The organism is Labrenzia sp. OB1 (assembly GCF_001624695.1).
Taxonomy (GTDB): Bacteria; Pseudomonadota; Alphaproteobacteria; order Rhizobiales; family Stappiaceae; genus Roseibium.
On the sequence record NZ_JSEP01000012.1, the window covers coordinates 1 to 57,671 of the forward strand.

General features: G+C 58.4%; 53 protein-coding genes and 1 tRNA gene (1 of these 54 running past the window's edge). 44 read left to right on the forward strand and 10 right to left on the reverse strand.

Features of this window, described 5'->3' with window-relative positions:
- From OA90_RS16375 to OA90_RS29545, 9 genes are all read left to right on the forward strand, one after another.
- A partial coding sequence (locus tag OA90_RS16375; protein ID WP_199823735.1) for a M15 family metallopeptidase occupies positions 1-357 on the forward strand: 357 nt, incomplete at its 5' end.
- A gap of 12 nt (positions 358-369) precedes the next feature.
- A complete protein-coding gene (locus tag OA90_RS16380; RefSeq protein ID WP_068414182.1) occupies positions 370-588 on the forward strand; it encodes a hypothetical protein in 219 nt (72 codons plus the stop codon).
- Positions 588-938 carry a hypothetical protein gene (locus OA90_RS16385; protein WP_068414183.1) on the forward strand — a complete coding sequence of 117 codons (351 nt, stop codon included), beginning with the start codon at positions 588-590 and terminating at the stop codon, positions 936-938. Before OA90_RS16380 ends, OA90_RS16385 begins: the two co-directional genes overlap by 1 nt.
- 231 nt (positions 939-1,169) lie before the next feature.
- Positions 1,170-1,499, forward strand: a complete 330-nt coding sequence (locus OA90_RS16390) for a hypothetical protein (protein ID WP_068414185.1) — start codon at positions 1,170-1,172, stop codon at positions 1,497-1,499.
- A 61-nt stretch (positions 1,500-1,560) separates the two neighbouring features.
- Positions 1,561-2,118, forward strand: a complete 558-nt coding sequence (locus OA90_RS28065; RefSeq protein ID WP_082837094.1) for a GIY-YIG nuclease family protein — start codon at positions 1,561-1,563, stop codon at positions 2,116-2,118.
- 224 nt (positions 2,119-2,342) lie between these two features.
- Complete coding sequence (locus OA90_RS16400; RefSeq protein ID WP_068414570.1) at positions 2,343-3,308, forward strand: ABC-three component system protein; 966 nt, start codon at positions 2,343-2,345, stop codon at positions 3,306-3,308.
- Positions 3,292-3,540, forward strand: a complete 249-nt coding sequence (locus tag OA90_RS16405) for an ABC-three component system middle component 8 (RefSeq protein ID WP_068414194.1) — start codon at positions 3,292-3,294, stop codon at positions 3,538-3,540. Before OA90_RS16400 ends, OA90_RS16405 begins: the two co-directional genes overlap by 17 nt.
- Positions 3,527-4,291 (forward strand): hypothetical protein, encoded by a 765-nt coding sequence (locus OA90_RS29540; protein ID WP_244274658.1) that lies wholly within the window; start codon positions 3,527-3,529, stop codon positions 4,289-4,291. The genes OA90_RS16405 and OA90_RS29540 overlap by 14 nt, the downstream gene beginning before the upstream one ends.
- A 33-nt stretch (positions 4,292-4,324) precedes the next feature.
- Entirely contained in the window at positions 4,325-5,320 is a 996-nt protein-coding gene (locus OA90_RS29545) for a DUF2326 domain-containing protein (protein WP_244274660.1), read from the forward strand.
- A 109-nt stretch (positions 5,321-5,429) separates the two neighbouring features.
- Here the strand turns inward: OA90_RS29545 and OA90_RS16415 are convergent, their stop codons facing one another.
- The gene (locus OA90_RS16415; protein ID WP_068414197.1) at positions 5,430-5,666 is read right to left on the reverse strand and encodes a hypothetical protein; all 237 of its coding nucleotides are present in this window, start codon (positions 5,664-5,666) and stop codon (positions 5,430-5,432) included.
- A 253-nt stretch (positions 5,667-5,919) separates the two neighbouring features.
- Between OA90_RS16415 and OA90_RS16420 the strand changes: the two genes are divergently transcribed.
- A complete protein-coding gene (locus tag OA90_RS16420) occupies positions 5,920-6,753 on the forward strand; it encodes a DNA adenine methylase (protein ID WP_068414200.1) in 834 nt (277 codons plus the stop codon).
- Between the two features lie 431 nt (positions 6,754-7,184).
- Here OA90_RS16420 and OA90_RS16425 read toward each other — a convergent pair.
- Positions 7,185-7,274, reverse strand: a tRNA-Ser gene (locus tag OA90_RS16425).
- Between the two features lie 869 nt (positions 7,275-8,143).
- Between OA90_RS16425 and OA90_RS16430 the strand changes: the two genes are divergently transcribed.
- The 7 genes from OA90_RS16430 (at position 8,144) to OA90_RS16460 (ending at position 14,627) form a co-directional block, all read left to right on the forward strand.
- The gene (locus OA90_RS16430; RefSeq protein WP_068414573.1) at positions 8,144-9,187 is read left to right on the forward strand and encodes a septal ring lytic transglycosylase RlpA family protein; all 1,044 of its coding nucleotides are present in this window, start codon (positions 8,144-8,146) and stop codon (positions 9,185-9,187) included.
- Positions 9,188-9,262: 75 nt separating this feature from the next.
- On the forward strand, positions 9,263-10,480 hold the full coding sequence (locus tag OA90_RS16435) for a D-alanyl-D-alanine carboxypeptidase family protein (RefSeq protein WP_208986174.1): 1,218 nt from the start codon (positions 9,263-9,265) through the stop codon (positions 10,478-10,480).
- A gap of 81 nt (positions 10,481-10,561) precedes the next feature.
- Positions 10,562-11,251 carry a dTMP kinase gene (gene tmk / locus OA90_RS16440; protein WP_068414203.1) on the forward strand — a complete coding sequence of 230 codons (690 nt, stop codon included), beginning with the start codon at positions 10,562-10,564 and terminating at the stop codon, positions 11,249-11,251.
- Entirely contained in the window at positions 11,251-12,312 is a 1,062-nt protein-coding gene (locus OA90_RS16445) for a DNA polymerase III subunit delta' (RefSeq protein WP_068414206.1), read from the forward strand. Before tmk ends, OA90_RS16445 begins: the two co-directional genes overlap by 1 nt.
- Positions 12,313-12,459: 147 nt before the next feature.
- Complete coding sequence (locus OA90_RS16450; RefSeq protein ID WP_068414207.1) at positions 12,460-13,266, forward strand: TatD family hydrolase; 807 nt, start codon at positions 12,460-12,462, stop codon at positions 13,264-13,266.
- Positions 13,263-14,066: an MBL fold metallo-hydrolase gene (locus OA90_RS16455; RefSeq protein WP_068414213.1), complete on the forward strand. Its 804-nt coding sequence runs from the start codon at positions 13,263-13,265 to the stop codon at positions 14,064-14,066. The genes OA90_RS16450 and OA90_RS16455 overlap by 4 nt, the downstream gene beginning before the upstream one ends.
- A gap of 21 nt (positions 14,067-14,087) precedes the next feature.
- Positions 14,088-14,627: a regulatory protein RecX gene (locus OA90_RS16460; RefSeq protein WP_156510535.1), complete on the forward strand. Its 540-nt coding sequence runs from the start codon at positions 14,088-14,090 to the stop codon at positions 14,625-14,627.
- Positions 14,628-15,155: 528 nt separating this feature from the next.
- Here OA90_RS16460 and OA90_RS16465 read toward each other — a convergent pair.
- Positions 15,156-15,803 carry a GntR family transcriptional regulator gene (locus tag OA90_RS16465; RefSeq protein ID WP_068414218.1) on the reverse strand — a complete coding sequence of 216 codons (648 nt, stop codon included), beginning with the start codon at positions 15,801-15,803 and terminating at the stop codon, positions 15,156-15,158.
- Between the two features lie 135 nt (positions 15,804-15,938).
- Here OA90_RS16465 and dctP point away from each other — a divergent pair, with 135 nt between their 5' ends.
- The 8 genes from dctP (at position 15,939) to OA90_RS16505 (ending at position 22,742) form a co-directional block, all read left to right on the forward strand.
- Positions 15,939-16,922, forward strand: coding sequence for a TRAP transporter substrate-binding protein DctP (gene dctP, locus OA90_RS16470; RefSeq protein ID WP_068414221.1), 984 nt, complete (start codon positions 15,939-15,941; stop codon positions 16,920-16,922).
- 68 nt (positions 16,923-16,990) lie between these two features.
- Positions 16,991-17,524 carry a TRAP transporter small permease gene (locus OA90_RS16475; RefSeq protein ID WP_068414226.1) on the forward strand — a complete coding sequence of 178 codons (534 nt, stop codon included), beginning with the start codon at positions 16,991-16,993 and terminating at the stop codon, positions 17,522-17,524.
- Positions 17,524-18,840, forward strand: coding sequence for a TRAP transporter large permease (locus OA90_RS16480; RefSeq protein WP_068414229.1), 1,317 nt, complete (start codon positions 17,524-17,526; stop codon positions 18,838-18,840). The genes OA90_RS16475 and OA90_RS16480 overlap by 1 nt, the downstream gene beginning before the upstream one ends.
- 33 nt (positions 18,841-18,873) lie before the next feature.
- A complete protein-coding gene (locus OA90_RS16485; protein ID WP_068414233.1) occupies positions 18,874-19,659 on the forward strand; it encodes an Asp/Glu racemase in 786 nt (261 codons plus the stop codon).
- 25 nt (positions 19,660-19,684) lie between these two features.
- Entirely contained in the window at positions 19,685-20,470 is a 786-nt protein-coding gene (locus tag OA90_RS16490; RefSeq protein WP_082837095.1) for an AraC family transcriptional regulator, read from the forward strand.
- A gap of 96 nt (positions 20,471-20,566) precedes the next feature.
- Complete coding sequence (locus OA90_RS16495; RefSeq protein WP_068414241.1) at positions 20,567-21,100, forward strand: YbhB/YbcL family Raf kinase inhibitor-like protein; 534 nt, start codon at positions 20,567-20,569, stop codon at positions 21,098-21,100.
- 334 nt (positions 21,101-21,434) lie between these two features.
- Complete coding sequence (locus tag OA90_RS16500; RefSeq protein ID WP_068414243.1) at positions 21,435-22,271, forward strand: carbon-nitrogen hydrolase family protein; 837 nt, start codon at positions 21,435-21,437, stop codon at positions 22,269-22,271.
- Between the two features lie 54 nt (positions 22,272-22,325).
- Complete coding sequence (locus OA90_RS16505; protein ID WP_068414248.1) at positions 22,326-22,742, forward strand: VOC family protein; 417 nt, start codon at positions 22,326-22,328, stop codon at positions 22,740-22,742.
- A gap of 223 nt (positions 22,743-22,965) precedes the next feature.
- Here OA90_RS16505 and OA90_RS16510 read toward each other — a convergent pair whose 3' ends face one another.
- From OA90_RS16510 to OA90_RS16525, 4 genes are all read right to left on the reverse strand, one after another.
- A complete protein-coding gene (locus OA90_RS16510) occupies positions 22,966-23,664 on the reverse strand; it encodes a HupE/UreJ family protein (RefSeq protein ID WP_068414253.1) in 699 nt (232 codons plus the stop codon).
- 107 nt (positions 23,665-23,771) lie between these two features.
- Positions 23,772-24,761 carry a membrane dipeptidase gene (locus tag OA90_RS16515; RefSeq protein WP_068414256.1) on the reverse strand — a complete coding sequence of 330 codons (990 nt, stop codon included), beginning with the start codon at positions 24,759-24,761 and terminating at the stop codon, positions 23,772-23,774.
- A 25-nt stretch (positions 24,762-24,786) separates the two neighbouring features.
- Positions 24,787-26,217 (reverse strand): NAD(P)/FAD-dependent oxidoreductase, encoded by a 1,431-nt coding sequence (locus OA90_RS16520; protein ID WP_068414259.1) that lies wholly within the window; start codon positions 26,215-26,217, stop codon positions 24,787-24,789.
- Between the two features lie 11 nt (positions 26,218-26,228).
- On the reverse strand, positions 26,229-27,224 hold the full coding sequence (locus OA90_RS16525) for a LysR family transcriptional regulator (RefSeq protein ID WP_279625822.1): 996 nt from the start codon (positions 27,222-27,224) through the stop codon (positions 26,229-26,231).
- Positions 27,225-27,274: 50 nt separating this feature from the next.
- On the opposite strand from OA90_RS16525, the gene OA90_RS16530 reads away from it, so the two are divergent.
- The 17 genes from OA90_RS16530 (at position 27,275) to OA90_RS16610 (ending at position 46,457) form a co-directional block, all read left to right on the forward strand.
- A complete protein-coding gene (locus tag OA90_RS16530; RefSeq protein ID WP_068414262.1) occupies positions 27,275-28,279 on the forward strand; it encodes a TRAP transporter substrate-binding protein in 1,005 nt (334 codons plus the stop codon).
- Positions 28,279-28,818 carry a TRAP transporter small permease subunit gene (locus OA90_RS16535; RefSeq protein WP_068414265.1) on the forward strand — a complete coding sequence of 180 codons (540 nt, stop codon included), beginning with the start codon at positions 28,279-28,281 and terminating at the stop codon, positions 28,816-28,818. Before OA90_RS16530 ends, OA90_RS16535 begins: the two co-directional genes overlap by 1 nt.
- A complete protein-coding gene (locus OA90_RS16540; protein ID WP_068414270.1) occupies positions 28,815-30,110 on the forward strand; it encodes a TRAP transporter large permease in 1,296 nt (431 codons plus the stop codon). Before OA90_RS16535 ends, OA90_RS16540 begins: the two co-directional genes overlap by 4 nt.
- Before the next feature lie 67 nt (positions 30,111-30,177).
- Complete coding sequence (locus OA90_RS16545) at positions 30,178-30,660, forward strand: hypothetical protein (RefSeq protein ID WP_068414272.1); 483 nt, start codon at positions 30,178-30,180, stop codon at positions 30,658-30,660.
- Positions 30,653-31,216 (forward strand): peroxidase-related enzyme, encoded by a 564-nt coding sequence (locus tag OA90_RS16550; protein WP_068414274.1) that lies wholly within the window; start codon positions 30,653-30,655, stop codon positions 31,214-31,216. Before OA90_RS16545 ends, OA90_RS16550 begins: the two co-directional genes overlap by 8 nt.
- Before the next feature lie 30 nt (positions 31,217-31,246).
- Entirely contained in the window at positions 31,247-31,621 is a 375-nt protein-coding gene (locus OA90_RS16555; protein ID WP_068414277.1) for a RidA family protein, read from the forward strand.
- A gap of 1 nt (position 31,622) precedes the next feature.
- Positions 31,623-32,744, forward strand: a complete 1,122-nt coding sequence (locus OA90_RS16560) for a PLP-dependent cysteine synthase family protein (protein ID WP_068414281.1) — start codon at positions 31,623-31,625, stop codon at positions 32,742-32,744.
- 192 nt (positions 32,745-32,936) lie between these two features.
- The gene (locus OA90_RS16565; RefSeq protein WP_068414284.1) at positions 32,937-33,887 is read left to right on the forward strand and encodes a LysR family transcriptional regulator; all 951 of its coding nucleotides are present in this window, start codon (positions 32,937-32,939) and stop codon (positions 33,885-33,887) included.
- Entirely contained in the window at positions 33,880-35,337 is a 1,458-nt protein-coding gene (locus OA90_RS16570; protein ID WP_068414291.1) for an NAD(P)/FAD-dependent oxidoreductase, read from the forward strand. The genes OA90_RS16565 and OA90_RS16570 overlap by 8 nt, the downstream gene beginning before the upstream one ends.
- A gap of 88 nt (positions 35,338-35,425) precedes the next feature.
- Entirely contained in the window at positions 35,426-36,346 is a 921-nt protein-coding gene (locus OA90_RS16575) for an ABC transporter permease (RefSeq protein WP_068414295.1), read from the forward strand.
- A 12-nt stretch (positions 36,347-36,358) separates the two neighbouring features.
- A complete protein-coding gene (locus OA90_RS16580; RefSeq protein WP_068414296.1) occupies positions 36,359-37,216 on the forward strand; it encodes an ABC transporter permease in 858 nt (285 codons plus the stop codon).
- On the forward strand, positions 37,213-38,406 hold the full coding sequence (locus OA90_RS16585) for a Xaa-Pro peptidase family protein (RefSeq protein ID WP_068414299.1): 1,194 nt from the start codon (positions 37,213-37,215) through the stop codon (positions 38,404-38,406). Before OA90_RS16580 ends, OA90_RS16585 begins: the two co-directional genes overlap by 4 nt.
- 1 nt (position 38,407) lies before the next feature.
- Positions 38,408-39,427: an ABC transporter ATP-binding protein gene (locus OA90_RS16590; RefSeq protein WP_068414304.1), complete on the forward strand. Its 1,020-nt coding sequence runs from the start codon at positions 38,408-38,410 to the stop codon at positions 39,425-39,427.
- Positions 39,424-40,332: an ATP-binding cassette domain-containing protein gene (locus tag OA90_RS16595; protein ID WP_068414308.1), complete on the forward strand. Its 909-nt coding sequence runs from the start codon at positions 39,424-39,426 to the stop codon at positions 40,330-40,332. The genes OA90_RS16590 and OA90_RS16595 overlap by 4 nt, the downstream gene beginning before the upstream one ends.
- Before the next feature lie 49 nt (positions 40,333-40,381).
- On the forward strand, positions 40,382-41,875 hold the full coding sequence (locus tag OA90_RS16600; protein ID WP_068414311.1) for an ABC transporter substrate-binding protein: 1,494 nt from the start codon (positions 40,382-40,384) through the stop codon (positions 41,873-41,875).
- Positions 41,876-41,953: 78 nt separating this feature from the next.
- Positions 41,954-44,170: a molybdopterin-dependent oxidoreductase gene (locus tag OA90_RS16605; RefSeq protein ID WP_068414314.1), complete on the forward strand. Its 2,217-nt coding sequence runs from the start codon at positions 41,954-41,956 to the stop codon at positions 44,168-44,170.
- A gap of 292 nt (positions 44,171-44,462) precedes the next feature.
- On the forward strand, positions 44,463-46,457 hold the full coding sequence (locus tag OA90_RS16610) for a methyl-accepting chemotaxis protein (RefSeq protein ID WP_082837097.1): 1,995 nt from the start codon (positions 44,463-44,465) through the stop codon (positions 46,455-46,457).
- A gap of 253 nt (positions 46,458-46,710) precedes the next feature.
- Here the strand turns inward: OA90_RS16610 and OA90_RS16615 are convergent, their stop codons facing one another.
- The 3 genes from OA90_RS16615 to OA90_RS16625 all read right to left on the reverse strand — a co-directional run bounded on the left by OA90_RS16615 (position 46,711) and on the right by OA90_RS16625 (position 51,399).
- Positions 46,711-47,904 (reverse strand): AraC family transcriptional regulator, encoded by a 1,194-nt coding sequence (locus OA90_RS16615; protein ID WP_068414317.1) that lies wholly within the window; start codon positions 47,902-47,904, stop codon positions 46,711-46,713.
- Positions 47,905-48,180: 276 nt separating this feature from the next.
- Positions 48,181-50,055, reverse strand: coding sequence for a serine hydrolase domain-containing protein (locus OA90_RS16620; protein ID WP_208986175.1), 1,875 nt, complete (start codon positions 50,053-50,055; stop codon positions 48,181-48,183).
- Positions 50,056-50,433: 378 nt separating this feature from the next.
- Positions 50,434-51,399 carry a hypothetical protein gene (locus OA90_RS16625; protein WP_068414326.1) on the reverse strand — a complete coding sequence of 322 codons (966 nt, stop codon included), beginning with the start codon at positions 51,397-51,399 and terminating at the stop codon, positions 50,434-50,436.
- A gap of 637 nt (positions 51,400-52,036) precedes the next feature.
- On the opposite strand from OA90_RS16625, the gene OA90_RS16630 reads away from it, so the two are divergent.
- Both OA90_RS16630 and OA90_RS16635 read left to right on the forward strand, forming a co-directional pair.
- Complete coding sequence (locus tag OA90_RS16630) at positions 52,037-57,535, forward strand: glutamate synthase-related protein (RefSeq protein ID WP_068414328.1); 5,499 nt, start codon at positions 52,037-52,039, stop codon at positions 57,533-57,535.
- A gap of 41 nt (positions 57,536-57,576) precedes the next feature.
- Positions 57,577-57,671, forward strand: the 5' portion of a protein-coding gene (locus tag OA90_RS16635) for a sulfite reductase flavoprotein subunit alpha (protein ID WP_068414334.1). It continues 1,678 nt past the right edge of the window; 95 of the gene's 1,773 nt are visible here — the first part of the coding sequence; its start codon is at positions 57,577-57,579; its stop codon lies off the right edge, out of view.

Genomic DNA, 57,671 nt, shown 5'->3' on the forward strand with positions numbered 1-57,671 from the left:
GTGCCGGTGCGCACGATCACTCTTCACAGCAAGGTTGCCGCCTCGGCCGAGCGCGCGTTTCACAAGATCCGCGGCCTCTATTCAGACCGGCAGATCAAGGATCTCGGTCTCGATCTCTTTGGCGGTTCGTTGAACGTGCGCCGCATGCGCGGCGGCAGCCGCTATTCCATGCATTCCTGGGGCATTGCCATCGACTTCGATCCGGAACGCAACCGCCTGTCCTGGAAGCGGCCACAGGCGCGCCTGTCGCTCGACGACGCCATTCCGTTCTGGCGCGCATGGGAAGCCGAGGGCTGGGTCTCGCTCGGCCGCGCCGCCAATTTTGACTGGATGCACGTCCAGGCGGCCCGTCTTTAAAGGAGGTTTCCAATGATCAAGACATACAAGCGGGAAACCGCATGGGCCTTGCTCGCCGCTCTTCTCGTGCTTTGCGGGTTCGATCTGTGGAGTGGGGGCGGCAGCGCGGCACAATATTGGGCGGAGCTTTTGACGACGCCGGTGTTTCTGTTCGCCGGCGGGGCTTTCGGCCTCGACGTCGTTGCCAAACAGTGGCCGAAGAAGACCCGCCAACCGCAGGACTTCGGCTGATGCTGGTGGTCATCGGCTGGTTCTGGAAATCCAGAACCGGCGCCATCCTGACCGCCTTTGCGGCAGTCGGGCTGGCGCTCTTCACCTGGCACACGTTCGACAAGTCGAGTGCCGTCCGCGCGGTCGTTTCGTCTTTTGTCGCCGATGTCGAGCTTGCCGCGGCCGAGGCCGAGCTGGCCGTACTCAAGCGCCGCACCGCCGCTTTGGAAACCGCGAACTTCTCCTTTCAGCAACAGCTGACGGAGTCCGAAGCCCTGCGCACCCAACAAGCCCTGGAGCTGGATGATTATGTTTCGACTGTTGATGCTGTTGTCGATCGGCCTCTTTTTGAGCGCCTGTCAAACCGATAGGGACCGGGCAAAGCAGGCCGGGGCCAGGCTCGGGGCGGCCGCTGCCGAAACTGCGCCGCCCGATCTTCCCTCAGACTGTCGCGAGCGAGAGCGCTCCGGCGTTCAAGTCGGCGATCCATTGGATTTGGCGCTGATCAAGACCGACCAGGCGCTTGGCCGCGCGAACAGCCGGGTCGCGCGTTGCGCGGACTGGCACGACACGTTTCGGAGCCAAGTGGCAGGAGGTGTAAAATGAGAGAGTTGATCGGATGGTTTTGGGACTTGCCACTCACGAAGATGGCCGCGATTACTGCCTTTGCCGCAATCGGAGCAGCTTTGCCGAAGGATCTTTCGGCACGCGATCGCCTGATGACCTTTTTCGTCGGATTCATGGCGGCGCTGGTGTTCGGTGATCCGGTGCGAAGCTTGCTCGGCTTCAGCGAAGCATGGGCCTATGGAATGGCCGGCATTCTTGCTATGACAGGCAGGAACATCGCCGTGTTCATCCTGCGGGCCAGCCGGGATCCGAAGACGTTTGCGCAGGATGTGCTGGAGATCTGGAGGGGGGTGCCGAGGAAGTAGTGAGCCGGGGTAACCGAACCGGAAGAACCGGCCCGGAGCTGCCGTTGACCAACCAGTCAAGATGCTGCAGTCGCAGCCCGCATTGCCCACATTCGCCGCAGGTGCGACACTAGAAGCTACTTCCTTACGGAAAGAAGAGAACTTGCCGGTTTATTTTTTAGCCAATGGAGAAGAGCGATTAAGCCCGATTAAGATCGGGCGAACTAATTCCCTCAAGCGCAGGATGTCCGAGCTCCAAACTGGTAACCCCGTTCAGCTCAGGTTACTTGGTTACATTGAAACCACAGAAGATGCTTCGCTCGAAGCACAGTTGCATCGGGAATTTTACCAGAAGCGTCTGTCTGGAGAATGGTTCGACATTGAAGCCGAAGAAATCGTCCCCGTTCTGTTGTCGGCAGGTGCTGCAGCATACGCTCCACCAGAAGATGCCATCTTTGAGTTCGAGAGCTACGACCGTTCCGGTATTCCATGCTTTGTAAGAGGAGCAGCATGGCTCGACCTTCAGGTTGAGGAGCTTTGTCCTTCTTGCGGGTGTTTTGGTGGAATCCACTACCAAGGTGGACCAGCCGGTGAAATCTGTCTTCGATGTGGTTACATGCCCACTCACCACGATGCCTGAACAAAGGCCTTCCCGGCCCTTTGCTGCCAAAGAACATCTTCTCAATCAATGGCCGTTTTGCGCCTTCAGTTTCAGACATTCGCAATCCGGACCGAGATACCAAAAAGTCGCCGATCATTCTGCTGTGACATGATCCCTATTCCGCAACTCATAGTAACCGTGCTAGGAAACCACGCCTATGGCCATATTGTCGAGCCTCTGAAGTGGACTGTCGGAATTTGAAATTGAAGTATGCCTATGAGGATTTGAGCGATGATCAGTTCGAGAAGCTGATCGTGATTTTGTGCCAACGGCTGCTTGGCATGTCTGTGAAGGGCTTTGCCAAGGGCCCTGATGGTGGACGCGACGCCAAGTTCGTCGGCACGGCCGAGCTTCTTCCGAGTACAACTGATCCTTGGGTTGGTACGGTAATCGTCCAAGCCAAGCACACCAACGGCTACAACCGCAATTTCGGCGAGGCCGATTTCTACAGTAAGCAATCTAAAGACACGGTGATTGGTAAGGAGGTGTCGCGGATTACCAAACTGCGCAAATCCGGCCAGCTCAATCACTATATGCTCTTCGCGAACCGTCGATTGGCAGGCAATGCGGATCAGGTAATCACTCAGCACATTGCAGAAGAATGCAACCTGCCTGAAAGTTCGATCTATCTCTGCGGGCTGGAGCAGCTCGAGCTCTTTATGAGGCAATTTCCTGAAGTCCCAGCCTTGGCTGACCTCGATCCAGTTGATTCGCCATTGATTGTCTCACCGGACGAATTGGCCATCGTCGTCGAAGCGATCGCTAGCCACGAAGTCGATTTGTCAACGGTTCTCGATGCACTGCCGGCCGAACGAACGTCGTATGAGACAAAGAATTCACTCAACAACATGACGCCAGAATATGCCGCCGCCCTTCGTAGGCGCTATCTCAAGGATACGGCGCAGATCAGGACGTTTTTGGCGGCGCCCGAAAATTTGGACATCCTCAGATCCTACGAAGCGACCACCGAGGAGTTCCAGATGAAGATCATTTCGAAGCGAAAGGACTTCCAGAATTTTGACGCAGTCATGGAGTATCTGCTTGATCTTCTGTTCCAGCGTGATCCAATCCTACGCCAGAAGCAGCACAGGCGTTTGACCCGTGCTGTGCTCTTCTACATGTATTGGAACTGTGATATAGGGGAGATCGTCGATGCTGAGACCGAGTAAGCACGCGCACCCCGACCGTACCATCGTAAATGTTGCGCTGCTGTTGCTCGTGAGGCTTCGCACCCAACGCCTGTGTGACTACGATTCCCTGCGCACGTATGCTCGTAAGGCCGTCGTTGGCGGAGACGTGCTGTTTTTACCTTCGCTCAACTTCCTCTATTTGCTCGGTTTGATCGAATACCACCCTAAGACCGATGCAATCGAATATGTGGGGCAGAATGAAGCCGTCTAAGCTTTATTCCAACATGTCCGCCTTATTCGCACCGGTGGAGTTCGAGCCCGAACTCAACGTGGTGCTAGCGGAAATTCGTCTGCCCGAAAACCGCGATCGCGATACGCATAATCTTGGCAAGACCACGCTCGGCCGCTTACTTGATTTTGGTTTTCTGTCGGGGCGGGATTCCAAGTTCTTTCTGTTCAAACATCTCGACCGCTTCAAGGAATTCATATTTTACCTGGAAATAGAACTATCTGACAATAGTTTCGTTACTGTCCGGCGCAGCGTCGCCAATGCGTCGAGGATCGCATTCAAAAAGCATACCGCACGCCATCAGGATTTCTCGACCCTACCCGATCTCGAATGGGATCATGTCGATGTCCCATTCGAACGCGCAAAAGAATTGCTTGATAGCTTGCTGGACTGGCGAGCGCTGAAGCCGTGGCCCTATCGTAAGGGGCTCGGCTACTTCCTCCGGTCACAGGAAGATTTTCGCGACGTTTTCCAACTGCGAAAATTTGCCAACTCGCATGCAGACTGGAAACCCTTCCTTGCACATATTCTCGGTTTCGATGCTGAGTTGATCAGGCAGCACTATGAGAAGGAGGCTGAGCTCAAAGTCAAAGAGTTCAACACCTCTACGATCCGGCAAGAACTCGGGGGCGAGATTGAGGACGCGGGCAAGATCGATGGGCTTTTGCTGCTCAAGCGGCAGGAGGTTGACAAGAAACAACAGCGCCTCGACGCTTTTGATTTCCGGAGCTAGGATAGAGCTGACACCAAGCTACTCGTGGACCAAGTGGACGAACGAATCGCCACACTCAACCAGCGGCGGTATTCGCTAAGCCAGAACAGGAAGAAAATCATCTCTTCATTGAAAGAGGACCAGATCCTCTTTGATCCGGACGATGCGAGTGAGCTGTTCCGCGAGGCCGGAGTTTTATTCTCAGGGCAAGTAAAACGTGATTTTCAGCAACTGATCGCCTTCAATAAGGCGATCACCGATGAGCGGCGTAGCTATTTAATTGAGGAGCGTGCGGAAATTGAGGCAGAGCTGAAAACCATCAACACGGAATTGAATGCGCTCGGCAAGCGCCGTTCGGAATTGCTAGCGTACCTGAGCAGCGCGGATTCTTTCGCGAAATACAAGCGTCTTTCTAATCAACTCGTGACGCTTCGGGCCGATATCGAAAGCCTTGAGCGGCAGCGTGAGTTTGTCCAAAGGCTCCAGAAACTGAGGGCGGACATTCGTACTCTCGCCGAAGAGAAGACGCACCTACAGGCGGCAATCGAAGCGGACGTCGAGGCGAAGAACGCCGATGCAGGAAGTTTGTTCTCGCGCATTCGCTTGTTCTTCAACGAAATAATCGAAGACGTCATCGACCAGAAGGCGCTTCTGAGCGTCGTTGTCAACCAGAACGGACATCTTGATTTCCGCGCCGAGCTGCTAGACGATGCAGGCATCGCGACCAGTGCCGATCGCGGGTTTAGCTATAAGAAACTGCTCTGCATTGCCTTCGATCTCGCGATGCTGCGCGCGCATCTTGATGACGCCTTTCCTCGCTTCGCCTTCCACGATGGTGTCTTTGAATCACTCGACGACCGAAAGAAGGAAAATCTTCTTGGCGTGATTCGACGCTACTCCTCGCTAGGCCTTCAGTCGATCATTACATTGATCGACACGGATCTGCCCTCTCGAACCGAAGGCGAACCCGTGTTTGATGAATCAGAGATCGTCGTATTGCTTCATGATGAAGATGACAGCGGGAGACTGTTTAGGATGGGGCCATGGTAGTTACAATCACGTCAGAATTCGAAACGCACTGACACTTGACCGACAGTCCGCTTCCGTATGCTTTTGGTCATTCGTACAGACCGCGACGAACGACCGCTCTCCGTCCGTTCTAGCCGCGATCTTCCCTCGGCGCCGTCGTGGCGGGTTTGCTGTGAAAGTGGGATCTGTCACCGGTGAGCTTTTCCGCCAGGTCGTCGATCGCTTCCATGACGTATCCGGCTTTCCGATACTCCACTGAGCCAATCTTCGCCTCTCGCGTCAGCTGCACCGCGCCGTCGCGGCCGAGCGCGAGCTTTTCCAATATCTGATCCGTCTTGATGTGTCCGCGGCCGCTTCTGCCTGACATGTCGGGTCACCGTTTGCTTGTTTCTGTTTCCTACTCATAGGAACAAAACACGAACGAGGCAAACAGGTGACCGATCAAATCTTCCCGCAAAAAGACGCGGGAGATCCGGAGCGCGCCAACGCACCGGATACCGGCAGTCTGCCAAGACCAATCGCCGGCCGATGTCTGACAAGCATTCCATCGCCCCCACGAGCAGGCCCGAAGGCCTGATTCTGCTCTGCCGCAGATGGGGGATTACTGGAAGGCAAAATGGATGGAGTCAAACCTATTTGGTGAACTTGAGAGTGAAGGCGTATCCCCGGTTGCGCCTTGGATGGGTGGAAAACGGAATCTTGCAAAGCGCCTGACGCGAATAATTTCGACGGTGGATCACCAGATCTATGCGGAGCCATTTGTGGGGATGGGTGGAGTTTTCCTCCGGCGGTCCTTCATCCCGAAGGCCGAAGTAATCAACGACTTCTCCGGCGATGTGATCAACCTCTTCCGCATCCTCCAGCGCCACTACCAACAGTTCCTGGACTGTTTAAAGTTCCAGATAACAAGTCGCCGCGAATTCGAGCGATTGATTAAAACCGACCCTACGACACTGACAGACCTGGAGCGAGCCGCTCGATTTCTGTATTTGCAGAAAACGGCCTTCGGCGGAAAAGTCACGGGTCAGAGTTTCGGGATAAGCCCTGATCGGGGTGGACGCTTCAACATCTCGACGCTTGCGCCGATGCTGGAAGATGTCCACGAGCGGCTTGCGGGTGTCGTAATCGAGAACCTGTCGTTCACCGAATTCATCCCGCGGTATGATCGCCCTGGAACTCTGTTCTACTGCGATCCGCCGTACTTCGGGTGCGAGGATGACTACGGCAAAGAGATGTTCTCGAAGGATGACTTCTCCCGACTCGCGGATCTGATGGAAGGCGTGAAGGGAAAAGTGCTGCTCTCAATAAACGACACTCCTGAGATCCGGAGCATTTTTTCGGCCTTTCACCAAAAGCAGGTGAACGTGACCTACACGGTCAGTGAAACCGCTCCGCAGGAATTCAGCGAGCTGATCATATCCAATTTTGATCACCCTCTGCTGAGACTTTCCTAGATGGTCGGGACGGCTGTCTGATTCTATCAGTGCGACTGACGATACAGGCGTGGCTGGCGCTGCCGATCAGCAGCCTCGGCCACACCTGGGCTTTCGGGGCCGGAAAAGTTAGCGGGGTGGAATGAGAACAAAAGTGTCCCACTTTTTGAGGGGTGGTAAAAAGTGGGACGTTTAGACCCAAAAAACTCAATGAAAACAAAGGGACAAAAAGCGGGTGGAGGCCCCGACCGGAATCACAACTTCACTTGTCAGATTGACGGCGCGACTCAGGAACAAAGGAAAAACCCGTGTGGGACTTTTGTGGGACTTTTGTCTCAATAAGTCCCACGCGGGCCATATTGAGCCTAATTTGTACACTCTTTGTTCCCTTCTCGCTCTGCCAAATACAGGCAAGAACGAACCAAAAAAGCAAAGGAAAAACAGAAGGTTATTGGCGGTGAGGGTGGGATTCGAACCCACGGTACGCTCTCACGCACGGCGGTTTTCAAGACCGCTGCCTTAAACCACTCGGCCACCTCACCGCAGGCAGCCGCGTTCTGAAGAATGCATGCTGCCGATCCTCCGTTTCCTTCGTCTTTGAACGAAAGTCAAGAGCGCGCAGTCATCCCTTTCGCTCAGGTCGCGGATTTCGTGTGGAAGGTCTTGTCCGGGGACGGGCCGCACCTCCGGCCTGTTCCGGTTCCGGGCGTTTGCAGGGGCAGGGCTTGCGCTGCGGGACCGGAACAAAACCAAAGGGCAGGGGCCGCCGGTCCGGTGTCGTGGGCAGGGTTTTGAACCGGCGGCCAGTGCTGGAGGTGGGTTCCAGCATCGCTGATGACTGGGTTGTCATCGGCAACATGGTGACCCTACGCGGATCGGGCAGGTGTGAATGTGATGTAGGTCACATAGACACTTATTGCGGAATATCGGCCTACTGTGCCTTGCATGCAACACGCGGAAACCTCCGGTTGTTCATCGCAATACTCCCGGTTTTTCTGAAGCTTGAAGACACAGCCAGCAGGTCCGGAGAACTGCTGGCGGTACAAAGCTGGGAGTTGTCGAAATGAAAGCGGCTTACAGCCTCGACGGAAGGTTTACTTTGAAGTAATACAAATACGCTTTAGTAGGCAATTGTGGGACTCACGGCGGGGGCAGTGTGTCTTGCGGGGATTGATCGATAGATCTGAAATGCCTGTGAACCGACGCGGATCGAACCACGCGCCGGGATGTATCGCGTGAGCCGCGGGGCCGCCGGCGCGTAATTGAGTAGGACGGCAGTATGCATGGGATAGGCGGGCAGGCTTGCCAGGCGGTAGTCCAGGGGACAGACCACGTGGCGGAAACGTCTTCAAAGAAATCCTCCGAAGCGCTAGAGCGGATCATCCGGTTCAACGGTGGTATCTGGGCCCAGATGCGGACGGGATTGATGGTTATCGCTGCGGTGTCCCTGGTCGCCGCCTGCAGCAGCCCCCAGCAGGAAACCTCCAAGTTCAGCCCGAAAAAATACGGTGTCAAAGGCAGCCCGCGCATGGTTGCGGCAGGCAAGCCCGTGCCGAAAGGCGGCGGACGTTATGTCGTCGGGAAGAAATACAAGATTGCCGGCAAGTGGTACTATCCCAAGACTGATCCGAATTACAAGAAAACAGGACTGGCGTCCTGGTACGGACCGACATTCCATGGCCGCAAGACCGCCAACGGCGAGATCTTCGACCGCAACGCCCTCACCGCAGCACATACCACGATGCCTTTGCCGTCCTATGCGCGCGTGACCAATGTTGAAAACGGCCGGTCAATGGTTGTTCGCGTCAATGACCGCGGACCTTTTCACGGCAACCGCGTGATCGACCTTTCCGAACGTGTTGCCACGATGCTCGGTACCAAGTCCGCCGGAGTCGGCAAGGTCAAGGTCGAATATGTCGGCAAGGCTCCCCTGCACGGACAGGACGAGAGCTTCCTGATGGCGTCTTATCGTGGACCTGGCGCCGTCGAGCCGGGCGCAACACGTCCGGGAACCATGATCGCCCAGGCGGAACCGCAAGTGTTTCAGGCCCCGCCCAGCGTCGTGTTCGGCAGGGTTCCCGCACCTGCGACACGTCCGTATCTGGCCGCCGCACCTTCCACGACCGCCTTTCGGGCGCAGAGCCCGGCAGGCATGAATGTGGCGTTCGACCCGGCAATTGCCTTCGAGGCAGGCAGGCCGACAATCGAGGTCGCCTCGAACAACAGGTTTGAACCGGTCAGTTCCGCTTACACAACCGGGCCTTCGCCGGCGCCGGGAACTCTCGGTGTTCTGCGCGTGCCGGCCCCCGGTACACCGACCGGCCTGGTCGATGGCAGCGCAATTTCCTCCTTTTCGGCCAACAAACGCATTTCCGAAGCGCACGCTTTGCTCGTCTCCGTGTCCGCATCCGGACTGTCGATGCGTGAGCTGGCTGTCCGGGCAAGAGCGGAATAAACGGCGGTCTGTTTGCCGCCTGAAAGGCGTTAGGGTTTAAATCAGGATGACCTGCCGGCGGGTGAAAGAACTCAGATGCGTTCAGCAAGATCCGGAAACATCCTGAAAATATCGCGCCGCTTGTCTTTCGGATCTTTTGTCCGACTGGTTGCTCTTTCGGCACTTGCGGTTTTCATGCCGGAACATGTCGCCCCGTTGAGCGCAGCCGAGGCCATTGCCACAAGGGCACCAAAAGCCTTTCTCTATGAACCGGCGTCCGGAACAATCCTCTACGCCAAGGCTCCGGACCAACCGTTCGCACCCGGATCTCTGACCAAGGTAATGACGGCCGCCACCGTCTTTCAGGCGCTGACAGACGGCGAGATGAAGCCGGACCAGCTTTGCACGGTGAGCGAACACGCCTGGAGGACTGGCGGTGCGCCATCCGGCCGCTCCACCATGTTCGCCGCCATCAAGTCCGAGATCGCCGTGGAAGATCTTCTCAAGGGGCTTCTCGTTCACAACGCCAACGACGCTGCAATTGTCTTGGCTGAGTGTCTCGACGGGTCCGAGGACGCCTTTGCCGACAGAATGACAAGACTGGCCCGGTCCATCGGCATGACAAACAGTCAGTTCGCCAACCCGACCGGCCACGAGAGCCAGCCAGGGCGTACCACCGTGCGCGACCAGACGCGGCTCGCCGAATACATCCTTGAGATACATCCGCAGCACTATCGGCTCTTTTCCCTGCCGGAGTTCACCTGGAACAAGATATTCCAACGCAACAAGAACCCGCTTCTGGGTGAAATCCGCAATCTGGACGGTCTCGGGGGCGGCACTGACCCAACCGACGGTTTTGCCGGTCTCGGATCGGTCGAGCGAAATGGACGTCGCGTGATAGCATCAGTCGCCGGCCTGACATCCGACAAACACCGTCTGCAGACCCTTCAGGAAGTTATCGAAGGGGCCTGGGAGTTTTTCGCCGTTCAGACACTCTTTTCCTCCGGAGACGTTGTTGCCGAAGGCAGGGTTTTCGGCGGGACAAGCAGCAGCGTGCCGCTTGTGGCGCGCAAAGACATCGACGTCCTTCTCGCCCGTGGCGGCACACTGGATTACCGCATCCGCGTGGTCTACGAGGGGCCGCTCGTCGCTCCGCTTGAGGAAGGCCGGCCGGCAGGGGAATTGCAGGTTATCGGCAAGGACGGCATCGTCTACAGGGCTCCGCTGGTGACCGGTGCTTCCGTCGCGCAGGGGACTTTGTTCGGCCGCGCCGTCGACGGCCTTCAGGAACTGCTCTTCGGATGGATAGGATAGAGATATCAACATCCGGCCCAAGACCTGATATGAGTCGGCCGGATTGTTTCTGAACAACCTTGCAAACGGAGCCGAGAACTGGTGCCTGGACATTTCATAACTTTCGAGGGCGGTGAGGGGGCCGGGAAATCGACCCAGATCGCCCGCCTGAAAGTCTATCTGGAAAGCCTCGGGCAATCTGTTCTGGTCACCAGGGAACCGGGTGGTTCGCCGGGGGCGGAAAAAATCCGCGCGCTCCTGCTTTCCGGTGAGGTCAGGGACCTCGGCCCCAGGGGCGAAGCCATGCTCTTCGCCGCCGCGAGGGCGGACCATGTCGACACCACAATCAAACCCGCCCTTGAACAAGGCCAATGGGTTCTGTGCGACCGCTACGCCGATTCCACACGCGTCTATCAGGGTGAGGCGGGGGTCGACACGGACTACCTGAAACTTCTGGAAACAGCGGCTGTCGCCGGTGTCCGTCCGGAACTGACGATCCTGATCGATATTCCCGCGGAAATCGGCCTGAAGCGAGTGGCCAGCCGCGCGCAGACCGATGACAGCGGCGGCCCGGACCGCTTCGAGGGCGAAGCGCTGAAGGTCCATGAGCGCCGCAGAAGACTGTTCATCGAACTCGCAAGACAAGAGGCGTTCCGCTTTGCCGTGGTCGATGGCACGAAAGATCCTGAATACGTCGCAACCGCCATTCGCAAGGCCATAAGCGACAGGTTCGCCGACGAGCTGAACATCGCTGACGAACAGCAGCCTGCTGCACGCGAGGGAGCCCACTGATGGCGCGATCCCAGGATTTGACGCCCCGGCCCGAAGTCGATGTGCTGCCCGGCTTTCCGCCACCCCACGAAAAAGACCGGCTGATCGGCCACGAAGCCACCGAACGGGCGCTCCTTGATGCCTACCGCTCCGAGCGGCTTCATCACGCCTGGATCCTCGGCGGCCCAAAGGGCATAGGCAAGGCGACGCTGGCCTTTCGCTTCGCCCGGTTCGCCCTTGCCAATCCCGACCGGTTTGGCGCCGATGTCGCCGCCGCGCAGGACCTGTCCGTGCCCGCCGAACATCCGGTCGCCCGCCAGCTGAAAGCCGGCGGCCATCCGAATGTCCTGCATCTGCGCCGGCCCTGGGACGACAAATCAAAGCGGTTCAAATCGGACCTTCCGGTCGATGAAATTCGGCGCACGGTGTCCTTTTTCGGCACCACGGCCTCCGCAAACTCCTGGCGCATTTGCATTGTGGATGCCGCCGACGATCTGAACATCAGTTCAGCCAACGCCCTTCTGAAAATCCTGGAAGAACCTCCGGAGCGCTGCCTGTTTCTCGTTCTCAGCCACGCGCCCGGCCGGTTGCTGCCGACGATCCGCTCCCGCTGCCGGCGGTTGGATCTCGCACCCTTGAGCAGCAACGATATTTCAAACGCGCTACGCGACCTGGCCCCCGACAGCATTCCGGCTGACGACGATCTGCTGGAAATCTCAAAAGCCGCGGATGGCAGCTTGCGCGCGGCGATCACGCTTTTGTCGGGCGACGGACTGGCAATAGCCAAGGGCTTGAAAAAGCATGCAGAAACTCCCGGACAACTTGACCTGGCTGCGATCCACGCGCTTGCAGATCTGATTGCCGCGCGAGGCCAGTCCGATAACTGGGAAAGCTTCCAGCATATCACCCGGATATGGCTGCACGAACGGATGCGGCGCGACCTTGCTTCCGGCGTCCACAAGGCTTATCCGCTTGTGGAGCTGTGGGACAGAACCAACAAGGCCATCAGCGATGCAGACGCACTCAATCTAGATAGAAAACAGGTGGTTCTGGACTTCTTTTTCGCGCTCAGAGCCGCCTGATCTTCACCGCGGGAAAGTCCGGACCGCAAGTGGCCGCAATCGAAAACTTGCAGGCGCCTTCTTGGGATTTTCAAGATTTCCGGCTATCAAGTCGCGCCAAAGCACAAATACCGCACACCCCGCAGCAGACCAATTTCTGGACCTTTCATGCTCGTTGACAGCCACTGCCATCTCGATTTTCCCGATTTCGACGGCGAGCGCGCCGAACTGATAGACCGCGCCGCGCAGGCAGGTGTCGACCTGATGGTGACGATCTGCACGCATATTCGCAAATTCGATCAGGTGCGCGCCATCGCGGAGGAATTCCCCCAGGTCTATTGTTCGGTCGGCACACATCCCCATAACGCGGGGACCGAGCGCGGCATACCCGCCGATGAGATCATCGCGCTGGCGGCCCATCCCAAGGTGGTCGCCATCGGAGAAGCCGGCCTCGACTATTTTTATGACAAGGCTCCCCGCGATGCCCAGGCCGAAGGGCTGCGCATTCACATCGAGGCCGCCCGTCAGACCGGCCTGCCGCTGGTCATCCATTCCCGCGATGCCGACGACGACATGGCCGCCATTCTGCGCGAAGAAATGGGGAAGGGGGCCTTTCCGGCCCTCCTGCACTGTTTCTCCTCCGGAAGAGAGCTGGCCATGACCGGGATAGAGCTTGGTCTTTACGTATCCTTTTCCGGTATCCTGACCTTCAAGCGCTCCGAGGAACTGCGCGACATCGCCCGGGAGCTTCCGGCGGATCGGCTGCTCGTGGAAACAGACGCGCCTTATCTCGCTCCCCAGCCCAGACGCGGCAAACGCAACGAGCCGGCCTATACGGCCATGACCGCCGCCGTACTGGCCGAAACGCGCGGTGTGTCCGAAGAGGAAATCGCCCGGCAGACGACGGAAAACTTCTTCCGGCTGTTCCGCAAGGTGCCGCAATCGGCGCGCCCGGCGCAGGCTTCCTGCCAATGAGCGTCGTTCTGACGATCCTCGGCTGCGGGTCTTCCGGTGGTGTCCCGCGCATCGGCAACGACTGGGGCGATTGCGATCCCGAGGAGCCTAGAAACCGGCGTTCCCGATGTGCACTGCTTGTGGAAAAGCATGGGGAAAACGGGTGCACAACCGTGTTGATCGATACCGGCCCCGACATCCGTGAACAATTGCTCAGGGCCGAAATCTCTCATCTGGACGCGGTGCTCTTTACCCACGAGCACGCCGATCATCTGCACGGCATCGACGATCTGCGCGCTTTCATGGTGCGAACCGGTAAAAAGATGCCGGTCTTCATGGACACCTCGACATTTGAACGCGCCTATCACGCATTCAGCTATTGTTTTCAAACGCCGCAAGGCTCCAATTATCCGCCAATCCTTGAGCACCGTCTCATCGAGACCGGTACCCCGGTGAACATCGGCGGGGAAGGCGGCACGCTGACGTTTCAGCCAGTTGCGGTCACCCACGGAGATATTGATGCGCTCGGCTTCCGTATCGGCGATGCAGCCTATATTCCCGACGTCTCCGATATCCCGCACGCAAGTATCAAGCAATTGAAAGAACTGGATTATCTGATCCTTGACTGCCTGCGTCGCCGACCACATCCGAGTCATTTCTGTTTGGAAGATTCCCTTGCCTGGACCGAGAAATTGTCCCCGGACAAGGCTGTTTTCACCAATCTTCACAACGATCTGGACTACAGAACCCTTTGCAGGGATCTGCCGCAGAATATCGAACCCGCTTTTGACGGTATGCGCATTGTCTGTCCGCAATTTTAGCACCTCGAGGCGATGAAGCTGTTGCCGGATAACCCTCGCTACAAGATCCCGACCGAAGACCGGCTGATCAGATCGGCGGTTCATTATCTGGAACGCTATGCATCATCGGCGGCCAATTTGCGCAAGGTGCTCGAGCGCAAGGTTCTTAAGGCCTGCATGGCGCACGAACGCGACCCAGGCGAATTTTCCGCAATGATCGATGTCGTTGTTGATAAGTGCCGCCAGAGCGGCCTTGTGAACGATCTGGCATATGCGGAAACCAAAACCGCCGGCCTGAGACGCCGCGGCGGCTCTCAGCGCAAGATCGAGGCCAAGCTGAGCGCCAAAGGTGTCGATCGGGACACCATCCGAAAAGTCCTGAACAACGATGGCCGGGACGATCTCGGCGCCGCGTTCATTTTCGCAAGACGCCGTCGGCTCGGTCCGTTCCGATCCGATAACAAGGACCGCCGCGACAAGGATATGGCCGCACTCTGCCGCGCCGGCTTTTCCTACGACATCGCACGCCGTGTCATCGACGCCACCGACGAAGACCTTGCCGCGCATGAAGCCAGAGACTGAACATACGGTTCAATCAGGCAGCAAGATGCTGAAAATCTGTCAGGCCAGGCACGAACAACACAAACCATTGAATGCATGATCATATCTGCAATCTAAAAAGTTCCATAATATTGATTATGCGAATTGAGTTTATAGCGCCCATTTAGTAATGCGACACTTGGGCCAGTTAGAGATGCGACACTTCCCGTCCGTCTGACGCTGGTCAATGTCAACGTTGGAAGGAAGACTGGCCGCGACACGCCCGAGCGCTGTCGGAGCCGCAATGTCTTTGATCACCATGTCGCAGCAAGAATTGAACCGGTTGGAAGCCGTACAAAGGATTCAAGCCGATTGAGTGTCGTCGACGCTGCCGGGGCAAGCTGCTGACCCTCATCCGGATAGACTGGTGTCCGCGGCCGGTGTGTTCGGTCCTCGCGAACTTTCGTACGCCTGACGGTACCCGAACCGCTTGACGAAAGCGGCCTGTCGCATTTTGGCTTTTGGATCGGCAAAGCAGATGCCCTCCGAAGGTTCAGTCCCGCCACATCGCTACTTGGCCTCGATTGCCTCGAGGATCAGTGGCAGGCGCTGGCCTTGCAGCATCATGTGGTCTCGCATCAACTCGTCGGCCCGAAGACGGTCATTGGCAAGGATTGCCTCCAATATCCGGGTATGTTCCTCGGTTGACGTTTGCAGGCGGCCGCGCATCCCGTACGGCAGTGCCCGGTATGGATTTATGTGCCCGGAAAGCTGTTCGATCTGTTCGATGAGACGATTGTTGCCCGCAGCCTGATGGATCGCATCATGGAATGCCAGGTTCGCCTTGGCATAGGCGTTCTGGTCATTGGCTTTGGCCGCCTCTTCACAGTCAGTCAGTCTTTCCTGCATCGCGTCTGCCTTTTGCGTCGTCAGGCGCTCCGCAGCCAATCTGCATGCCATGCCCTCCAGCTCCGCCGCGACTTCAAACAGGTCAATAATTTCCTTGGCCGATAGTGTGCGAACCAAAGCCCCCTTTCGCGGTTTTGTCTCCAAGAGACCGCAGTCGACCAGGGAGCGCACGGCTTCACGCACAGGGGTACGGGACACACCGAACCGTTCCGCCAACGCTGCTTCTTCCAGTTGATCGCCTGGACGCAAAGCACCGGACCGGATGTCGTTTCGCAAAGTCTCGATGAGTTGGTCAGCAACGCGAGCCATCTTCAATCCCCTGATTTGAAACCCTTTTTAGCTCGCAATACACACACTGTCCATACATATGTTGACAATTGTTATTTTTATATCTCTTATATGTATACATATGTCTTATTTATGTACCCACTGGAGGAGAGTGACATGAAAAAATATCTGCTTACATTCGCGGCGACGGCCGGTCTGCTATCCGCGCAAGCTGCCCATGCCACGGAACTTCGGCTGTCTCATCAATGGTCGACCAAAGATGTCAGGCACGCCGTTGCCGAAATCGTCGCCAACGAGGTCGCGGCCGCAGACGTCGACCTGAACATCAAGATCTTTCCGTCAAAGTCCTTGTTCAAACCGCGCGAACAGTACCGTCCGTTGAGCCGCGGTCAGCTCGACATGACCGTGTTCCCGCTCAGCTATGCCGGTGGCCAGCAACCAGCCTTCAACCTCACCCTGATGCCCGGACTGGTAAAGAACCACGATCATGCGTCCCGGCTTTCCAAGTCGCCGTTCATGGCCGCGCTGGAGGCCAAGATGGCCGAAGACGACGTCATGGTTCTTGTTCACGGCTATCTGGCAGGCGGTTTTGTCGGCAAGAACAAGTGCATCACAAAGCCGGCGGATGTGGAGGGTCTGCAAACACGGGCGGCTGGAAAGTCCTTTGAAGAAATGCTTGTGGGCGCCGGGGCTTCCATTGCCTCCATGGCTTCATCCGAGATTTACAGCGCCATGCAAACCGGCGTGCTCGACGCGGCGAACACCTCGTCGTCGTCGTTCGTATCCTACCGCATCTTCGAACAGGTTGCGTGCTACACACCGGCCGGCGACGTCGCGCTCTGGTTCTTGTACCAACCGTTGTTGATGAACAAGACCGCGTTCGAACGCCTGTCGCAGGCGCAGCAGGACGCCCTTCTGGCGGCTGCCGCCAAGGCGGAAACCTATTATCTGGAAGAAGCCAAGAAGCAGGACGCGCTCTCCGTCGAGGTCTTCAGGAAAGCCGGCGTGGAAATTGCCGAGATGTCGCCGCAGGACTTCGCCGCCTGGCAGACCCTGGCGACGGAAACCTCCTACAAATCCTTCGTCGCGAGCGTCCCCGACGGGCAGGAGCTCCTCGATATGGCGCTCTCCGTGGAGTGATGGGCCAGTGCGGGCGCGGGTGTTCCGCCCTCGCCCGCACCACTTTCGAAATTTTAGGAGATGTCTCCATGGAAACCACCATGCCCGCTCACCCGGTCAAACCGCGCATGTTCCAGCAAGCCGTTTGCTGGATCTCGGAAGTCTCCGGCTGGACAGCAGCTGCGATGATTCTTGGCGCCGTGTTTCTGACGTGCCAGATGATCTTTGTCAGGTTCGTCCTCAACGCCTCGACCGTCTGGCAAACCGAGGTCGTCGTTTATCTGATGGTCAGCGCCACACTTGTCGGACTGGCCTTCGTCCAGAAACACAAGGGCCACGTCAACGTGGACCTTCTGAAGCTGTCGCTGAGCCAGAAGGCTGGCCGATGTCTCGATATCGTGACCCATTCCGCCGCTATCCTGGTGATCGCTGTCTGTCTCTTCTACGGCTACGAGTTCTGGCATCTCGCGCAATCGCGCGGCTGGACATCCGACACCGTCACAGCCGTCCCTCTCTGGATCCCCTATCTGGCTTTGCCTGTCGGACTGGGCCTCATGCTGCTGCAATTGATTGCTGATTTTCTGGACGTTCTGTCCGCCGCACACACCGTGGAGGAAACGTGATGGATCCGCTTGTCCTTGGCACGATCATTGGTCTGGCAACGATCTTCGTTCTGTTTTCGGGAATTTCCGTAGCAGTTGGCCTGCTGCTTGTGTCTGCCGTGTTTCTCCTCACGTTCGACGGCCTGCGGTCATTGGAACTCATGCCTGAAATCCTCTTTGGAAAGCTCGACAGCTTCGCACTTCTTTCGATCCCCATGTTCATCATCATGGGGGCATCGATTGCCTCGACCCGGGCCGGTGCGGATCTCTACGAAGCCCTTGAGCGATGGTTGACCCGGGTGCCGGGCGGCCTGGTGGTCTCCAATCTTGGTGCCTGTGCCCTCTTTTCGGCGATGTCCGGATCGAGCCCGGCAACCTGCGCAGCCATTGGAAAGATGGGCATTCCGGAGATGCGCAAACGCGGTTATTCCGAAGAAATCGCCACCGGCTCCATTGCCGCCGGCGGGACCCTCGGGATTCTCATCCCGCCCTCCATCACCATGATCGTCTACGGCATTGCGACCGAGACCTCGATCGGCCGCCTGTTTCTGGCCGGTGTCGTACCCGGGTTGTTACTGGTTGGCCTCTTCATGGCCTGGTCGATCTATGCCACATGGGTGTCCGGTGAACGGGCTGGCCTGGGTCGCGTCACCTACAGCTGGCGCCAGCGATTTGAAATCATACCCCGGGTTCTGCCGTTTATCGCGATCATCATCGGCGTGCTCTACGCCATGTACGGCGGTGTCGCGACCCCTTCGGAAACTGCGGCCGTCGGCGCTCTGCTGTGCCTGTTGGTATCGATGATCGTCTACAAGCTGGAGCGGCCTTCGGCGCTCTGGTCGGTCCTGCGCGACAGCACCAGGGAAAGCGTGATGATCCTGTTCATCATCGCGGCGGCCGGGGTATTTTCCTACATGCTGTCCAGCCTGTTCATCACCCAGGCGATTGCCGCGTGGATCAGCGAACTGGAGGTCAACCGCTGGGTTCTGTTGGGTGCAATCAACATGTTCCTGATCGTTGCAGGCTTCTTTCTTCCGCCTGTTGCCGTGATCCTGATGACAGCGCCGATCCTTCTGCCGGTCATCACCGGTGCCGGATTCGATCCGATCTGGTTCGCCGTTGTCCTGACCATCAACATGGAGATCGGTCTGATCTCACCGCCGGTGGGACTGAACCTTTACGTGATCAACGGCATCGCACCGGACATCTCGCTGCGCAAGATTCTGCTGGGCTCCCTGCCCTTCGTGGGATGCATGCTGATCGCCATTGTCCTTTTGTGTCTGTTTCCCGGTCTCGCCACCTGGTTACCCAACTTCGTGATGGGCCCCGCGCTTTAAGCGCCGCCCCCCCTTGAAAATAGGAGGTATGTTATGTCTCGCGCATACAGTACTCGCCGTATCGGTCTTATCGTCCCGAGTTCCAATGTCACCATGGAAACCGAAATCCCGGCGCTTTTGAAGGCTCGAGAAGCCATCCTGCCCGATCGGTTCACGTTCCACTCCTCGCGCATGCGAATGAAGGCGGTGGTCAAGGAAGAGCTGGAGGCGATGGATGCCGACAGCCTCCGCTGCGCCACCGAACTCTCGGACGCTGCCGTCGACGTCCAGACTTATGCGTGTCTTGTGGCAATCATGTCGATGGGTCTCGGCTATCATCGGACCTCGTCTGAAAAACTCCATCGGGCAACGGTTGACAATGGATGCCCAACACCGGTTCTGAACTCCGCCGGGGCTTTGGTGGACAGCCTGAAAGAGATGGGGTTCAAGAATGTCTCCATCATTTGTCCCTACATGAAACCGCTGACGAAGCTGGTTGTCGACTACATCGAGCATGAAGGCGTCGAAGTTCAGGATTTTCTCGCACTCGAGATTGCGGACAACCTGGAGGTCGCCTCCCAGAATCCGGCGGCACCGGCTGAACTTTGGCGCAAGCTGGATGTCAGGGGCGTTGACGCCATTGTCGCTTCAGCCTGTGTGCAAATGCCTTCTCTTCCGGCGATTGAAATGATTGAGCGTGCCTCAGGCCTGCCGACGGTGTCGGCAGCAGTCGCGACGACCCGCAAAATCCTTCAAAGCCTTGAGCTGACAGAAGTGGCACCGGGCGGTGGAGCCCTTTTGTCCGGTGGGCAACTTGCGAGGCTGCCAAAGGTTGCCTGATCTTGTCCCGATGGCAGAACCGGAGATGAAACCTGACGAGGTCGCGATCTACCAGATCACGCAGGCAACGACCGCGACCTTTGCGGATCTCTATCTTCGTCAAACGTTCCTGTTTTTTGTCGAAAGCGGATCAAAAAAGGTCGTTGGTCCCACGCAGGACCTGATCGGCCACGAAGGAGACCTGTTGGTTTTTCCGGCAGGCTCCATCGTTACGATGGAAAACCGGACGGTGTTGGACCGCACCTATCGCGCACTGGGTGTCGCTTACCCGGACTCTTCGATTGCACGGATCTTCGACGATTGTCCTGCGGCGAAAGCCGCTGATCACGTTCAGGTTTTGAAAGCTGATCCCTTTCGCCCCCTGGACCTTGTGCCAATCATTCACGAAACGCGCGACCACCCTTCCTTACCGATGGTGCTTCGTGAACACCGGCTTCTGGAACCGCTCATATGGTTACGGGAAAACGGCGTCCACCTTGCACCGGGGCAGACGGAAACGCCGATGGGCAGAGTCCGCCGTCTGATCGAACAAGACCTCAGCCATCCCTGGCGGGCTTCTGACGTGGCCCGACAGATGGCAATGAGCGAGGCCACATTGCGGCGCTGGCTCGGCACGACAGGTCAGGGGTTCTCGAAAATCCTGATGAACACGAGACTGGAGCACGGCTTGAGCCTCCTTCAAACCACGGATCGTCCGATCTCGACCATCGCATTCGATTGTGGCTTCAAGACGCCGTCACATTTCTCGGACGCCTTCCGCAAGCGTTTCGCCATTGCCCCCAAACAGATCCGTGTCACGGCAAAAAAGTGATCGTTTCCCGACACTCTCTGAGCGCCACCCGGAAGCAGCAGAACCTGCTGGCAACTATGTTCAGATCATCGAAGCCACATATGAAAGGAATGCCAGATGCTTCTGAAAACGCTTTTTTCTTCGGCAGTTATCCTCGGTGCGCTCGCATCAACCGCTGCTGCCGAAACGTTTCGTCTGACCAGCACATCGATTGCGGAAGGGCAGCATATGGACGCTGCGCACGTGTTCCAGGGTTTCGGCTGTGAAGGTGGCAATCAAGCCCCGGACCTGGCCTGGTCAGGCGCACCCGAGGGCACCAGGAGTTTTGCCGTCACCGCTTACGATCCGGATGCGCCGACCGGTTCGGGCTGGTGGCACTGGTTCGCCTTCAATATCCCGGCCGATATCACCGAACTGCCCGCAGGCGAAGCTATCCCGGATGGCGCCATCGAGCTGGCCAACGACTATGGATCCATTGGCTTCGGCGGCGCTTGCCCCCCGCCGGGTGAGGTACACCGCTATCAGTTCACCGTTCATGCACTCGGCACAGTGCTGGAAATCGACGATGGCGTCAGCAATGCCCTGGCCGGGTATATGGTCAACGCGAACAGTCTTGCCACCGCATCGATCACGGCGGTGTACACGCGTTAGCTCCAACACCTAGCACGCAGTCTGCAGTCATGACCTCGGCCGCCCGAACGTTTGATCGCAAAGGGCGACCGGGGATTTGTCGTGACAGCCTTCACTATTTGGTGCTGCTTTGTTGATTGGTTGCCCCCATTGATTGCGGGAATTCATGTCTTGCAAGGCGCTGCCGGGGTTACTTACGACACCGGAAATTCTCATTAACAGGACGGCAGAAGTCGTTAGAGGCATACTCTAGCCACCCTGCCCCGTGGCAACTTCCAGGCTATGGTTGCATTTACGTTGGAAATCACAGCGGTAAATCAGCAAAGTACGGGCCAGAGAATTAGGGAGCAGATCATTGAAAATTGCGGCGGCTCAAACCGTTGTTTCGGACGACCTGTCTGCAAATGCAGCGGAAATCAAGCAAGTGCTGCTGCACTCTGCCCGGCAGGGAGTCCAGCTGGTAAATTTCTGTGAAGGCGCACTTTCAGGTTATTCAAAGGCACAGATCAGTTCGCCGGACTGCTGGGCGTCGTTTGACTGGACGGCCCAGGAGACCGAATTGCGGCGGATTGCGGATCTTTGCCGCGAACTGAGAGTATTCGCTGTCGTGGGAGGTGCGCACAAGCTCTCGACCGATTCATGTCCCCACAACAGTCTATATATTTTCTCGGATTCTGGAGACTTGCTCACCAGGTACGATAAGCGCTTCCTATCGAACTCCGAAATCAACGGCTGGTACACGCCCGGTGTTGACCCGACCATTTTCGACGTCGACGGATATCGGTTCGGTTGCGCACTCTGCATAGAATCGCAGTTCCCGGAAGTCTTCATGGAATACGAACAACTCGGCGCGGACGCGGTTCTTTTCGGTTCGTATGGCATTCCGGAACACTTTCAGATTGCACTGAGGGCACACGCGGGTCTGAACTGCTTTTGGATCAGCGCCGCAACACCCGCGCAGGAAGCACACAAAGGTCCCGCCGGAATTGTTGGGCCCGACGGCGTATGGTCCTCACGAAGCCTGGTATCCGCAACGTCCTGTTTTTCCATGGCTGTTCTGGACCGTAATGATCCTGCTTATGAAATCCCGCTCCAGAAAGCCCGCCCATGGCGGGCAAAGGCCCGTCTCGGTAGCATCTATCAGGAAAAAACGGTTATGGATGAACGGAGCCAAAACAAAAGCGCCTACTGAGACCGCATTTCTCCCGACCGGTAGGTGTGTCATCGAATACAAGGAACACACGGCATGATCGCCTATGTCACTGTCGGCGCTGATGACATCCCTCGCGCGAAACGATTCTACTCGGCATTCCTGCCGGCCCTTGAATACCAGCTGGAGGAAGGGCCTGAGGGCCTGAGCTACACGCTGCCGGAACAACCGGGCCAGTCTGTCGCTCTGCCGGATTTCTACGTTAAACCACCCTTCGATGGACATCCGGCCTCGGCTGGAAACGGTACAATGATCGCATTCGAGGCCAGGGATCAAAAGCGGGTTCGTGACCTGCACTCGGCCGCGCTCGCGGCTGGTGGCTTTGACGAGGGCCAGCCCGGCTTCCGTGACGCGTATGGACCTCGTTTTTATGTTGGCTACCTTAGAGACCCTCAAGGCAACAAGATCGCTCTGTTCTCCAGCAATCCGGAAGACCCCGGAAGAGAGGATTAACGCTGGCTAGACGGGCTGCGACATCGCTTTGTTCCAGGGATTGCTCCACAAATGCTAGTTTACGGAGTCCGATGGAAGCGCGGTTGTCGACGGTTTTTGCTGCTCCCGGGATAAAAGTCATTCGCTCTGAAGCATGACGTCGGCGCAGATGCAGGAGGTACGGTTTCCAGCTCCAGGTCACCGTTTTTTTGATCTGCAACAGGTGGTGTCGGTACTCTGGAGGTCAAAAGCCGGACAACCTGTCAAAGACCCAAAACGCAGATATGCCTCCGATTGGATAGATGCCAGTCACCCGGAAGATGCCCTGAAGAGGAAAGCTGTCAAAGACAAAAACAGCAAGGCGTTTGGCGGCGAACCCGGCGCACAATACCGTGCCGACAAACAGCAGCTGGCCAATCTCGACGCCCAGGTCAAAGGACAGGAGGGCAAGTGGCACTTCGGATTGCGGCAGGCCTATCTCACGCAGTGCGCTGGCAAAACCGAACCCGTGCAGCAAGCCGAAAACAAACGATAAAATCCAGGGCTTGCGCTCGGACAAGCGCTCTTGGCCCTCTTCACTTTGCAGCAACTCAGATGCGAAAAACACGATAGAAAGAGCAATTACGGCCTCTACCGGCGGTCCGGGCAGCGTCACCCAGCCAAATGTTGCGGCGGCCATCGTGAGGCTGTGAGCGACCGTAAAGGCCGTGATCGCCCCGATCAACTTGCGTCGTCCGGAAATCAGCAGCAGCAGCGCAAAGACAAACAGCAGATGATCGGCACCGGCCAGGATATGCTCCACACCCAAGGGCAGATAGCTTTTAACAACGCTGAATGTGGAGACGCCATGGACACAGGTCTCCTGGACCAGACCTGTCAGTGTTTTTTGAACCGAGCGATTACGGTTCGAGAAAAGGCAGGATACAGGAGCGCGCGCAGGCAAGATTTACCTGCTTCCACTTTGACGAAGCCCGATTGCCTTATCGCTGCATCAGGCAACTGAAAACCCACTGAGTAGGGCCTGGTGATGCAACAACAGGCCCACGCCACTCACCCCCAGGTCTGATCGAAAAGCCGCATCCAGTTGCCACCCAGGATCTTGACTATACGATCCTCACTCCAGCCCCGCCGCTGCATTTCCGCAGTTAGATTGCCGAATTCACGACTGTGACGAATACCCTCCGGCTTCGAAATCTTGGCAGAGCCGAAGTCGGCCAGGATGCGGCCGGTACCCTTGTCCTTGTTGGCCCATATCAGCCAGGGTCCGGGACGCGAGCGATTGTGATTGAAGTCCGTGCCGATGGCGACGTGATCCTCGCCTACAAGATCAAGCGTATGTTCCAGGGCATCTACCACATCCGCAACCGTCGCGTTGTTGCCATTTGCCAACCCCGGGGCAAATAGCGAAGTGCCGATCACGCCTCCCTTGGCGGCACAGGCCTGAAAGACCTCGTCTGGCTTGTTGCGCGGCACGTCGAAAAGTGCACTTGGCAGGCAATGGGTGATTGCGACCGGCTTGCGGGAATACTCGATGGTGTCCAGCGAAGTCTGAATGCCCACGTGGCTCAAGTCGATCAGGATGCCGCTTTCGTCCATGGCGTCCACAGCCTCGCGGCCAAAACCGGTCAGGCCGCTGTCTTTCGCTTCCAGATACCCGGCGCCAAAGAAGTTCTGGGTATTGTAGGTAAGCTGCATGATGTTCACGCCGAGATCCTTGAACAGCGCGAAATAATCAAGCCGGTCCTCGATGGGCGAGGTGTTTTGCCACCCCATGATAATCCCCACCTTACCCTCTGCCTTGGCCCGCCGGATGTCGTCGGTCGTACGGATGGCCATGGCGATATCGACGTTTTCCGCCAGTTTCTCGCGCCACATGGAGATATATTCCATGCCCCCCCTGAAGTTCTCCCACAACACGGAAGAGGCATTGATAGCGCTGACGCCGCCTTGCTGCGCATCAAGCAGCAGTTCGCGATTGAAGTCCGAGCATTGCAGCGCGTCGATAACAATCGAGCCTGCATGAAGGTCGTTGGAAGTCATGAGTAAAACCTTGTTGGAAGAGGTCTCAGGCGGTCACGCTGAGCTGGGTGGCGGGCCAGATGTCAGGTGAGAAATCAGGGGTGTCATAGGACTCGAACCGGTCGAGATGGAAGCCCGCATCCTCGGCAAAAAACGAGCGTACCAGTCCGGTCGCCAGGCGCCGGGCGCCCTCTGTTGCAGACGGAATTCCCGAGGTAACCTTGCCGTGGCTCGGCACCGCCGCATAGGCAAAACAGCTAAGCCGCGCCAACGCCGGACAGGCGTTTGGTGTGCGTTCCGCAAAGGTGAAATCCGGGTTGAGGTGCGGATGGGCGGCCAGGTCCGGGTTCTGCGCGGCCTTCCCTGCCCCGACCACATCGCCCCAGGTACGCCAATGCGGCGACAGTTGCGACAGTTCAGGCCGATCCTGCAAAGAGATGCCGAAGCCCGTTGCGAAAATCGCCACATCGGCCTCGAGACGAACGTCCGGCGTGTGCACACAAAGACCGTTCTTCCCGTGCGACATGGCCTGGATCGGCGCGCCGAGATGCAGATGGGCATTGCCGTGACGGGCGACACGCGCGACCGAGTGGGCCGGCGGGGGCACGGGAAACCGGCCTCCCAGGTTCATCAGGTCCCATTTCTGAGAGTCCTCGAGTGCCACGTAGCCGACCGTCATGCCGCGCGATCCCGTGCCTGTGAATTTGTCGATGGCCGGTAAGGTGGGGCGGCGCACCAGCAGATCGAGACGCGCGCATCCGGCCTCCAGAGCAGCGGCGGCGTTGTCCATGGCAGACGCCCCGGCTCCCACCACGATCACCCGTTTGCCCTTGAGACGGTCGATGTCAAAGACATCCGCGGAATGATAGACAGTGCCCTCGGGCAGTCCCTGTGCGACCCTCGGCAGTTTCGGAGCGCCCAGGGCGTCAAGTCCCGTCGCCAGTATCACCCGGCGTGCCCAGATGTCGCCGGCGCTGGTGCGCAGGTGGAAAAACGATCCTTCAGGCGAAATCTCGGTGACATCGCAATCGTTCAGCACATCCGGCCGGGTCATTTTGCGATACCAGTTCAGGTAATCCATCCACATGGTGCGGGGCGCCAGCGTCATGTCGTCCCAGGCCGCCGTCCCCCATTGCGCCACGAACCAGGCCCTGAACGTCAGCGCGGGTATTCCCAGGGCCAGACCGGCAGCTTCCTTGATCGTGCGCAGTGTTTCCATGCGCGCAAAGGTGATCCAGGGGCCTTCTCGTCCAGCCGGTGCACGGTCAAGAAGGCGCACATTGGTAATGCCTTCCATCTCCAGGGCGGCATGCGCCACAAGACCGCAAAGCCCGGCCCCCACAATGGCAACATCCAGAACGGGTTCGCCCGTCGGCCCCTTGGTGACGGGCATCCAGGGTTTTGGGGGCAGGTTCAATAACGTGCGTTGGCGGGCGTAGTCGGCTTCCAACTCCGCCAGACTTGTCGGCTCTGTCATGGAGCAACTCCCTACGAAGATTGATGAATATCTGCGAGCACCGCATCGCCCCCGGCGCTTGTCACGACGCAGTCGGGCACCGTGGCGACACAGGCCCGGCGAAAGGCATCGACAAAGGCGCTCAGATGCCGCGACAAAGCACGATCAGCATCGCTCAAAAGCTCCCAGACATAGGGTATCCGGGTTTCCAGCGGGACGATTTTCACGCCCGCCACAGGCACGCCATAGGCGGTAACAGGGTCGACGATGGCGACCCCGAGACCGGAACGCGCCGCCATGACCGCATTCAACGAAGTGTTGGTCGCAAATTCGGAAGGTGGACTGATGTCGAGTTTCTGAAAGGCCTGGTCGATGGCATGACGGATCCGGAAGGCGTTGCCCACCGTGATCAAACGCCGTTCGGCAAAGACCGACAACGACAGAGGGTCCGGGGAACTGGCAAGTGGCCAGTTCTCCGCAACAACCCCCACCAGGCGCGATTCACAGACCACGTGCCGCACCATGCCGGCATGATCGATCGGATTGGCTGCAATGCCGAAGTCCGCCGTGCGGCTGCGCAGCGCCCTGATCACATACTCCGCATTCATGGTTTGGACATTCACCTGGTGGGGCAAATCCTCCGCCAGCATCATCAGCGCCGGCCCGGAAAGGCCCGCGGCCATTGTCGGCGTCGCTGCAATGTCGATGGACGCGACCTTTTCCGTACGGATGGCCTCCGCGCGTTGTCCGATCTGGCGCAGACCTGCAACGACGCGCTGGACTTCCTCGTGAAATCGCAGGCCACGATCGGTCGGGGATATGCGCGGACCGTTGCGATGAAAGAGCTGAAAGCCGACAGCGACCTCCAGTTCCTTGATCATGCGGGTTACCGCAGGCTGGCCAACACCGAGATAAGCGGCGGCCTTGGTCATGGATCCGCAAGACATCGCAGCCAAAAAGGCTTCCAGTGCCTTGAGGTCGAACTTTTTATTATTTACTATTGACATCATGTACGTATCATCATGCATAATCGAGATAATAACAAGCCCAAAAAGCAACAACCGACCGGAGTTCTCACATGTTTCATTTCCCCCGCCTCGCCGCTGCGGTGGCCCTCATGGCCACAACCACCCTTCCTGTCGCCGCCGAAACATGGCGCCTGAGCTCCATGGTGGCTCCCGACAGCATTGAAGGGCAGGCCTATGAAGTTCTGGCCGAGAAAGTGGCCGAATATTCGAACGGCGATCTGACAATCAGGATCTTCCCGAACTCTCAGATCGGGAAAATGGATGCCGTGATCGAACAGCTCAGCGCTGGCGTGATCCAGCTTGCTCCCTCAGCCATGACATTCCTGGCGCGTTGGGAAGAAAACATCCGCTATTCCTCCGCGCCGTTCCTTTTTGACGACTATGAGCACTGGGCCGCATTCATCCGCGGGGACATGGTTCAAGGCTGGCTCAACGGCGTGACGGAAAACTCGGGCATTTCCGTCCTGGGCGATGCCCCCGCCTTCCCCCGCGGCTCGTTCCGCACCTTGCTGAGCGTGGAGCCCATCACCTCGGCCGAAGATCTCGTGGGACGCAAGATCCGCCAGTTCAACAGCCAGCTGGTGATCGATGCCTGGTCGAACCTGGGGGCCGAGGTCATTGTACTGTCCTGGGGCGAAGTCTACGACGCGATCAACCGCAACATCGTGGATGCCGTCACCTCGCCGCTCGAACTCATTGAAACCACTCGGTTCTATGAAGTGGCCCCGAACATCATCCGCACCGATGAATATCCTCAGGCCATCGCTTTCCTGATGAACGACGAGGCCTTCCAGGCATTGTCCGACGAAAACAGGGACGCTCTGACAAGAGCCCACGCGGATGCGGCCGCCTTTGCCTGGGAGGCGATCTTCTCAGGTGCGGATGAAACTGTCGAGCGGATCAAGGCACTGGATGGCGTGACTTATTCCGACAGCTTCGACACCTCCGAAATACTGGCGAAGGCGGCAGAATTCTACGCTGCTCGCGAAGCGTCCGGTGAACTGCCGGCGGGCCTGATGGGCGCCGTGGAAGCTGCCCGGAAAAGCGCGCAATAATGCGAAGAGTTCTCTCCCTGGCCGGAACAGGTCTGGACGCAATCGCGGTGGTTTTCAAAGCCGCGATTGCCCTTCTGTTGCTCGTCATGCTGACCATCAACATCATCAACATCCTCAGCCGTTCGCTGCTGAACGATGCGTATGACTGGGTGTTTCACTGGACCATGCTGATGTTCATCTGGATGATCTGCCTGGGCGTTTACGTCTACATGCGTGAAAACCGCGATGTGGTCGTGGACCTGATCGCCGCGCGCATGCCGTTGGCAATCCGCCGCGCACTGGCGATCTTTGCCGACATGACTGGCCTGCTGTTCATGTACATGGTCCTGTCGCCCGCGCTGGAGCTCACCGCGATGCAGACAGGCCACATGGAAACGATCGCACTGCCCATCTACGTTTCCAGCCTGCCGCTATTCGTTTCCGCACTGTTCCTTGTCGTGCACTTCTGCTTGCATGCGCTGCACGTCCTGACCGGTGAGATCATTCCCTATCCGCGTACGACACCGCGCGACCTGCTAGAGTCTGGACAGTCAAAATGACCCTCGGATTTGTGGTAATCGGATGCTTCATGCTGCTCATGATGCTCGGCGTGCCGGTGACGATCGCCATCGGCGCCGGCACGGTTGCGGGCCTGTTCTGGGCCAACTTGATGGACTTCTCCCTCGTTTTCCCGCAGCAAATCATCGAAGGCGCGAGCAAGCCTGCCCTGCTCGCCATTCCGTTCTTCATCCTTGCGGGCAACTTGATGAATGCCGTCGGCATGACCGACAAGATCTTCAACTTCGCTCTCGCCCTGATCGGCAGTGTGCGCGCGGGCCTGGCCTATGTGAATGTCGTCGCCTCGCTTATTTTCGCCGGCGTCTCGGGTGCGGCGACCGCCGATATCGCGGGTTTGGGCCAGATCGAAGTGCGCGCCATGCGCAAACGCGGCTATTCTCATGAGTTCGCCGCAGCCTTGACCGTGGCCACTTCTCTGGTCGGTCCCATCGTGCCGCCCTCTATCAGCCTGATCGTCTACGCCTGGCTGGCCAATGAATCCGTTGCACGCCTGTTCCTGGCCGGGATCGTGCCGGGGGTTCTGGTGGCCGCCTCCTTCATCGCCTACATCCGCGTGATGTGCGTGTTCCAGGAGATGCCGCGCGAGGAGCCAAGAAGCATGGCCTCCATCAAGCACGCGGTCCTCCAGGGTATTCCCGCCCTTGTTGCCCCCGCCATAATCCTGGGTGCGATAATTTTCGGCTTCGCCACAGCGACAGAAGCCGGTGTGATCGCCTGCGTCTATACCCTGCTCGTAGGATTGGCCTATCGCGTCCTGACTTTCGATATGCTGTGGAACTCGCTCAAGGAAAGCGCGCTTCTGTCGGCGCTTATCATGATGATCATCGGTGCGTCACAGACCATGGGCTGGCTCTTCGCCTTCGAGCAGGTTCCCCAGGCCTTTGCAACCGGATTTCTGGATGCGATCGACAGCCGCGCCCTGTTCCTTGTCTTCGTGGTGGTCCTGCTGATCGTGATCGGCTGCTTCATGGAAGCGACACCGGCCAAGATCATTCTTCTGCCGCTCCTGCTGCCCGCCGCGGATGCCTTTGGCATCGACCGCGTGCAATTCGGCATGATCATCACTCTGGCCCTGTTGATCGGGATCGCCACGCCGCCCATGGGCGTCGGCCTTTATCTGATGTCCGCCGTGTCCGGAGTGAAATTCGAGCGCCTGTCCATAGCGGTTCTGCCTCTGCTGATTCCGCCCTTGGTGGCGCTCATTCTGATTACGGCGTTCCCGATCATCACCTTGTGGCTGCCCGATCTGGTGATGGGGCCTGCAAATCGCTGACCCCGTCGTTGTTGCCCCGGGATCCAAACCGGACACCCAACCGAATAAGGCTACCGAAAGTCTCTATATGACCGCGAAAGACGCCATCAACACCGCCCTTGGAGTGTCCTCCGGGGACGCAATGTATCAGCTCAGAGCCCGCAGACCGGTCTTTGTAAGCGGCGCAGAGGCCTGCCGCGCGGCCGTTTTGCACCCTGAAGACGATCTTGATCTGTCCCCGGATCTGCGCCATGCGGTTGCCCATCGGGCGGCAGCCTTCGGCGCAAATGCCGCCTTCCTGGCTGGCTATCCTGCCCCGGACGCCCCCGAGTTCCAGGATCTGGCTGAGGGTGGCCTGCCGTCAGATCCGGGCCTCGCGGCCCTGGCGCGCCACACGGACATGATCGCTGCGACACCCGCCAAGGCCTCGGAAGCCCATCTGCAGGATCTTTTGTCCGCGGGATTTTCCGTGTCCCAGATCATCGCCCTGTCAGAGCTCCTGGCGCAGGTGTGTTTCGAGATGCGCGTCGTGCACGGGCTCTCGCTGTTGAGGAATAACGCCAATGCGTGATGCGATCGCCCGGATCAAGATCAAGCCCCTGTCCTGGACACCCTATCTGCCGCCGGTCGAGATCGCGGACGCCACCGAGCGCCAATTGGCCGCAATGAAGGTTACGCCCTCGGCCAAGAAGGTGTCGCCCTATGTGCGCACGCTCGTGCACGACCCGGACAGCTACGTGGCGCGCACTGAATTGTTTAACGCCATCATGTATGCTGAAGGCGGCTTGCCCCGCCAGGATCGCGAACTCGGCGCACTCGGCGCCTCCCTGGTCAATGGCTGTATGTATTGTGCCAACGTGCATGCGCGCCAGCACGCCAAACTGTCGGGCCCCTGCGCCACTTCGGCACTTTACGCCGGGCGGCGGGATGCCCTGAGCACGCGGGACGCGGCGATCATGGACTTTGCCGAGGCGCTGACCATGACTCCACCCCGCGCCGATCAATCTCATATCGAGGCCCTGCGCTCGGAGGGTATGGACGACGGAGAGATTCAGGACCTTATTCATTCCATCGCCATTTTTGGCTGGGCCAACCGCCTCATGCATCCGCTTGGCCATTCAAGCTGAGCTGAACACTCACTTCAAAGGACTCCTCCCATGTCGCCTATCGACACGCCCAATGCTCCAGCCGCCATTGGCCCCTACAGTCAGGCCATGCGCGCCGGAGATCTGCTGTTTGTCTCCGGCCAATTGCCCATTGATCCCGCGACCGGCGAATTTGCCTCCGAGGATGCGGTCGGCCAGATGCGCCAGTGTCTCAAGAACATCGCGGCCATCGCCGAGGCTGCAGGGACCGATATCTCCAAAACCGTGAAAACCACGATCCTGCTCACCGATCTTTCCGGTTTCGCCGAACTCAACGAGGAATATGGCAAGGCTTTCCAGGCGCCCTTCCCCGCGCGCGCCTGTTACGAGGTGGCCGCGTTGCCCAAGGGAGCACTGGTCGAAATCGAAGCCGTGATCGGATGTTGACATGAACTCGCACGCTGGTGATTGCCGCGACCTTTCTCCTCTGCCCGAATGCCCGGAACGCGATTGGGCCCGTCGTGCCATCGCACTGTTGCAGGGAGATGCACGGCGCTCGGCTGACACCCACCTGGTCAAACCGGTTTTTTCCGGTCTGGAAAGGATTTCCATCTATCTGAAGGATGAAAGCACCCATCCAACAGGCAGTCTCAAACACCGCCTTGCGCGCTCGCTGGTGCTTTACGGCATCTGCAATGGTCAGATCATGGAAGGCACCACCCTGGTCGAGGCTTCCTCGGGATCGACCGCCGTTTCGGAAGCCTATTTTGCCCGGCTCCTGAACCTGCCCTTCATAGCCGTCATGCCACGCAGCACCTCGCGCCAGAAAATCTCGGATATCGAGGGCATGGGCGGCAGATGTCATTTCGTCGAGTCCTCCGGCGAGGTCTATGCGGCCGCGCAAGCCATCGCCGAAGAGACAAACGGACATTATCTCGACCAGTTCACCTTTGCCGAACGCGCCACGGATTGGCGCGGCAACAACAACATCGCCGAAAGCATTTTCGCGCAGATGGAACACGAAGAGCATCCCGTCCCTGACTGGGTCGTCATGAGCGCGGGGACCGGCGGCACCTCGGCGACGCTCGGGCGCTACATTCGCTACAAGAACCTGAAAACCCGGCTTTGCGTGGTCGACGTGGAGTATTCCGCCTTCTTCGATTGCTACAAGACCGGGGATAGGAACGTGACTTGCGGCAAGGGCTCCCGCATCGAGGGCATCGGCCGCCCCCGCGTCGAGCCATCCTTCATGCCGAACGTGGTTGACCACATGATCCGCATTCCGGACGTCGCCTCGATCGCGGCAATGCAGGTGCTCTCCAGCCGTCTCTTTCGCAAGGTTGGCGGCTCCACAGGCACCAACTTTTTCGGTACCTGCTGGATCGCCTCGCATATGCGCGAGGCGGGCCGTGAAGGGTCGCTGGTTTCCATCATTTGCGACAGTGGAGAACGCTACTCCGAGACCTATTACAACAACGACTGGCTGGCGGAACAAGGTTTCGATCCGGCTCCATGGAAAGCCGCCATAGAGGCATTTCTGGATGGCGGTGCGCTGATTCTGCCCGAGTAGCCAGCTGAGACCCGGACACTAGAAACAGAAAGCCCTCGCTTCATGCATGCGTGCCTCGCGCGGACGGTATGAAGCGAGGGCGCTTTGTTTCAATGCCTTAAAACCCGGCACATGCAGCAGAATTTGCCTGAATTTTCCCATTATGCGAAAAATGGATTGATTTATCCTTTCAATTCATTTTTGATATAATGCATGAATCAGAAAGACTTCATCACTTTCCTCAAAGTCGCGGAAACCAGCTCGGTCACGCTGGCCGCTGATATTCTTGGACGATCACAGCCATCCGTGACGCGTTGCATCCAGGATCTGGAGAAAACTCTTGGCTTTGCATTGTTCGAGCGGGTCGGGCGGCGTATTTCGCTGACCACCGAGGGGATCGCATTCGAAGAAGAAGCGCGGCGCATGCTCGCGATGTTCGAGGATCTGCCCACCCGCACCAGGGCCCGCGCCGGCCAGATGGAGATCCCGCTGTCTATTTCGGCCACCTCGGCGCTTGGCACCGGTCTCCTGCCGCACGCGATTGAACGCTGGCCCAAGGCGAAACGCCCGAAAGACATCCAGTTGATGCTCGCCGCACCGAATGCTGTCGCTCAGGATTTGCGCAGTGGCAACGCACGGATAGGCTTCGCCTCCCTGCCGCTCGATGTGCCCGGAGTCACGGCCGAGCGGGTTTTCAGCGCCCCGCTTGTGGTCGCCATGCCTGAAAGCCGCGCAGCACAGTTTCCTGCCATTCTGCCGGTGTCCCTGACCGAGGCGGTCGGAGACACCCTCGTGACAATGCTCGATCAGACGCGACTTCAGGGCCGGATCCAACAAGCCCTGGACACAGCGGGTGTTCGCCCTGAGCGCGTGGTCAAGGCCAACTCCTCCATCGCAGCCCTGCAATTCGTTAGCCTGCTTGGCGCCACGGCTGTCGTGGAACCGATCACTGCCTATGGCGCTACCCCGCCCGGGGTCATCCTGCGCCCGCTGGCGGAGAATATTGAGTTCTCCTTCGGCTTCTTCATGGCAGGCAACGCTGCAGAAGATCGTGAAATGCAGGTGTTTTTCGATATTTGCGAAGCCACGCTCGGCACATTGATCCCGCAGGTCCGCCGCCTTGATACGACCCTCTCCTCCAAGACAAAGACTGACTATGACTGAGTACTCCGCCGGCCTAGAGGCGCTTGAAAACCGTATTGCCAAAGACCTGACTTTGCTGGAACTGCCGGCAAAACCCTGGGTGCCAAAACGCATAGAGCGGGAACAGGCGGTCATTGACGTCATTTTTGTCGGGGCGGGAATGTGCGGTCTTGCCGGGGCTGCCAGGCTCAAACTCTCCGGTGTGGACAATATCGCCCTGTTCGATGCCGCCCCCGCGGGCAAGGAAGGGCCATGGGAAACCTTTGCCCGCATGCAGACGCTGCGCTCTCCCAAGACGCTGGCGGGACCGTGCCTTGGCATTCCGTCCCTGACGTTCCGCGCCTTTTTCGAAGCGCGATGGGGCGAAGGCGCCTTTGAACGGATGGACAAAATCCCCAAGGGCATCTGGATGGACTATCTGCGCTGGTATCGAAAGGTGCTTGCGCTGCCGGTCACCAATGACACCCGCGTAACACAAGTCGCCGCGGCCCGGGATGGACTGATCGCTGTCACGCTGGAACACGATTCCCGCAGCCGTGTGGAATATTGCCGCCATCTGGTTCTGGCCACCGGCCGGTCCGGTTTGGGCGGAGGCGCCACGCCGGCATTCCTGCAGGGGATCGACCGCAAGTTCTGGGCCCACAGTGCCGATCACATCGATTTCGCGACATTGAAGGGCAAGAAGGTGGTTGTCATTGGCGCGGGCGCTTCCGCCATGGACAACGCCGCCACAGCCCTTGAAGCCGGCGCGGGCGCGCTCGAAATGCTGATCCGCCGCAAGGACATGCCACGGATCAACAAGATGACGGGCATCGGAAGCCAGGGCGTGGTGCACGGCATGCGATACTTGCCGGACCGCTGGAAGTATCGTTTCAACGACTACGTCAACAGCCAGCAGGTGCCTCCTCCCAGCAGTTCCACCCGGCGTGTCACGCAACACAAGAATGCCCGCATCTTCCTGGGCTGCCCTGTCGAGAGCGTTACGCAACAGGGGGATCGTCTGGTGCTGACAACACCTGTGGCAAAGTTCGACGCCGATTTCGTGATTGCCGCGACCGGATTTCGCAACGACTTCATCGGTCGCGACGAATTTTCCGATTTCGCTCCCCACATCCGCACCTGGAAAGACGGCATATTCGAGCCCTCGATGGGAACGCCGCGCCCCTTCATGCTCGATGCGCCTTATCTCGGCGATGCTTTCCAGTTCCTGGAAAAGGAAGAAGGCAGCTGCCCCATGCTTGAGAAAATTCACTGCTTCAACGATGCCGCGATGCTCAGCCATGGCAAGCTGTCCGGAGATATCCCGGCAATTTCCGCCGGTGCGGATCGGTTGACGCGCGGCATTGCCGCAAAGCTGTTCGCCGAGGATGTCGAGACGCATTTCGCAGGGCTGCAAGCCTACGACGTCCCCGAACTGCGCGGCGATGAATGGGTCGATGCGACGCCGAGCCTGCTGGAGACAGCGAAATGAACCTCCTTCTCCTTCTCCTTGACGCCTCCGCCGGAACTCTTGCGACACATTGGGACAGGCCGCATGCGGCGCTGAAGCGGTCCTCTCCATGATCGGCTTTTTCCTCCGCCGTCTTGGCGAATCCATGCTTGCGATCTGGGGCGTTGTTACCATCGTGTTCTTCGTCACACGGGTGCTGGGCGATCCGGCGGCCCTGCTCCTGCCTATTGGCGCAAGTGCTGCCGACATCGAGGCCCTGCGCGATCAACTCGGCCTCAACCAGCCGCTGATGGTGCAATACTTCCACTTCGTGACCAGCGCCTTGCAGGGAGATTTCGGCACGTCCTTCCAACATGGCCGTGATGCCATGGACGTGGTGCTGGAACGTCTCCCCGCCACGGCCACATTGGCCTTGACCGCAATAGCCCTAGGCCTGGTGATCGGCGCCGTGGCAGGGTCTGTCGCCGCACTCAAACGTGGCAGCGCCGTAGAACTATTGGTCATGGCCGTTGCGCTCCTGGGTCAGGCGACGCCGGTGTTCTGGCTCGGAATCATGCTGATCCTGTGCTTCGCGGTCAATCTGGGCTGGCTGCCTACGGGCGGCTACGGCACGATCTGGCACCTCATCTTGCCGGCCGTGACCCTGGCTGTTTTCGTATCGGCTTCAATAGCGCGCCTTTTGCGCTCTTCGATGCTCGATATCCTGCAAGAGGATTATATCCGGACGGCCAAGGCCAAGGGCCTCTTGCGTTCGACAGTCTTCTTTTGGCACGTGGCGCGCAACGCCTTGATCCCGGTGGTCACAATGACCGCGATCCTTACGGGCGAGCTCCTGGGCGGGTCCGTGGTGACAGAAACGGTCTTCGCCTGGCCGGGCATCGGACGTCTCATCATTCAGGCCATCGAGGCCAAGGATTTTCCGATCATCCAGGCGGGTATCACGCTGATCGCCGCGATTTTCGTGCTCATCAATTTCCTCGTCGATCTACTATACGGGGTCCTCGACCCGCGTATCCGCAAGGCGCGCTGAAGGGACGATCGAATGAAACACTTCCTCACAGACCTCTATAGATCCAAGGCGGGCCTCGTCGGGGCGGTGCTGATCATGGTCATCGTTCTGGTGTCCCTGCTGGCGCCCGTTCTGGACCTCCCGGACCCCACCCGAGGCGATCTGCGCGCACGGTTGGTAGGACCGACCTGGACGGGCCTATTCACCCCGGGCGCGCATCCCTTGGGCACCGATGAGGTGGGACGCGATATCCTGTCACGACTGATCAATGGCTCGCGCATTACCCTGCTGGTCGCCACAACGGCGGTTGTTCTGGGCGGTATCGTGGGAACGATCCTGGGTATATTGGCGGGCTACAAAGGTGGCCTGGTTGACCGGATTTTGATGCGGCTGGTCGATATCCAGCTGGCCGTACCGCTGATGTTGCTGGCACTTCTGGTGGTTGCGGCGCTCGGCCCCTCTTTGCGCAACGTGGTGCTGGTATTGGCGCTGACTTCCTGGATCCGTTACGCGCGCATCATCCGCGCTCAGGTTCTGAGCCTGAGGGAGCGCGAATTCGTACAATCCGCGCATGCAATCGGCGCCTCTACTTTGCGCATCATGTTTCTGCACATCCTGCCGAATGTCTTGACCCCCGCCCTGGTGGTGGGAACGCTGGAACTGGCGCGGGTGATCATCATGGATTCCGCCTTGTCCTTCCTGGGCCTGGGCGTACAGCCGCCCACCCCTTCCTGGGGACGGATGCTGGCCGATGGCCGCGTCTACATTTCCTCCGCGTGGTGGGCCGTGACTTTCCCCGGCCTCGCGATCGTCCTGACAGTTCTGTCCGTAAACCTCTTTGGCGACTGGTTGCGCGACTACTTTGATCCAAAAACACGGAGCGCCAAATGAGCCAAGATCCGCACACCCCTCGCCCCCGCATCGCCCGCCTGAAGTCCGCGATGGCTGACCAGGGCATCGACGTGCTGGTCTCGTTCAAGCCGGAACACACGTTCTACATGTCGGGTTTCAATCCGATCCTGTATTCGCACCCCGTTGTCATGATCTTGCCCGCGTCGGGCGAGCCGACCTTGCTGGTGCATGCCTTGCGCGATGCACACGGCCGGGACGAGGGCTTTGTCAGCGATATTCGCGCCTATGGAGTCTGGTCAACCACCAAGACCATGGGGCCCAGGTGGCAAGACGCCCTGGCCGAGATCCTGGCCGAGAAAGGCCTGAAGCAGGGCCGGGTCGGACTGGAAGCGGATGCCACTCCCATGGCGCGTTGGCAAACCGTGGCCGAACTGATGCCCCGGGCCGAACTGGTCGACAGCTCGAAGCTGATCGATCGCTGTCGTATCATCAAGGACCCAGACGAGATCGCCCATGCGCGCATCGCGGCGGATCTGGCGGATCGCGGCATGGACGCGGCCATCGCTGCGCTGGCGGGCGGCGGCACGGAGCGCGACGCGCACAATGCCTCGCTTATGGCGATGAACAACCACTGGGCCAAGCATCTTCCTGACAGTGTCGAGGTCGCGGATTTCGGTGGTCTGGAGGGCGGCATGGTCAATGGTCTGGCCACCTGGGTCCTGTCCGGGCCGCGCATGTTCCGCAACTGCGACAACTCCATTGTGCGCAAACCCGAACCGGGCGAGCTCTGTGCGATTTTCATCTGGGCCGTGGCCAACGGCATTCACGCCGAAAACGAACGCACCGTCGCGATAGGAACGCCCCCGGAGCCCCATCGGCGCGCGCTCGAGACGATCCTGGCCATCCGCGATGAGATCACGCCGGTGATGAAACCGGGCACCCCCCTTGCGGATCTCTACCACATCACAAAACGCGGCCTCACCGATACGGGCTATGCGCGCAATATACCGGGACGGATAGGCCATACGATCGGCATCGGTGCGCATGAGCATTTCTCGCTGGATGGCGTAACCGATGTGATCCTGGATCCGGGCATGATGTTCACGCTTGAACCCAACCTGCGCATTCCGGACCAAGGCGTCTCGACGCAGATCTCCGACACGATCCTGATCACCGAGACCGGACATGAATTCCTGACCAGGTCGCGTGGCGGCTATATCGAGGTGTGACATGACGGCCCTGTTGGACATCCGCAATCTCACGGTCGAATTCGACACCCCGGGCGGGACCGTCCAGGCTGTCAACGGATTGAGTTACCGTGTCGAGGAAGGGGAAACCCTCGGAATCGTGGGGGAATCTGGCTCGGGTAAATCGGTGCATATCCTGGCCCTGCTCGGTCTTCTGCCAACACCGCCGGCACGGATCGTTTCGGGCGAGGCGTGGTTCAACGGGCAAAATCTGATGACCCTGTCCGACCGCGCCCTGCGGGAAATTCGCGGCGGACAAATCGGAATGGTGTTTCAGGATCCGATGTCCTCGCTCAACCCGGTTCTGACCGTGGGACGCCAGTTGCGCGAGGTTCTGCAACGTCACACCGGCCTCAGGGGCCACGCCCTGAAGGCGCGCATGGTGGAACTGCTCGATATCGTCGGCATTCCGCACCCGGAGGCGCGCCTTTCACAATACCCGCACGAGTTTTCCGGCGGCATGCGCCAACGGGTCCTGATCGCTATCGGCATGGCTTGCAATCCGCGCCTCCTTATCGCTGACGAGGCCACAACTGCCCTGGATGTGACCGTGCAGGCACAGATTCTGGACCTTGTGCGAAAGCTCAAGGCGGACTTCGGCACCACTGTGATCTGGGTCACCCATGACATGGGCGTTGTGGCCGAATTGGCTGACACCGTCCAGGTGATGTACGGCGGGCGGATCATGGAACGCGGCCCGGTGCGCGCGGTCTTTCACGACCCGCGCTCGGCCTACACCTGGGGGCTGCTTAAATCCCTTCCCACCGAAGGCGCGCGTACCCAGAAGCGGCTGTACCAGATCCCCGGAAGCCCGCCCAACATGGCGAACATGCCCGCCGGCGACCCCTTTGCACCGCGCAATCCCTTTGCAACGGAGCGCTGCCACACCGAGGTCCCTCCCTTGCGCAATGTCGACGGATCACAAGACCACCAATTTGCCGCCTGGTACGACCTGCCCGCGCTTCTGGCGCGAGAGGCCGCGGATGCGGAGGCAAGCTCATGATCCCGGCTCCCCTTCTGGACGTTCAAAATCTGATGCGCAGCTTTGGCGGCGGCAAGAGCCTTCTGGGGCGTCCCAGGCCGGTGATCAACGCGATCAACGATGTGTCCTTTCAGGTTGCCGCCGGCGAGACGCTTGGACTTGTCGGCGAAAGCGGCTCGGGAAAATCGACCGTCGGACGGGCAGTGCTGCAACTGGACCCCGCGGATTCTGGCTCTGTCCGCTTTGCCGGCACAGAACTGACCATACTGGGACCGCAGCAGATGAAACCCTTTCGCCGCCGGATGCAAATGATCTTCCAGGATCCCTATTCGGCGCTCAATCCCCGCATGAAGGTCGGGCGGTTTGTGGCCGAACCGCTCGTGGTGCATGGGGTGGCCGGGGGATCGGCCCTGACGGATCGCGTGGCGGACCTGTTCAGACTCGTTGGGCTCGATCCCTCGTTCATGACCCGCTACCCGCATGAATTTTCGGGCGGACAGCGGCAAAGGATCAACATCGCCCGCGCCATCGCGCTGGAACCGGCCTTCATCGTCGCGGATGAGCCGATCACCGCGCTTGATGTGTCGATCCAGGCGCAGATCATCAACCTGTTTCAGGACCTGCAAGACCAGATGGGCCTGGCCTATCTCTTCATCGCGCACGATCTCAGCATGGTGCGCTACCTGTGCCAGCGGGTTGCCGTGATGTTACGGGGACGCATTGTCGAAATCGCGCCCACCGAGAACATCTTCTCCGACCCGCAACACCCCTACACCCGGTCGCTTCTGGCCGCGATCCCGGTGCCTGATCCGGATCGCAAACGGCCGGACCGCCCTCCCTTCGCCGTGTCGGAGAACATACCGCCACGCGAAGCCGGAATGATCGAGGTCTCACCCGGTCATTTCGTGCTCGAGCACAAAAAATAACAAGAGCTGAATGGCTCACCTTCCAATCCACACACTAACGGGGAACACAATGAATTATCTTACAAGACTTGTCGCTTCTACAGCCCTTGCAACCTCGTTCGCAGGCGCAGCGATGGCAATGGATCTGACGATCGCCCAGACGTCCGCCGTGAACACGCTGGATCCGCATGCATCGGCATCCGTAAACCTCGATCTGTCCGTGCTCAGCCACATCTACCCGACCTTGATCCTGCGCGCGCCCAATCAGGAGCTCACCCCGTCGCTTGCAACATCCTGGGAGGCCGTCGACGACCTCACATGGAAGTTCACACTGACCGAAGGCGCCACTTTCGCCAACGGCGAACCGCTGGATGCGGAAACCGTTGCCTGGAACATCGCCAGGGTGACGAACCCCGAACAGAAAATGCGCATTTCCTCCTGGTTTGCGCAGATCGACGGCGTCAACATCCTCTCCCCCACCGAGTTCGAGATCAAGACAAAGGCCCCCTTCCCGGCCTTGCCGGCGCAGCTGTCCATGTTCATGCTCCTGCCGCCCAAATGGGCATCGGAAAACGATCCCGTAACCTCTACGCTATCCGGTTTCAAATACAGCCTGACAGAAAACGTCCCCGGCGATCATATCACCCTGGAGCCGAACCAGGACTACTGGGGCGAGACCCCTGCGCAGTTTGACAGCGTCACCTTCCGGGTCATTCCCGAAACCGCAAGCCGTATCGCGGCGCTCATGGCGGGCGAGGTTGATCTGATCAGCAGCGTGCCTGCCTCGGAAATCGCGAGAATCAACGAAAGCGGCTCTGCGAAAGCCGGTGCCGTGGACAGCACCAGGTCGATCTTTATCAAGTACAACACCGAGAAAACGCCCCTGGACAACAAGAAGTTCCGCCAGGCGCTCAACTACGCCGTGGACAAGGAGCTGATTGCGGACGCCCTGTTTGGTGGCCTGGCCAACCCCTCGAAGTGTCAGGTTCTGTCGCCAAATTACTTTGGCTACAACGATGATCTCACCGCATACCCATACGACCCCGAGATGGCGAAAAAGCTGCTGGCGGAATCCGGTGTCGATCTGAGCCAGACATTCGAATTCGAACTGCCCTCCAATCGCTACCTGCAAGGCGAGGAAGTTGTCCAGGCGGTCGCGCAAATGCTTGGCGATGTGGGCGTAAAAACCAACATTATCACGATGGAATTCGGCGCTTACCTCGACAAGTACCGCAAGGCCGGCGATCTGGGCCAATTGTCCCTGCTCGGCCAGGCATGGCCAACGATCGACGCGGACGGGTTGCTCACACTGTTCAAACCGGGCAACCAATATTCCTACTGGAACGACACCGGTTTTGACGAACAATTGGTGATTGGCGCAACCACGACAGATGTCGCAGTTCGCGAAGCCGCCTACAAAAAAGCCACCGAAATCATGTGTGACGAGGCTCCCGTGCTCTTCCTCTATGCGCAACCCGCCACTTACGGTGTGTCCACCAAGGTGGACTACACGCCACGCGGCGATGACTGGATGCGCGCCTTCGACATGACGCCCGCACAGTGACGCACGCGACCGGCGTGTAAATATCCGAAACAGCGAACAGGCGGGCATTTGCGCGCCTGTTTCGTCCCGAGGGGCAGCATGGAGCTTTTCGCAAGCCATTTTGGCACCTATGAAATCGAGCGCGGGCCCGAGGGCCCCGGTCTCTTGCCCTTTCGACACGATCCGGCCCCATCCCCCATCGGGCAGGGTTTCCTTGCCCTGGCCGACCATCCCACGCGAATTACACAGCCCCATGCGCGCAAGGGCTGGCTTGCCGGAGATCGTGGCGCCGCGCGTGGCGCCGACAGCTTTGTTCCAGTCAGCCTCGACGAGGCTTGTGCGCTTGCCGCCGGTGAACTCACACGCATACGAGGCAGCTATGGCAACGACGCCATTTTCGGCGGCTCCTATGGCTGGGGCTCCGCGGGGCGGTTTCATCATCCGCAAAGCCAGCTCAAACGCTTTCTCAATCTCGCGGGCGGCTTCGTCGCCGCGCGCAACACCTATAGCTACGGCACCGCAAAAGTGCTCTTGCCGCATATGGTGGGCGCCGCGTTCTCGGATCCCGGCACTCTCAATCCAAGTTGGGACCGGATTGTCGAGGCCACCCCCCTGATCCTGTCCTTTGGCGGCATGCGGCTGGCCAATGCGCAGGTCGAGGCGGGTGGCACGGGCGCTCACATGACGCGGCACTGGATCGAAAGGTTCGCGCAGGCCAACGGCGAAATGGTCACCCTCTCCCCTGATCGCCGAGACGCGCCCATCGGCACCCATCTGCCCATTCGCGCAGGCACGGACGTCTTTGCCCTGTTGGCAATGGCCTATGTACTCATCGAGGAAAACCGCGTTGACCCGCAAGCGATCGGCTGCATCGCCCAAGGCTATGACGCGGTCAAATCGCTTATCCTGGGAGACAGCGATGGACAGCCCAAGACGCCGCACTGGGCCGCCGAACAAACCGGAATTCCCGCACACGTCTTGCGAAAACTCGCCTACAGGCTTGTGGACGGGCCGTGCCTGATCAACCTGTCATGGTCGCTGCAGCGCGCTGTCGCCGGCGAACAGCCTTATTGGGCCGCTTTGGTTCTGGCGGTCCTCTCGGGACAGATCGGCCGTCCCGGCTGCGGAATCGCCTGCGGGCTTTCCTCGGTTTCGTCGGTGGGCAATCCTGTGCGCCGGCTACGTGGGGTGGCGCTGCCACAAGGCGAAAATCGGGTTTCCGCGTTCATCCCCGTCGCACGCATCACCGAAATGCTGGAAAAACCGGGCCAGCAATTCGTCTATGATGGCGCTGAATTGGATCTTCCCGACATCAAGCTTGTCTGCTGGGCGGGCGGCAATCCGTTTCACCACCACCAGGATCTCAATCGCCTTGCGCGCGCCTGGCGCAATCCGCACAGCGTGATTGTCCACGACAGTGTGTGGACCGCCACCGCACAGCATGCGGATCTGGTCTTTCCCAGTGCCCTGCCCTTCGAGCGCGAAGACATCGCGGCCGCTTCGCGTGACGACTGGATCGTGCTGTCCAGCCAGGTCACGCCTCCGCCACCGGGGATCGAAACCGACCACACAATTCTCACCCGTATTGCCGGACACCTGGGTCTTGCCGATGCCTTCACCGCCTCCCGCACCCAGGCGCAATGGATCGCGCATCTGTACGAGGGCTACCGCACCGCCCATCCGGAACTCCCTGTCTGGGAAGAATTCCGGGATATTGGCTACGCGAGGATTTCCGAAGTTCAGCCATGCGAGATTCCACAGCCTCTGGAAGCCTTCGTAGCCAATCCCCACGAGTGTCCGTTATCGACACCGGGCGGCAAGATTGACCTGTTCCCGCCCCTCTTTCAGCGCCAAGATCAGTTGCTGAAAAGCCCACTCTGTTCGCCCCGGCGCAGTGATGCCGGGGAGCCGGAGCGTTATCCCTTGCAGTTGTTGTCGCCCCAACCGGAAACCCGACTGCACAGCCAGCTTGACGGCGCACCCGCCGCCACCCGGGCGCGGCGTAATGATTGCGAAGAAGCGCGCGCCCATCCCGACGATATTTCAGCACAGGGGCTTGCAGATGGCGATGTGGTGGAGCTCTACAATGATCGCGGTGCGGTTCTCGTGTGTCTCAAGGCGGACCCACGAGTCGCGATCGGGCATGTCGTGCTGCCCACGGGTGGCTGGTATCGCCCTCAGGTGCAATCCGATGGGCGCATCCTTGATCTCGGCGGCAATCCCAACAGCCTCACCCGCGACCATAGCGCCTCAGAACTGTCACAAGGCGCAAGCGCCGGCGGCGCACGAATCGCACTGCGCACGCACCTTCGCTGAAAAGCCGGAACGGGGATGGAATCGGTGTGGTCAAAGACCTCTCGGGTTGCGTGCGGGCTCGTGCAGTGTGAGCCACGCTCACTCTGACGTCGCTTCAGTTTACGAAGATAGAACTATAAGTCATAAGATGCTGTTATAAAACATTATTTAGCTCTTTAGACAAAAAATTACGCAAAGGAAATACAACTAAAACATTGTAAAAAATACGGCATTTTTATGATTACTTGTATTTTAAGTCATGGTTAATAATATCAAATTATTTTTTAGAAATATTGTGAAATAGGAGATTGATATGAACGTAAAACAGAGAATTCTTTTAGGATTCGGACTCGTCGCCACTGTTCTTGCAGGAGTCGGCACCTGGTCGTACGTGAGCTTGAACTCTGTCGTAAAAGACATTGCAATTATGGAGGATATGAACGGCGATGCCTTGTTGGCGTCTGAACTGAATGCCGACATGGCAAAAGTACTCGTGAATACCAACAAATACATTCAAACGCGGTCGGAAGACATGCTTGTAACTGCCCGTGATTTCATCAGCCAGATGGAAACGGGAATTAAAACGGCCGAGCATGAAATCCGAAACCCGGCCCGGGTCGAACTGGTGCAAAAGGTCAAATCCGGTATGTCCGACTTCGTAACCGGCTTGAACCAGGTGGTAGAGCTTTATGCCGAACGCGATGATCTGGTCGCCAATAAACTGGACATCATCGGCCCACAAGCCCGCAAGAACCTGTCCACCATCAATACGACCGCAACCCGCGATGGCGACTATGAAACCGCTAACCTGGCAGCGCAAACAACCGAGGACTTTCTGTTAGCCCGGCTTTATGTCCTGAAATTCCTGGCATCAAATTCGAACAAGCACTTTGAGCGAGCTTTAGAAGAAATGGACACGGTCCATAGCAAAATCTCAAAATTGGATTCCAGTATAGAGAATCCGGAACGCAAAGAAATTTTAAAAGAAACGGTCCCCATGTTAGCTGTTTACAGGAAAACAGCGCAACGAGTACACAATATCATAATTGAGAGAAACCAAATTCGCGCGGACATACTTGATAAAACTGGCTTCGACGTGAATGCCTGGGCCGCCAAGGTTAAAGACAGCGCCTCTGCGGACAGCACAACTCTTGGCAAATCGACATCAGAAGCAGCAGTCCGGGCCGAACTGCAAATTGCAGCGATTTCCGTCCTGGCACTTCTGCTTGCCGCAGGACTGGCACTTTTCATTTCATACGGAATTACCCGCCCCCTGGCTCGCCTGGTCAGCGATGCGTTGCGCCTTGCCGATGGTGACACAACCGTGGAATTTGCTGAAGCCGAGAGGCCGGATGAAATCGGCGCCGTTGCGAAATCCGTCGCAGGGTTCAGAGATGCCGTGGTTCAACGTCAACAACTGGCTGAACAGCAAGACCACGAACAGCGGGCTCGCGAAAAACGAAATACGCGCATTGCTGAACTCCTGTCCACCTTTGGGAATCAAAGTACGGATGTGCTGGATACCGTGAAGTCAGCCACAGTGTCTCTTCAGGCAACCGCAACCCAAATGACCCATACCGCCCAGGACACCAGTCAGCAGGCAGCTGAGGTTTCCACCGCTGCTGAGGAAGCCACCACCAATGTCCAGGCCGTTGCCAGCGCAACCGAAGAGTTGGCGGCATCTCTTCTGGAAGTAAGCCAGCAGGTGACGCATTCTTCCGACATTGCGGAAACGGCATCGTCTCAAGCCCAGAACACCAATCGGCAAATCGGCGGATTGGCAACGGTAGCCGAAGATATCGGCGAAGTGATCAGCCTTATCCAGAATATCGCCGAGCAGACAAACCTGCTGGCGCTCAACGCTACCATCGAAGCGGCCCGCGCGGGCGAAGCTGGCAAAGGCTTCGCCGTGGTCGCCTCAGAGGTCAAGGAACTTGCCAGCCAGACCAGCAAGGCTACGGAAGAGATCTCGCAAAAAATCTCCTCAATCCAGTCTGAAACTCGTGAGGCCGTTGGCGGGATCCAGTCGATCAGCGAAATAATCGAGAACATGAACTCGGTCGCAGCAACAATGGCCGCTTCGGTTGAAGAACAAACTGCTGCAACAAGCGAGATCGCTTCAAACGTCGACAATGCTTCGCGGGGAACCAATGTAGTGAGCGAGAACATCTCGCGGGTTTCCGGTGCTGCAAGCGAAACTGACGCGGCGGCGCAAAGCGTCCTTGCGGCGGCTGACCAACTGGCTCAACAGGCTGAAGTCATGCGCGCCACGATTGAAACCTTTTTGGGTGAGGTTCAGGCGGCTTAGCTGCGAGTTCTGAGAAGGTTGTTCATCCAGATTGAAAGCCTGAAGGTGTTTGCGACCAAACATTCACCGGAAGGTTTCAAGGATGAACAACCCGCACAAGAATGCCCGAACGACTCCACTGGGTCGAGCGGAGAAGATCCCCGGAATGTTTCGCAAATTTTGTCTGCACACAGGTTTTGCTAATCGGCGGCCATGCAAGCTTTGAATGCGATCCGGTATTTGCACTGACCATCTCCGCTCCAGGAATATGGCTTCATGCGTTGTACTCGCGAGATGCTTTTTGCGCGGTCTTGTAGGCAGTCGGCGTCATGCCGGTACTCCGTTTGAACGCGGAATAAAACGAAGAGCGGGAGTTGAAGCCGACCTCGTAGGCGATTGCCAAAACGGTTGTCTTGCCGGCCTCTATCAGCGGGATCGCTTCCTTGACCCTCCAGCCGTTCACAAACTCGAAGAACGATTGGCCGAGATTTTCATTCAGAGTTTGAGAAACATAATTGAGCGATACTCCCACATGCGCCGACAAACTGTGCAGTGTCAGATTTGGATCACGGTACAGATGGTCCTCTTGCATCGCACGTAATAACTTTCGCGCAATCCGTTCCGATTGGTCGGCACCAAGAGCGCTTTTTTCGTATTTTTTTCCCTGGTGTTCTGCCACCTCGCCCAAAGATTCGGTCGCGTGTTGCAACTCCGGGGACGGACGCAAGGACCACAGAGCGAGCGACGAGACAATTATCAGAACCAGAAAACTGTCAAGAAGCGGTCCGATGGGATCCTGCAAGCCTGAGAGCACCAGAATTTCGCCAGCTACGGTTTGAACGACATAGGACCCCAAGGCGAAGGCCAGAACCACGATCCATCGCAATTCCAATCCGTCGGTGCTGGCAAAATGCTGTTTGAGTTGTGCGATATGCCGCGCCTGGAGCCGTGTGATCCAAACGAGATAAATTGCCCATTGGGTAAGAAGTGCGCCGGTCAAGAACGAGAACCCGTAGTGTAAAAACCCCAAACCCGGCAGAGGCATTTCGCTCGCGGTGCCGGTGTACCAGGTGCCGCGTGTCGCCTCCGGCAGAGCCATCACAATAACGGAGAACACCAGGGTCACGCCCGGCAGGACGAAATGCCAGGCAGGTGTTGCCCCACCTTCAAAGTGCCGCCGCAAATCTGTCAGGTCTCGAACATACAAAAGGATCAGAGGCATCAGGCAAAAATTGGCGACAAAACTGGCAAGCTCGGAGGTATCCCGGATGACTTGTGGCATATCCCGGGTCAGGCCGGCCAAGAAGCTGTCTATTTCGCTCAGTGCAAATGCCGCGAAAAACACGGTCAGAATTCTTTGCGGCGGTACGCTCTTTCTTTGAGACCAGCTTATAATCGCTGCGAGAACCGCAACGGTAAAAGTGGCCGTCACCGAAGCTACCAGAAGATGCTCGAGGTCAAAACTCATTGCGTTATCCAGCTACATCCTCATGGCAAAACTGCAGCACTGCCTATTGCGAAGCCAATTCCATCTCAAGAATGGCACAGTCCGGTCATGTCCGCGCCGGTCGGCACGGACATCTGAATTGGTTATTCGGACGACAGACGAATTTTGAAATACGTTCTGTAAATCAAGGAGTGCGGCACTGACAGGTGGAATATGTTGCACACCGACAATCCCGTGTGGTTGAGATCAAACATCAAAACCTGTTTGTGCCGATCCGTAAGAAACCAGGCCAGACACTTACCAGGTCAGGGCTGCAGTCGGAACATTCCACATCCAGGCAGTAACCAACACCCAGGCAAACAGTGGCAGCGCGGCCAGTACCAGAACCCGATCGCCTTTGCCCGCATTCACAGTGCCGTGTGTCCTTGTCAGCCATATGCCAGCCCAGATCAGAGACGCCACGGCAGCAGCGAATAAGCCGCTTGCGGCCCAGAGGCCGGCCCCGGCCGTGGCTTGCGAGGACACGTCTCGCCCGTTCAGAACGGAATTCAGGGCCACCGTGTTCGCCGGAACGAACAAAAGCCATGTGATCCCTAGCCAAAAAGACGTCCTCAACAAAGTTCGCTTAGAACGCCACGCCCCAAAAGCCCCCGCCAGACACAACAGAGATCCGGCCAAAGCCGCAACCGTACCCAGTTGCAGGGAGACTTCCCGGTGCCAATACCCCAACCTTTCGAAACTGTAGATACCGCCGTTAAAATGCGCAATTGATACGCCACCTGCAGCGGTTCGGAGAAACCCGAGCCGCAAGTCGCCCTCCTGCGTTTCAAAACGATCTTCACCGATTTTGTGGAACAATTTGGAATACCCAAGCCCGGAGACGAGCAACCTTCCATTTTCTGCCAGGCGGATATCGATGATATGGGCATCGGGAATCCGCAACCGGTCTAGACCGCTTTCATTGCGGCGGGTGGTAATGAACCGTCCGGTATAGTCTTGAAGCTGGTCCAGGTTGGACTTGATGCCCGCCGTGAGCGTCCTTGCCTCGGGCGAAATCACTTCTCGCAGGACCCGCCGCGGCAGATCTCTCAGGGCACCACCGCTGGGACCGTTGGCGGCAACGAAAAACCCGAGATCAAGTGAAGGGATCAGCACCATATTGGTCTGAAATCCAAAATGCGTGCCGCCATGATGAAAGACCTTGTGACCGGCCCAGGTCTCGGTCCAATAGCCCAGGGCACGCCCCTCGAACTCGCCTCGTCCCGGCAAGGCAATCCTTTGCATATCCGCTATGGCACCGGTTTTGCCTATGGAACCTTGTTTGAGCAACACTTGCATGATCCGGCCCATATCCCCGGCCGTCAGTGCCAGCCCCCCCGAAGAGGTGTGTATTTCCTCGAAAGGTGATGGATCGGTGGCGATGTAGCGACCGGCACTCCAGACATGAAAAGGACCGGGCCCGTTATCGGAGGCTCGCTCATGCATGAAGTGGGCGTCATCAATTCCCATCGGTGCCAGCACGGTATCTGCGACATATCGCGAATACGGTTGACCTGTGACCTGAGCGACGATCTCGCCGAGCAGGACATAACTGGCATTCGAGTAGGCAATGACGTCTTCCGGTGCCCGGATCTGACGCGGCAGGATTGCCGAGATCTGAGCGATGCGCGATGGCGTCCCGAGACCGGCCCGGGTTGCAAAGTAGCCGGAGTAACGCTCTTCCAGGCCGGCTGTGTGACTCAACAGATGGCGGACATTGATGTCGCCATAAGGCTGAGCGAGCTCCAATCCCGGAAGATATTGCGTGACCGGGTCGTCGAGAGCGATCCGTCCTTCTTTCACGAGCTGAAGAATCGCCAGCGCCGTAAAAACCTTGGTGACCGATGCCAGCGGAACAATGTCTTCGTCCGGAGAGAAGAGACGTCCGGTTCTCACATCGGACAACCGGTAGCCGCGTGAGAGAACCACATCGTCTCCCGAGACAATGACCACAACGGCCCCGGCAACGGCCTCCCGATCAAGTTCCGTGGTCACCAGCCCGTCTACAAAACCTCCAAGTCTGGCCTGCCAGGAGTGTTGCGTTCGCGCAGCGGCGGGTTCCATCATGGCGCCCCACGCAAGAATGACACCCAGCACGAGGCGTACAAGGGTTCGGCCGCTTCCAGGCGTCATTTTGGATGCGTTGGGCAAGAAGAAACTCATGGACAACCCGCTTGATACTGTTCGGACAAGAAGACCGGTCAACACGCGGCCGTGCCCCGGTTAAAAGCCTGTCAAGGCAAAGTCGTTCCGCCGTATCGGCTCGGACAGTTCCATGAATGGGCGAAGGCGGATTTCAAGCATTACATCCGCATCTCATTCTCCGCCCGCAGAGCCGGACGACAAGCCAACGGCAGCACGCCATATGCAGCGCGATCAATCGCGACACCATGGAAACCCGATGTCTCTGGAACAGCCTACAAAATATGACCCTGTTTCCTGGGTTTACAGGCGTTGAAAGCTGGCTCTGACGCACTTCTCAGGGCTGCCGACGGGCTTCTCGTCTTTTCCTTACGGCTTGTTTTCCGGGGTCAACCATGGCGCTTCGACGGTCCAGAAAATGATGTCGACGCCAAGGTAGTCTGTTGCGAACTGACGAAAGTCTGCTTCGGTGAACGCCATGCCTGTTTTCGGATTTCTATACGTGAGCGTAGGTTGTTGAACGCCCATCGCGATCACGGGCAGACGGCCTTTGTAGTCATTGAAGAATGGATAAGAATTCTTCATCTGGCCTTTGCGGTGCGGAATGATGTCGGGTCCCCCCAGGCCGATGCCATTTGTGGCCGCAAACTCGAATATGCGGGACATATAGCCCTGATCGTTGTTCCATTCGCAGGGCCAGAAATTGACGTATTGCACGATCAGAGTTTGGCTGAATACGGCACGGGCGTGCGCCAGATTCTCCATCTGTCCCGTGAAATAACCGTCACAGGAGAAGGTAGGAGACTGCGGAGTTTCGCCGAGCTCTATCGCGCTTTCCGGCAGATTTAGCCCATAGAGCCTGCCGTCAAATTCCTCGGCGAGAGCAGCGACCAGCATCTGATGGCGTTTTCGAACAGGCGCGAGCCACTGGCGGCTGACCCAGCCCGACCCTTCGGGTTCGCCCTCGCCGGCGTTGTCGCGTTGCTGGATGATCCCGCCCTCGTAAATCGGGTCGGTCATCAGATAGTCGGGTACGTTCTTGGCGGTTGGCAGGAAAAATCGATCCTGAAGTTGCAAGAAAAACAACTTGCCTTCCGCCTCTGCGACCGAAAGGTCACGTTCAATTTTGGAGAAATCGTATTGTCCTTTTTCCGGCTCGAGCTGGCGCCAGCTATACACCACCTGAACCCCATCGATGTCGGGCCGTTGCACGACATCAAGATAGTCAGTCACGGCCCCTCCGCCGATAAAAACAAAATCCTGAATGTCCCCTTTTCCTTCGCTGTGCACGGGACTTAAGGCGGCGGCTGGAGTTTGGCACTGCAACACCGCCATTACGCAAACTGCCGAAATCCTTCTGAGAAGAGAACTGTATGAAAAATATAGGCTTAGTCTTGGCATTCGGGTTCCTAGCTCTTTTGTCTCTGGCACGCAAAATCAATCCTGCAAAGGCATAAGCCATGCCGAATGGGACGTAATGATGTTGCAACGCTCATCATCTGCATGAACCGGGTTTGGCCCTGCCTCCTCGTCCTGACCTATTGGCGAAGACATCATTTCCAGCGCACCCGAGCAAAACGCTTTCGCGCGACAAGTCCGGCCATTCTCTCGCAAAAGCAAGAGTGACGTCTCGGAACACTTTCGGCTTCGAATATCGATTGTTCGCAAAGATGCACTCCCGTGGGGAGTGACAAACCCGATCGGCGCAAGACGCGCGACCGCACTCAGGCCATTCGACCCGGAGACGAAATTAAAACTTGAAACTTATATTCAAGTTTAATACTCAGGTGCTCAATGTTGAGCCAGCTTGGCAGTCTGCACTCCGGCCAGCGAACGTAACAAACCCCGAAAAACAAGGATCACCTTGACTGCTCGGTCTGCGCCAGCGGACCGGCAGTGGCGGTCGTGCGCGCTGAATCCTGTCGACGGGATTATGGCACTGGAAACCGGAAGATTGAGGAGAAGCATATAGGTGAATCAGGTAGATTTCGGACTTTACGACCCGCGGATTGAAAAAAGCAGCTGTGGCGTTGGCTTCATCACCCGTAAAGACAGCGTTCAGACCCACGACGTCCTCAAGATGGCGCATGAGGCACTATGTGCCGTGCCTCATCGCGGCGGTATGTCTTCCGAGGGAGTCGGTGACGGTGCCGGCGTTTCTATTGATCTGTCCGAAGTTTATTTCCGCCACCTGACAGGCCGCGAGGACCTGGTCCTCGGGAACTTCGGCGTCGGCAACTTCTTCCTGCCCAACGATACAAACCAGTATGATGCCGCGGAGCAGCTGGTTGAACATGTTCTCATGCAGCATGGCTTTGCGGTTGTCCTGAAACGGGATGTGCCGGTGGACAATTCGGCTCTGCGTCCGGAAGCGGTTCGTCACCAGTTGCCCATCCGTCAATGGGTTTTCGTGACCACTCCCGCCAATGCCTCTATCTGCGACAAATCCGTCCACAAGGCCCTGCTGGCGATAGAGGCCGAGGCCTATACCCGCCTCGAGCTTGAAGGCCTGTATCCGCTCTCGCTCAGCGCGCGAACTCAGGTCTTCAAAGGGCGCCTGAATTCCTACGAGCTGGTTCCTTACTTCACGGATCTGCGCGACCCGGAGCACAAGGTCCACACGCTCTATTTTCATACGCGCTTTTCCACCAATACCGATCCGCATCCGAGCATGGCGCAGCCGTTCCGCTTCATGGCGCATAACGGCGAGTTGAATACCGACAAGAAGAACCGCTTGTCTGAAGTCGATGTCGCGCGGGCGAAAAACGCCAGCATTGTCCGTCCCAAGGGCCAGTCCGACAGCTGCCGGCTTGACCAGACCCTGCAGGGACGCGTGCTTGAGGATGATCTCGACCTTGTCACCGCGGTTGTCTCCATGATGCCTCCCGCCTGGGAGAATGATGCTTCGCTCTCCGGCGAGGTCCGGGCGATGCTGGAGTATTTTTCGCTTTACGAGGAAAAGAACGACGGCCCTGCAGCGCTGATCTTCGGCGATGGCACGATCATCGGCGCCCGGCTTGACCGCCTTGGACTGCGTCCGCTCCGGACAACGGAGACGGCCGACTACATTATGGTTATGTCCGAGGCCGGGCAGATCGCCTTTCCGCCGGAGGACATTGTCCGGCGTGGCCGGATCGAAGCCGGCGGAATGCTTTATTACGACCATTCCGAACAGCGTATCTGGGGCACCCGCGAGACGCTTGAACGTCTTGCTGCGAAACAGGACTACAAGACGTTGCTCGGCACGGCTCGGCTTTGCCTGAGCGAACACCGCGGGCCTCCCATCAGGGTCCCTGAACGGCTGGTTCCCTATGAGGGCGATCTTGAGCTGCACCAGCGTTACGTCGCCTATTCCCATAACCAGGAAAGTTTCAAGTTCCTGATGGATCCGATGCTGGCCACCGGTGCGGAGAAGATTTCCGCGATGGGCTATGGTGCGGCAATCAACGCCCTGTCCGATCGCGAAGGTGGCGTTGCAAAGTACTTCTCCCAGCGATTTGCGCAGGTGACCAACCCGCCGCTCGATTCCATCCGAGAGGCCGACGGCATGACCCTGCGCGTGGCCCTCGGTGCAAAACCCAACTTCTCCGGCGCGCAAGACCGCCAGATCGTCGTGGACAGTCCGATCCTTTCCCGGACCGACATGAAATGGCTCCGCACGCAGACCGCGACGCCGGTCAAGATCGTGGACATGCTCTACACACCGGTTCCGGGTGACAATGCAGAAAACGCACGGGCTCTGGAGGCGGCAATCGCATCGATATGCGCTCGTGTGGCGGATCATGTTGCCGGCCATGGCGGCATTGTCATTCTGAGTGACCGGCAGGTGTCCTCCGACCGGACAGCCCTTCCGATGATGCTTGTTGTCTCTGCGGTCAACCAGCGGCTGATCGTGGAAGGACTGCGTCTGAAAGCCTCGCTGATCGCCGAAAGCGGGCAAATCTCCTCCGCCCACCACATAGCGGCTGCGCTGGGTTTCGGGGCCTCTGCGGTCTACCCGCTGGTGGTCCAGCTCAGGGCGGAAGAAATTTTTCCGGAAGATGCGGATGCTGCCTTCCGGCGCTTCGCCAAGGCTGCCGAAAAGTCGCTGCTCAAAACGATGGGCAAGGTCGGCTTGTGCACGGCTGAGAGCTATATCGGCGGTGAATTCTTCGAACCCAACTTCCTCGACACCGGCGACCCGGTGCTGAAGCGCTATTTTCCGAACGTGAAAACCCCTGTCGGCGGCGTCGGGTTCTCCACGATCGCGACCGCGGTCAACGATTGGCACCAGAGAGCTCTTACGGTCGGGAGCGAAAAGGATATTCCCCTGCTCGGGCTCTTCAAGGAGCGTGCGGAAGGGGCAGGACATTCCTACGGCACCACCGCCGTACGCGGTTTTGTTGATATGACCGAGGAAGACATCCGGCTCAATGACAGTCCGGACGCTGGTGAGCACGACGCTTACCTGCGCCTGTTGCCCGTGAACCGTCTCCAGGATGCATTCGGACTGGACGAAAAGGCCTATACCTACACAAACTTCGACAGGCTTACTCCGGCGATGATCGATGCCTTCACGATCACGCCGGGATACCGGGCGTTTTCGCGAATGATGTCCGAAGAGCGCTGCCGCCGGCCGGCTGCGCTGCGCGATGTTCTGGATTTTCCCGCTGACGTCTCGTTTTCCTCGTCCGCACAGGAGTTCGAACGTGAGTTCCGGCGGTTTTCCGTTTCCGGCAACGCGTCCTTCTATTTCCGGGGGCTGGTCTGCAAAAAGCTCGACGAGGAAACCTTCAACCTGGCGCTTACAGGATCTGGCGGCAACCAGCTGGCGCGGCGCTCCGAACTGGCGGAGGCCCTGATCAGGCGCTTTGCCGACGATATTCAGGGGCACTGGCTAGAGAATAGCCATGTGAAGATACGGGCGCGAGGCGCGGCGGCGGATTTCCTGTCCCGGATACTGACCGCACCTGCCGCCATCAATCTCAATACGGTTCAACCTGCCAGCGAGATTACATCTCTGCTGGCAAGCGGTGCCATGAGCCACGGAGCGCTTGTCGCCTCGGCACATGAAGCGGTCGCCCACGGCACCAATATGGCCGGCGGCATGTCGAACTCAGGTGAAGGCGGAGAACACATTTCACGCTACGGAACCGTACGGTCTTCGAAGATCAAACAGTTCGCTTCCGGCCGCTTTGGTGTCTGGGCCGGATATCTGGCGGATCCGAGCCTGGAAGAGATCGAGATCAAGATCGGACAGGGTGCCAAGCCGGGAGAAGGCGGCCAGTTGCCTGCGCCCAAGGTGACCGTCGAGATCGCCGCGGCCCGTGGCGGAACGCCGGGCGTGGAGCTTGTTTCGCCGCCTCCGCACCACGATACCTATTCGATCGAAGACCTGGCCCAGTTGATCCATGACGCCAAGGCTGCGCGGGTCCGCGTTATTGTGAAGCTCGTGTCTTCTGAGGGGATCGGCACGATCGCGGTTGGCGTGGCCAAGGCCGGGGCGGACGTCATCAATGTGGCCGGCAACACGGGCGGCACCGGTGCAGCAGCGGTGACCAGCCTGAAATACACCGGCCGTTCCGCCGAGATCGGCATTGCCGAGGTTCACCAGGCGCTCTGCGTCAACGGTATCCGCCAGAAGGTCGTGCTGCGCTGTTCCGGTGCGCATCAGACGGCGAGCGATGTTGTCAAATCGGCGCTGCTCGGCGCGGATTCCTTCGAGTTCGGCACAACGGCTCTAATGATGCTGAAATGCGTGATGGCGAAGAACTGCAACGTCAAATGTCCGGCCGGTCTGACCACCAATCCGGAAGTCTTTGACGGCGACCCGCGCGCGCTTGCGCAATATCTCCTGAACATCGCCCATGAAACCCGGGAAATCCTCGCAAGTCTCGGCCTCCCGTCCCTTAAGGAGATCAGAGGAAGGTCAGACCTTCTGCATCTGCTCGATCATGCCGCACAGGTCGGGCAGCTCGATCTCAGGGCGATGCTCGCCTGCGCCACCGAAGTTCAGATCGACAACCCCGTCTACCTGGAAAAGGATTTCCAGCACGACGACCGTTTCATCGAGGCAGCCAGACGCGAGTTCTTCGAGCAAGGTTCGGACAGGGTCGTGCTCAGGCCGAATGCAAGGCTGAACAATTGCAACAAAACGGTTGCCGGTCAGCTTGCAATCGATATCGAGCGGCTACTCAATCACCAGATCGATAACCGTACTGCCCACGCGGCCGCCTCCGTCTTCACGGATTCAAGAGGCCGCCGCTATTTCGATGCCGATACGGTTCGCGTCGAAACCACGGGCTCGGCAGGGCAGTCCTTCGGAGCCTTCTGTAACGATGGCATGCGCCTGGAACACAGCGGAACCTGCAACGACGGCGTCGGCAAGAGCGCCTGCGGCGGCACCATTGTCGTGCGTTCTCCCGGCGGGGGATCCGAGGAAGCCGGCGGCAATGTGCTGATCGGCAACTTCGCGCTTTTCGGGGCAACGGGTGGCCGGTCTTTCATCGAGGGACAGGCCGGTGACCGTTTCGCGGTACGCAATTCGGGGGCGACGGCCGTGGTCGAAGGTGTCGGCGAGTTCTGTTGCGAATACATGACCAACGGCGCGGTGCTCAATATCGGCAGCTTCGGCAAGGGATTTGCCAACGGCATGAGCGGAGGCTTCGCCTATCAATATGATCCCTATGGGGAACTCGGCGGCAAGGTGAGCCGGGATTCCGTGCAACTACACGGATTGGGCGAGGAGACGCCGCTCGCCACGATGCATGCGGACGCCGTAAGGCACCTGTTGAGGCTTCATGTCGAGGCGACCGGATCGGCCAAGGCCTCCTGGTTGCTGGATCATTGGGAAAGTGAGCGCCGCAACTTCGTTTATGCGATGCCGAAGTCGCTGCTGCTCTACCAGGACAGCGACGCCATTCTGGCGGCCCGGCCGCGCAAGGAACTGATAGAGGAATTGAGCGGGGCGCTTGTTGCCCACCAGTTGCAGAAGTTCAAGGCGGCGCTGAAAGCGGGCAAGCCGATCCTGGACGGTGCCGTTCCAGGTTACGGACAGACCGACACTGAGGAAATGTTCGCGCTTTTGAACAACTACCTGGTGATGTCGACCGCGCAATCGGTCGCTCTGACCCGGGTGCGTGGCAGCACTGGCATCACCGATACCGAGGTTGAAAAAGCCGCTCGCAACCTGCTGCTGACAGAAGACTTCTCGCTTTTGAAGAAGCTGCAGGCCTACGCGCGCAACGCGGTGTCTGAATATGGAGATGAAGAACTGGCCGTCCTGATCGCGGACAAGAGGCTGCGCGACTACAAAACCGCCCTCGCCTGCCGAAATGTCCTTTCTATCGACAGTCCGGGTACTTATGGCTGGATTCTCTACCAAAATGCAAAGAACCGCGAAAAGGTCGGCAGGCTGCCGAGCTTCGAGGAGCTTTTCGCCAGACACAGTATCTCCGACCTGATGGCCTTTACCACGGCCCATGCGGGTTGACCTTGCGCACCTTCACTGACCCCTTCCCTGGAAATTCAGACATGCAACTCCCGTTCGTTCCGAAAGACGCGCCTTTCAACGAAGACCAGCGATCCTGGCTCTCCGGATTTCTGGCCGGGCTTCACTCACGCCTGTC

Coding starts and splice junctions, on each gene's coding strand:
- OA90_RS16380 (WP_068414182.1), top strand. CDS start 370: ATGATCAAGACATACAAGCGGGAAACCGCATGGGCCTTGCTCGCCGCT.
- OA90_RS16385 (WP_068414183.1), top strand. CDS start 588: ATGCTGGTGGTCATCGGCTGGTTCTGGAAATCCAGAACCGGCGCCATC.
- OA90_RS16390 (WP_068414185.1), top strand. CDS start 1,170: ATGAGAGAGTTGATCGGATGGTTTTGGGACTTGCCACTCACGAAGATG.
- OA90_RS28065 (WP_082837094.1), top strand. CDS start 1,561: ATGCTGCAGTCGCAGCCCGCATTGCCCACATTCGCCGCAGGTGCGACA.
- OA90_RS16405 (WP_068414194.1), top strand. CDS start 3,292: ATGCTGAGACCGAGTAAGCACGCGCACCCCGACCGTACCATCGTAAAT.
- OA90_RS29540 (WP_244274658.1), top strand. CDS start 3,527: ATGAAGCCGTCTAAGCTTTATTCCAACATGTCCGCCTTATTCGCACCG.
- OA90_RS16415 (WP_068414197.1), bottom strand. CDS start 5,666: ATGTCAGGCAGAAGCGGCCGCGGACACATCAAGACGGATCAGATATTG.
- OA90_RS16420 (WP_068414200.1), top strand. CDS start 5,920: ATGGAGTCAAACCTATTTGGTGAACTTGAGAGTGAAGGCGTATCCCCG.
- OA90_RS16430 (WP_068414573.1), top strand. CDS start 8,144: ATGCGGACGGGATTGATGGTTATCGCTGCGGTGTCCCTGGTCGCCGCC.
- OA90_RS16435 (WP_208986174.1), top strand. CDS start 9,263: ATGCGTTCAGCAAGATCCGGAAACATCCTGAAAATATCGCGCCGCTTG.
- OA90_RS16445 (WP_068414206.1), top strand. CDS start 11,251: ATGGCGCGATCCCAGGATTTGACGCCCCGGCCCGAAGTCGATGTGCTG.
- OA90_RS16450 (WP_068414207.1), top strand. CDS start 12,460: ATGCTCGTTGACAGCCACTGCCATCTCGATTTTCCCGATTTCGACGGC.
- OA90_RS16455 (WP_068414213.1), top strand. CDS start 13,263: ATGAGCGTCGTTCTGACGATCCTCGGCTGCGGGTCTTCCGGTGGTGTC.
- OA90_RS16465 (WP_068414218.1), bottom strand. CDS start 15,803: ATGGCTCGCGTTGCTGACCAACTCATCGAGACTTTGCGAAACGACATC.
- dctP (WP_068414221.1), top strand. CDS start 15,939: ATGAAAAAATATCTGCTTACATTCGCGGCGACGGCCGGTCTGCTATCC.
- OA90_RS16475 (WP_068414226.1), top strand. CDS start 16,991: ATGGAAACCACCATGCCCGCTCACCCGGTCAAACCGCGCATGTTCCAG.
- OA90_RS16480 (WP_068414229.1), top strand. CDS start 17,524: ATGGATCCGCTTGTCCTTGGCACGATCATTGGTCTGGCAACGATCTTC.
- OA90_RS16485 (WP_068414233.1), top strand. CDS start 18,874: ATGTCTCGCGCATACAGTACTCGCCGTATCGGTCTTATCGTCCCGAGT.
- OA90_RS16490 (WP_082837095.1), top strand. CDS start 19,685: ATGAAACCTGACGAGGTCGCGATCTACCAGATCACGCAGGCAACGACC.
- OA90_RS16495 (WP_068414241.1), top strand. CDS start 20,567: ATGCTTCTGAAAACGCTTTTTTCTTCGGCAGTTATCCTCGGTGCGCTC.
- OA90_RS16505 (WP_068414248.1), top strand. CDS start 22,326: ATGATCGCCTATGTCACTGTCGGCGCTGATGACATCCCTCGCGCGAAA.
- OA90_RS16515 (WP_068414256.1), bottom strand. CDS start 24,761: ATGACTTCCAACGACCTTCATGCAGGCTCGATTGTTATCGACGCGCTG.
- OA90_RS16520 (WP_068414259.1), bottom strand. CDS start 26,217: ATGACAGAGCCGACAAGTCTGGCGGAGTTGGAAGCCGACTACGCCCGC.
- OA90_RS16525 (WP_279625822.1), bottom strand. CDS start 27,224: ATGCATGATGATACGTACATGATGTCAATAGTAAATAATAAAAAGTTC.
- OA90_RS16530 (WP_068414262.1), top strand. CDS start 27,275: ATGTTTCATTTCCCCCGCCTCGCCGCTGCGGTGGCCCTCATGGCCACA.
- OA90_RS16535 (WP_068414265.1), top strand. CDS start 28,279: ATGCGAAGAGTTCTCTCCCTGGCCGGAACAGGTCTGGACGCAATCGCG.
- OA90_RS16540 (WP_068414270.1), top strand. CDS start 28,815: ATGACCCTCGGATTTGTGGTAATCGGATGCTTCATGCTGCTCATGATG.
- OA90_RS16545 (WP_068414272.1), top strand. CDS start 30,178: ATGACCGCGAAAGACGCCATCAACACCGCCCTTGGAGTGTCCTCCGGG.
- OA90_RS16550 (WP_068414274.1), top strand. CDS start 30,653: ATGCGTGATGCGATCGCCCGGATCAAGATCAAGCCCCTGTCCTGGACA.
- OA90_RS16555 (WP_068414277.1), top strand. CDS start 31,247: ATGTCGCCTATCGACACGCCCAATGCTCCAGCCGCCATTGGCCCCTAC.
- OA90_RS16560 (WP_068414281.1), top strand. CDS start 31,623: ATGAACTCGCACGCTGGTGATTGCCGCGACCTTTCTCCTCTGCCCGAA.
- OA90_RS16565 (WP_068414284.1), top strand. CDS start 32,937: ATGAATCAGAAAGACTTCATCACTTTCCTCAAAGTCGCGGAAACCAGC.
- OA90_RS16570 (WP_068414291.1), top strand. CDS start 33,880: ATGACTGAGTACTCCGCCGGCCTAGAGGCGCTTGAAAACCGTATTGCC.
- OA90_RS16575 (WP_068414295.1), top strand. CDS start 35,426: ATGATCGGCTTTTTCCTCCGCCGTCTTGGCGAATCCATGCTTGCGATC.
- OA90_RS16580 (WP_068414296.1), top strand. CDS start 36,359: ATGAAACACTTCCTCACAGACCTCTATAGATCCAAGGCGGGCCTCGTC.
- OA90_RS16585 (WP_068414299.1), top strand. CDS start 37,213: ATGAGCCAAGATCCGCACACCCCTCGCCCCCGCATCGCCCGCCTGAAG.
- OA90_RS16590 (WP_068414304.1), top strand. CDS start 38,408: ATGACGGCCCTGTTGGACATCCGCAATCTCACGGTCGAATTCGACACC.
- OA90_RS16595 (WP_068414308.1), top strand. CDS start 39,424: ATGATCCCGGCTCCCCTTCTGGACGTTCAAAATCTGATGCGCAGCTTT.
- OA90_RS16600 (WP_068414311.1), top strand. CDS start 40,382: ATGAATTATCTTACAAGACTTGTCGCTTCTACAGCCCTTGCAACCTCG.
- OA90_RS16605 (WP_068414314.1), top strand. CDS start 41,954: ATGGAGCTTTTCGCAAGCCATTTTGGCACCTATGAAATCGAGCGCGGG.
- OA90_RS16610 (WP_082837097.1), top strand. CDS start 44,463: ATGAACGTAAAACAGAGAATTCTTTTAGGATTCGGACTCGTCGCCACT.
- OA90_RS16615 (WP_068414317.1), bottom strand. CDS start 47,904: ATGAGTTTTGACCTCGAGCATCTTCTGGTAGCTTCGGTGACGGCCACT.
- OA90_RS16620 (WP_208986175.1), bottom strand. CDS start 50,055: ATGACGCCTGGAAGCGGCCGAACCCTTGTACGCCTCGTGCTGGGTGTC.
- OA90_RS16625 (WP_068414326.1), bottom strand. CDS start 51,399: ATGGCGGTGTTGCAGTGCCAAACTCCAGCCGCCGCCTTAAGTCCCGTG.